This window comes from Shewanella sp. SM101 (assembly GCF_025654465.1).
GTDB lineage: Bacteria > Pseudomonadota > Gammaproteobacteria > Enterobacterales > Shewanellaceae > Shewanella > Shewanella oncorhynchi.
Genome location: NZ_JAKKRH010000016.1, coordinates 1 through 57,671, shown reverse-complemented (window position 1 = coordinate 57,671; position 57,671 = coordinate 1). Strand labels below are relative to the sequence as shown.

Annotated in this window: 39 protein-coding genes, 1 other RNA gene and 2 pseudogenes (1 of these 42 running past the window's edge); 11 read left to right on the top strand and 31 right to left on the bottom strand. The window is 46.0% G+C overall.

Going from position 1 to position 57,671, the window contains the following annotated elements:
• The 10 genes from L5M38_RS10760 to malQ all read right to left on the bottom strand — a co-directional run.
• Positions 1 to 311 carry the beginning of a CobW family GTP-binding protein gene (locus tag L5M38_RS10760; protein WP_263179082.1) on the bottom strand. Its footprint begins 796 nt before the window's first position, so the window shows 311 of its 1,107 coding nt (coding positions 1–311); it begins with the start codon at positions 309 to 311; its stop codon lies beyond the left edge, outside the window.
• 267 nt (positions 312 to 578) lie between these two features.
• Positions 579 to 1,997 carry a DEAD/DEAH box helicase gene (locus tag L5M38_RS10755; protein ID WP_263167183.1) on the bottom strand — a complete coding sequence of 473 codons (1,419 nt, stop codon included), beginning with the start codon at positions 1,995 to 1,997 and terminating at the stop codon, positions 579 to 581.
• 129 nt (positions 1,998 to 2,126) lie between these two features.
• Positions 2,127 to 5,174 (bottom strand): EAL domain-containing protein, encoded by a 3,048-nt coding sequence (locus tag L5M38_RS10750; protein ID WP_263179081.1) that lies wholly within the window; start codon positions 5,172 to 5,174, stop codon positions 2,127 to 2,129.
• A gap of 128 nt (positions 5,175 to 5,302) precedes the next feature.
• Positions 5,303 to 6,922 (bottom strand): glycogen synthase, encoded by a 1,620-nt coding sequence (locus L5M38_RS10745; protein WP_263167179.1) that lies wholly within the window; start codon positions 6,920 to 6,922, stop codon positions 5,303 to 5,305.
• Between the two features lie 103 nt (positions 6,923 to 7,025).
• Positions 7,026 to 8,288 (bottom strand): glucose-1-phosphate adenylyltransferase, encoded by a 1,263-nt coding sequence (glgC, locus tag L5M38_RS10740; protein ID WP_263179079.1) that lies wholly within the window; start codon positions 8,286 to 8,288, stop codon positions 7,026 to 7,028.
• Positions 8,281 to 8,412 (bottom strand): hypothetical protein, encoded by a 132-nt coding sequence (locus tag L5M38_RS10735; protein ID WP_263145093.1) that lies wholly within the window; start codon positions 8,410 to 8,412, stop codon positions 8,281 to 8,283. The genes glgC and L5M38_RS10735 overlap by 8 nt, the downstream gene beginning before the upstream one ends.
• Before the next feature lie 58 nt (positions 8,413 to 8,470).
• Positions 8,471 to 11,002, bottom strand: coding sequence for a glycogen/starch/alpha-glucan phosphorylase (locus L5M38_RS10730; protein WP_126491451.1), 2,532 nt, complete (start codon positions 11,000 to 11,002; stop codon positions 8,471 to 8,473).
• Positions 11,003 to 11,013: 11 nt separating this feature from the next.
• The gene (glgX, locus tag L5M38_RS10725) at positions 11,014 to 13,215 is read right to left on the bottom strand and encodes a glycogen debranching protein GlgX (protein ID WP_263179077.1); all 2,202 of its coding nucleotides are present in this window, start codon (positions 13,213 to 13,215) and stop codon (positions 11,014 to 11,016) included.
• 1 nt (position 13,216) lies between these two features.
• Positions 13,217 to 15,448 (bottom strand): 1,4-alpha-glucan branching protein GlgB, encoded by a 2,232-nt coding sequence (gene glgB / locus L5M38_RS10720; RefSeq protein WP_263179076.1) that lies wholly within the window; start codon positions 15,446 to 15,448, stop codon positions 13,217 to 13,219.
• 127 nt (positions 15,449 to 15,575) lie between these two features.
• On the bottom strand, positions 15,576 to 18,002 hold the full coding sequence (gene malQ / locus L5M38_RS10715; RefSeq protein ID WP_263179074.1) for a 4-alpha-glucanotransferase: 2,427 nt from the start codon (positions 18,000 to 18,002) through the stop codon (positions 15,576 to 15,578).
• A 592-nt stretch (positions 18,003 to 18,594) separates the two neighbouring features.
• Here malQ and L5M38_RS10710 point away from each other — a divergent pair.
• The gene (locus L5M38_RS10710; protein ID WP_012588211.1) at positions 18,595 to 19,224 is read left to right on the top strand and encodes a peptidylprolyl isomerase; all 630 of its coding nucleotides are present in this window, start codon (positions 18,595 to 18,597) and stop codon (positions 19,222 to 19,224) included.
• Between the two features lie 112 nt (positions 19,225 to 19,336).
• Here L5M38_RS10710 and L5M38_RS10705 read toward each other — a convergent pair whose 3' ends face one another.
• From L5M38_RS10705 to betI, 6 genes are all read right to left on the bottom strand, one after another.
• Positions 19,337 to 19,813 (bottom strand): MarR family winged helix-turn-helix transcriptional regulator, encoded by a 477-nt coding sequence (locus L5M38_RS10705; RefSeq protein ID WP_006080852.1) that lies wholly within the window; start codon positions 19,811 to 19,813, stop codon positions 19,337 to 19,339.
• A 102-nt stretch (positions 19,814 to 19,915) separates the two neighbouring features.
• Positions 19,916 to 20,620, bottom strand: coding sequence for a TorF family putative porin (locus L5M38_RS10700; protein ID WP_263167162.1), 705 nt, complete (start codon positions 20,618 to 20,620; stop codon positions 19,916 to 19,918).
• Positions 20,621 to 20,634: 14 nt separating this feature from the next.
• On the bottom strand, positions 20,635 to 21,852 hold the full coding sequence (locus L5M38_RS10695) for a BCCT family transporter (protein WP_263167159.1): 1,218 nt from the start codon (positions 21,850 to 21,852) through the stop codon (positions 20,635 to 20,637).
• Positions 21,853 to 22,224: 372 nt separating this feature from the next.
• A complete protein-coding gene (gene betA, locus L5M38_RS10690; RefSeq protein ID WP_263167156.1) occupies positions 22,225 to 23,910 on the bottom strand; it encodes a choline dehydrogenase in 1,686 nt (561 codons plus the stop codon).
• Positions 23,911 to 23,919: 9 nt separating this feature from the next.
• The gene (gene betB / locus L5M38_RS10685) at positions 23,920 to 25,389 is read right to left on the bottom strand and encodes a betaine-aldehyde dehydrogenase (protein ID WP_263167153.1); all 1,470 of its coding nucleotides are present in this window, start codon (positions 25,387 to 25,389) and stop codon (positions 23,920 to 23,922) included.
• Positions 25,374 to 25,985, bottom strand: coding sequence for a transcriptional regulator BetI (gene betI, locus L5M38_RS10680; protein ID WP_263167150.1), 612 nt, complete (start codon positions 25,983 to 25,985; stop codon positions 25,374 to 25,376). Before betI ends, betB begins: the two co-directional genes overlap by 16 nt.
• Before the next feature lie 601 nt (positions 25,986 to 26,586).
• On the opposite strand from betI, the gene yiaY reads away from it, so the two are divergent.
• The 3 genes from yiaY to L5M38_RS10665 all read left to right on the top strand — a co-directional run bounded on the left by yiaY (position 26,587) and on the right by L5M38_RS10665 (position 29,446).
• The gene (gene yiaY / locus L5M38_RS10675; protein WP_263179072.1) at positions 26,587 to 27,735 is read left to right on the top strand and encodes an L-threonine dehydrogenase; all 1,149 of its coding nucleotides are present in this window, start codon (positions 26,587 to 26,589) and stop codon (positions 27,733 to 27,735) included.
• An 850-nt stretch (positions 27,736 to 28,585) separates the two neighbouring features.
• Positions 28,586 to 28,951 (top strand): hypothetical protein, encoded by a 366-nt coding sequence (locus L5M38_RS10670; RefSeq protein ID WP_028760718.1) that lies wholly within the window; start codon positions 28,586 to 28,588, stop codon positions 28,949 to 28,951.
• Positions 28,952 to 29,239: 288 nt separating this feature from the next.
• Positions 29,240 to 29,446 carry a hypothetical protein gene (locus L5M38_RS10665; RefSeq protein WP_028760719.1) on the top strand — a complete coding sequence of 69 codons (207 nt, stop codon included), beginning with the start codon at positions 29,240 to 29,242 and terminating at the stop codon, positions 29,444 to 29,446.
• Positions 29,447 to 29,527: 81 nt separating this feature from the next.
• On the opposite strand, the gene L5M38_RS10660 is transcribed toward L5M38_RS10665, so the two are convergent.
• The 3 genes from L5M38_RS10660 to aceB form a co-directional block, all read right to left on the bottom strand.
• A complete protein-coding gene (locus L5M38_RS10660) occupies positions 29,528 to 29,896 on the bottom strand; it encodes an acyl-CoA thioesterase (RefSeq protein ID WP_006080843.1) in 369 nt (122 codons plus the stop codon).
• 535 nt (positions 29,897 to 30,431) lie between these two features.
• The gene (aceA, locus tag L5M38_RS10655; protein ID WP_263179070.1) at positions 30,432 to 31,757 is read right to left on the bottom strand and encodes an isocitrate lyase; all 1,326 of its coding nucleotides are present in this window, start codon (positions 31,755 to 31,757) and stop codon (positions 30,432 to 30,434) included.
• Positions 31,758 to 31,897: 140 nt separating this feature from the next.
• Complete coding sequence (gene aceB / locus L5M38_RS10650; RefSeq protein WP_259566271.1) at positions 31,898 to 33,547, bottom strand: malate synthase A; 1,650 nt, start codon at positions 33,545 to 33,547, stop codon at positions 31,898 to 31,900.
• A gap of 859 nt (positions 33,548 to 34,406) precedes the next feature.
• Between aceB and L5M38_RS10645 the strand changes: the two genes are divergently transcribed.
• Entirely contained in the window at positions 34,407 to 36,869 is a 2,463-nt protein-coding gene (locus L5M38_RS10645; RefSeq protein ID WP_263167144.1) for a TonB-dependent receptor, read from the top strand.
• Between the two features lie 92 nt (positions 36,870 to 36,961).
• Here L5M38_RS10645 and L5M38_RS10640 read toward each other — a convergent pair whose 3' ends face one another.
• The 4 genes from L5M38_RS10640 to L5M38_RS10625 form a co-directional block, all read right to left on the bottom strand.
• A complete protein-coding gene (locus L5M38_RS10640) occupies positions 36,962 to 38,731 on the bottom strand; it encodes a monovalent cation:proton antiporter-2 (CPA2) family protein (protein WP_105249794.1) in 1,770 nt (589 codons plus the stop codon).
• Between the two features lie 329 nt (positions 38,732 to 39,060).
• A complete protein-coding gene (locus L5M38_RS10635; protein ID WP_263167213.1) occupies positions 39,061 to 40,794 on the bottom strand; it encodes a GGDEF domain-containing protein in 1,734 nt (577 codons plus the stop codon).
• Between the two features lie 63 nt (positions 40,795 to 40,857).
• Positions 40,858 to 41,070 carry a hypothetical protein gene (locus L5M38_RS10630; RefSeq protein WP_263179066.1) on the bottom strand — a complete coding sequence of 71 codons (213 nt, stop codon included), beginning with the start codon at positions 41,068 to 41,070 and terminating at the stop codon, positions 40,858 to 40,860.
• Between the two features lie 58 nt (positions 41,071 to 41,128).
• Entirely contained in the window at positions 41,129 to 41,920 is a 792-nt protein-coding gene (locus tag L5M38_RS10625) for an SAM-dependent methyltransferase (protein ID WP_263167141.1), read from the bottom strand.
• A 428-nt stretch (positions 41,921 to 42,348) separates the two neighbouring features.
• Between L5M38_RS10625 and L5M38_RS10620 the strand changes: the two genes are divergently transcribed.
• A complete protein-coding gene (locus L5M38_RS10620) occupies positions 42,349 to 42,840 on the top strand; it encodes an outer membrane protein assembly factor BamE (RefSeq protein WP_028760727.1) in 492 nt (163 codons plus the stop codon).
• Positions 42,841 to 42,929: 89 nt separating this feature from the next.
• Here the strand turns inward: L5M38_RS10620 and L5M38_RS10615 are convergent, their stop codons facing one another.
• Positions 42,930 to 43,262, bottom strand: a complete 333-nt coding sequence (locus L5M38_RS10615) for an RnfH family protein (protein ID WP_263145130.1) — start codon at positions 43,260 to 43,262, stop codon at positions 42,930 to 42,932.
• Complete coding sequence (locus L5M38_RS10610; RefSeq protein WP_028760728.1) at positions 43,252 to 43,689, bottom strand: type II toxin-antitoxin system RatA family toxin; 438 nt, start codon at positions 43,687 to 43,689, stop codon at positions 43,252 to 43,254. Before L5M38_RS10610 ends, L5M38_RS10615 begins: the two co-directional genes overlap by 11 nt.
• Positions 43,690 to 43,967: 278 nt before the next feature.
• Between L5M38_RS10610 and smpB the strand changes: the two genes are divergently transcribed.
• Positions 43,968 to 44,459: an SsrA-binding protein SmpB gene (smpB, locus tag L5M38_RS10605; protein WP_006080832.1), complete on the top strand. Its 492-nt coding sequence runs from the start codon at positions 43,968 to 43,970 to the stop codon at positions 44,457 to 44,459.
• A gap of 71 nt (positions 44,460 to 44,530) precedes the next feature.
• Positions 44,531 to 44,886, top strand: a transfer-messenger RNA (tmRNA) gene (ssrA, locus tag L5M38_RS10600).
• Positions 44,887 to 45,064: 178 nt separating this feature from the next.
• Here ssrA and L5M38_RS10595 read toward each other — a convergent pair.
• Both L5M38_RS10595 and L5M38_RS10590 read right to left on the bottom strand, forming a co-directional pair.
• Entirely contained in the window at positions 45,065 to 46,303 is a 1,239-nt protein-coding gene (locus L5M38_RS10595) for a DEAD/DEAH box helicase (protein ID WP_263179065.1), read from the bottom strand.
• 99 nt (positions 46,304 to 46,402) lie between these two features.
• Complete coding sequence (locus L5M38_RS10590) at positions 46,403 to 49,123, bottom strand: putative bifunctional diguanylate cyclase/phosphodiesterase (RefSeq protein ID WP_263179064.1); 2,721 nt, start codon at positions 49,121 to 49,123, stop codon at positions 46,403 to 46,405.
• Between the two features lie 519 nt (positions 49,124 to 49,642).
• On the opposite strand from L5M38_RS10590, the gene L5M38_RS10585 reads away from it, so the two are divergent.
• Complete coding sequence (locus L5M38_RS10585; protein ID WP_263179063.1) at positions 49,643 to 52,060, top strand: Lon protease family protein; 2,418 nt, start codon at positions 49,643 to 49,645, stop codon at positions 52,058 to 52,060.
• Between the two features lie 72 nt (positions 52,061 to 52,132).
• Here the strand turns inward: L5M38_RS10585 and L5M38_RS10580 are convergent, their stop codons facing one another.
• Positions 52,133 to 53,200: an alkene reductase gene (locus L5M38_RS10580; RefSeq protein ID WP_028760775.1), complete on the bottom strand. Its 1,068-nt coding sequence runs from the start codon at positions 53,198 to 53,200 to the stop codon at positions 52,133 to 52,135.
• Between the two features lie 133 nt (positions 53,201 to 53,333).
• On the opposite strand from L5M38_RS10580, the gene L5M38_RS10575 reads away from it, so the two are divergent.
• Entirely contained in the window at positions 53,334 to 53,915 is a 582-nt protein-coding gene (locus L5M38_RS10575; RefSeq protein WP_028760776.1) for a TetR/AcrR family transcriptional regulator, read from the top strand.
• Between the two features lie 176 nt (positions 53,916 to 54,091).
• Here the strand turns inward: L5M38_RS10575 and L5M38_RS10570 are convergent, their stop codons facing one another.
• Both L5M38_RS10570 and L5M38_RS24475 read right to left on the bottom strand, forming a co-directional pair.
• Positions 54,092 to 54,316 carry a TIGR02922 family protein gene (locus tag L5M38_RS10570; protein ID WP_028760777.1) on the bottom strand — a complete coding sequence of 75 codons (225 nt, stop codon included), beginning with the start codon at positions 54,314 to 54,316 and terminating at the stop codon, positions 54,092 to 54,094.
• Between the two features lie 332 nt (positions 54,317 to 54,648).
• Positions 54,649 to 56,216: pseudogene (locus L5M38_RS24475) on the bottom strand (methyl-accepting chemotaxis protein).
• A gap of 435 nt (positions 56,217 to 56,651) precedes the next feature.
• On the opposite strand from L5M38_RS24475, the gene L5M38_RS10555 reads away from it, so the two are divergent.
• Positions 56,652 to 57,374, top strand: coding sequence for a YebC/PmpR family DNA-binding transcriptional regulator (locus tag L5M38_RS10555; protein WP_028760779.1), 723 nt, complete (start codon positions 56,652 to 56,654; stop codon positions 57,372 to 57,374).
• A 53-nt stretch (positions 57,375 to 57,427) separates the two neighbouring features.
• On the opposite strand, the pseudogene L5M38_RS10550 reads toward L5M38_RS10555, so the two are convergent.
• A pseudogene (locus tag L5M38_RS10550) lies at positions 57,428 to 57,671 on the bottom strand (IS4 family transposase); the annotation flags it as partial.

The following is a 57,671-nucleotide window of genomic DNA, read 5'->3' as shown; positions in this document are numbered from 1 at the left end:
GGATGCCCAAGCCCAGTCGGTTCAATCAATAAGCGGTCAGGTTTCGCTTTCGCAATCAACTGATTGATGGCCACTTGTGTCGGTACGCCCGCGGCGCAGCACATACAGCCACCCGCAACCTCACGAATTTGTATGCCGTTATCGGAGGAGTTCAGTAACCCCGCATCAATGCCGACCTCACCAAATTCATTGACCAGTACTGCCCAAATTTCATCCGCGGGTTTAGTCGCCAGCAATTGCTTAATCAGAGAGGTTTTACCTACACCTAAAAAACCTGTAATGATATTGGTGGGAATCGCTTTGATAATCATAAGGAAACTCGCTCGAATAGAAAGCTTGGCGCTCGAGTGTAGAAGTATTGGCTTTGAAGCTCAACAAAAAGCGCATCGGTGAGGATGCGCTTTTAGAATGGCGACGGGCTATGTAGCAAAATATGCAACTGACTATTCAACAATCTAATCAACAGTCAAATCAACAAACTAGGTAACCGCTAAACGGCTAAGCTAATAGGCACTTTGCACTTATTAGCCTTGATTGTTGTGCTTAGCTTATTTTGACTTAACTTATTTTGACTTAACTTATTTTGACTTATTGGTGCGAGAGCCAAAACCTGACTTATTGCTCACCAAATTCGACTTAGGTTTAGTCGCATTAAACGGCTTACCTGAGCCAGAAGCTGGCTTAGCACGGCTAGAGGATTTATCTGCACCTGCTTTGCTGTCCTGTGCTTTACCTTTCGCGTACTTACCCTGACGAGACTGACCAATAGTACGATCCTGCGGCGCCTTATGGCTCCACTTTCCAATCGGCTTAATCGGTGCCGCGGGCGCATCACGGTAACGAGCAGGCAAAGGCGTGCCTTCTTCATAACCTGGTTGTACCGACACGGGCAGTTTCTGCTCAATCAAGGCTTCAATTTCAGCGAGCATTTCATCGTCAGAAGGTGAAACAAACGAAATCGCGCGACCCGTTAATCCAGCTCGGCCAGTACGACCAATACGATGGATATAGTCTTCGGCGAGGAAAGGTAATTCAAGGTTAATCACCATAGGCAAGGCATGAATGTCTAAACCACGAGCGGCCACATCGGTCGCCACCAGCACCCGCAATTTACCGGCTTTAAACTCTTCCAACACCCGATTACGGGCGCCTTGTGTTTTATCGCCGTGGAATACACCTGCGGCTATGCCATCCAGCTTTAATTCTTGTAACAAATGCTCGGCGCTTTCTTTCGTGCTGGCAAACACCAGCACTTGGCGCCAATTGTTGCGGCCAACGAGTTCTGACAACAGCTCGGCTTTGCGACGTTTATCAACGCGATAGACTTCCTGCACAACTGTGGATGCAGTTGTCGTATCGGCAACATTCACCCACTGAGGTTCATTCAGCATTTTCTCGGCAAGTTGTTTCACCGCATCGCTATAGGTCGCTGAAAACAACATGGTTTGATGCTGCGGCGCAATTAAGCGTTTCACTTTTTCAATGTCGCGCACAAAACCCATGTCTAACATGCGGTCGGCTTCGTCGATCACTAAGGTCGTGACACTCGATAAATCTAACTGGAATTGGCCAATAATGTCGAATAAACGACCTGGTGTCGCCACCAAAATATCAACGCCCTGCTCTACCCCTTTACGCTGGGGATTCATGTTGGCGCCGCCGTAAACCGCTAAGGTTTTCAGTGGTAGGAACTGGCTGTATTTTTGGATATTTTCGCAGACTTGAATCGCAAGTTCACGGGTTGGTGTCATCACCAACGCGCGTAAAATCGGTTTATCATTGCTGTCGCTTATTAAAGACTCGGCTGCCAACTTTTCAAGTACAGGCAGAGCAAAGGAAGCCGTCTTACCTGTCCCCGTTTGGGCGCAGGCCATAATGTCTTTGCCTTCAAAGGCAAGCGGGATCACTTTCTCTTGCACTTGAGTGAGTTGCTGATAGCCACACTCAGTTATCGCATTCAAAATAGGAGAAGATAAACCGAGTGTTTCAAATTTCATAGGGACTCTTTAGCTAAGTAGTAAAACTTTGATGCGAGGTGATACTCAATGCCCCAACGCGGGGCCGCGGAGTCTAGCAAAATTCGCGGCGTTTTTATAGGCAATTATCGCCACTAAGTTAATATCTCCTCAGACATGGGAGACTAAAAGCGGATCCTGTAAGTATTTTTGGCTAAATTCACCCGCAGGCACAGGTCTTGAGAACAAGTAACCTTGGCCGTAGTCACAGCCTGCAGCCAACAAGACTAGCCGCTGCGCATCGGTTTCGACACCTTCGGCAATCACCTTCATTCCCAACTTGTGGGCCATCACGATAATCGCCTCGCAGAGAATTTGATCGTTTGAATCGGTATCGATATGGCGGGTAAAAGATTGATCAATTTTAAGATAATCAATGTCAAACTTTTTCAAATAGGCGAGTGACGAATAGCCCGTACCAAAATCGTCCAGCGACACTTGCACACCCGCATCGCGGTAGGCCAGTAGTTTTTCGGTTACCCCCATACTGGCGTCCAATAACAGGCCTTCGGTAATTTCAACACAGACTCCCGCGCCTGTAATATTAAGATCTTGCAATAACTTCAACCAATCATTGAGCAGCGTGCCTTCATCACGAAATTGAATTGGGGATTTATTGACGCTGATTTGGATTTCAATCCCTAATTCATGACGCCACGCCGCACTCTGGCGAGCGGCTTGCTCGAACACCCAATTGCCGATTTCAACAATCAAGCCAGTATCCTCCGCCACAGGAATAAACTCAGCAGGCGACACAGCACCACGCTCCGCATGATGCCAGCGGATCAAGGCTTCAGCCTTAGTCACTTCACCCGTTGCTAAGGCAACAATCGGCTGATAATGCAGTTCAAATTCTTTATTCACGACCGCTTGACGTAAGTCTTGGATCAAGCGCATGCGGTATTTGGCGTATTCCTGCATCGATGGGGTGAAATAGTTGAAGCGATTACGCCCTTGATCTTTCGCCGCATACATAGCCTGATCCGCATGCTTGAGAAGCCCTTCAATACTGGTCGAATCATCGGGATATAAAGTAATCCCGATACTGACGCTGATATAAGCGGTTTCTTCCCCTAACACATAGGGTTCGGCAATTCTTCGCAAAATATTCTCGGCGACGCGCTCAATCCCCTTATGGTCTTCCATCGAACTTAACACCACAGTAAATTCATCGCCGCCAAGACGCGCCACGACGTCGGCATCACGCACACAGGATTTCAATCGACTCGCGGTTTCTATCAACAGTAAATCGCCCATAGCATGGCCTAAGGTGTCATTCACTTCTTTAAAGAAATCTAAATCCAAGAACAATAAGGCAAAGTGGTTGCGATTGCGGTCGGCATTTTTCACTTCACTGCTTAAATACTCCAACAACATGCGCCGATTAGGCAACCCCGTCAGCGTATCGTAGTTAGCCTGTTTCCAAATCAGATGTTCATTTTGCTTCTTATCGGTAATGTCTGAGAACAGGGCAACACGTCGATAGGGATGGCCTTCTTTATCATTAATCGTATTGATGGTTAACCAGATGACATATTCCTCGCCATTTTTGCGCCGCTGCCACATTTCCCCCTGCCATTGGCCCTTTTCACGGATCTCATTGTTCATTTGAGTGTAAAAATCACGGCCATTAAGGTCACAATTAAGCAGCCGAATATGTTGGTCCCGCACTTCAAATTCGCGATAACCCGTCATCACACTAAAGGCGGCGTTGACGGTAATAATCACGCCCTTTTCATCGAGGACACTCATGGCTTCAGAGCTGTTATCGTAAACCAGTGCCGACAACTTTAAGGATTCTTCGATAAGTTTTGCGTCGGTAATATCGGTATAGGTTCCACACATACGCAGGGCATTATCGTTGGCGTCGCGGCTCACGACTTTACCTGTATCAAGGATCCACCGCACCTTACGATTTACGGTATTTAAGCGGTACTCCATCTTATGTTGCGCCGTTTCGCCACGAATATGGGCCTCAATCGAATGCAGCACTTTAGGCCTGTCTTCGGCGACTATCGCATCCATCCATTGGCGACTATTAGCGTTGAGCATATCAACATCGCAGCCAAGAATATCGGCGCTGCGGGCGTTACGTTCGATACGATCATTGCGAATATCCCAATCCCACACCCCAAGATCGCTACTGCTCAGCACCAGTTCGAGTTGCTCACGACTAGCAAGTACCTCTTGGTCAGCAATGGCCTGTGAGGTGATATCTAAATATCCAGCAATAACAAGCAACACGGCATTATTACCACCACGCTTACAGGCGACTGTCATATGGGTGTAAACCACGCTACCGTCTTTAACGATAAAACGTTTATCCATCTCGTAATTATCGATATCCCCCCGCAGCATAAGCTCAAATTTCAGGGCATCCGCTTCTAAATCATCGGGATGAGTAATTTGTGCCCACGTCATCCGTAGCAATTCAGCTTCTGAATACTTGAGCATTTGACATAACCGTGGATTCACCTTTATCCACTTTTGATCTATCCCCGTTATTGCAATACCAATATTGCCCGCGTTGAATTGGCTCCTAAAAAGAAAATCATCCTGCAGACGAATTTGTTCATCACGCTCTAATTCAAAACGTCGCGATAACAAGCGGCTCAATAGCCAAGTCGCAATCGGGAAAATGGTCAATACTGGGAGGGTCACTTTGGCGAGTAATGGCATTGCTATGCCATCGGGTAGAAATAAGAACCACAACAACATCACGATATGAACGGTATAGGCAAAGAGAAAAATTTCTCCACCTGAAATATTGGCTAACAGAGACTTACGATATTGACGCCAGATCACCCCGATTAAACCGGATGACACTATCACGCCGACGCCAACCCATATACCAGCGCCACCGATACTGATGCGATACAGCGCCGTCATCACGACAGCAACTAAGGTCGGTAAACCACCGAAAAATAGACCAGAAGTACAGAGAATAACCGAACGGGTATCAAAGAAAACGCCAGGCAAATATACCCAAGGCGTACTCATAATAGTGATACCAATACCACCGATGAGTATCCCAATAATGATGCGCCACAGTAAAAAATACTGCCGCTGGTGTTTTTTAGGGATCACGTCGTACAAAAAGACCAACGCCAGCAATAAAGCCGCATTTTGTACTAACGGAAAGAGAATACCTTTATCCATAACTCAGAGAGCGACTCCAAAAATGAGGGGGCTTGATACCATTTTAACATTCCCCCACAAGTGTAGCAGAATCACTTAGAAATCATGCGTTAATTCCCTTTGCCGCATCACACTTTGGACTTACCACATTACATTTTGCAATAGAGTTGTTGACGATATTGCTCTGCAATAGAATGCCAGTCAAAACGCTGTGCCATGGCCGCAGCACGCACTTGTGACCATGTTTTCCCCTCGAAACAAGCAATGGCTTGCGTCAACCTTTGCAGAAACGCTTCGGCTTGCTCATTTAAGCTATTGCCGTTAAAAGCAAAACCATTAACGCCATCCTCAACAGTATCCTTTAAACCGCCTACACTATGCACTAAACATGGCTGCCCCGCGCGCATGGCCAACATTTGACTGATGCCACAGGGCTCAAAGGAACTTGGCATCAAAAATAGATCGCCATGCTGATACAGCGCTTCGGATAACGCCTCGTTGTATCCCTGCAAAAATAATAGGTTATCGTATTTAGCCCCTAACGCTTGGAAAGACTTAGCAATCGATGCATCGCCACTGCCGAGTAAAATCAGCAGCGCCGTCGGTTTTGTTTGCTTCAATGCTTTAAGTAAGGTTTCAAGCACAGATAAACCCGAGGGCAATTGATGGCGCAGCAGTAAGACTTTTTGATCGGTCAAGCGGCCCACCGAAGTCAATAACAGACTCGGTACTTGCTCCGCCACTGCTTGACGCCAATGGGCTTGGGTGCGGGCAAAAGCAATCATGTCCACGCCACTCACTTGCGTTTGATGCCCCTGCCATTGCACTAACGCAGCTTCAACCGCACTGAGCAATTGCTTAAACTCGGGTACTTGAATACGCGCAGGTGGCTTAGCGGGTAAATCCGATACTGACGAATATACACAGCCATTTAAAATCCCCACCACTTTGCCGTCATTGGCCTTGACCTGTAAGTCTTGCTCTAGCCCTTCGCCACCAAAAAATCCCGCTTCGGGTTTGGAGGGCTGCAACACTTCTTTGGCGTAACTGGGTGAGACTAAATGCACTTTGTCGCTCAGCACTATGCCCATGCGCATAGGGTTAACACAGTAGGGATAACGGGGATCAGTAATTAACTGTTTTTGCCCCTGCGTCAAAGTGGCAAACAGCTCGGGAAACCAAGCCGCAAAGGAGGATGAGTCTTGGCTTAAGGGACGTATCCCCTGCAGCGCAAGATTGTGGATAGAGAACACACACTCAATTTCTTTGAGAACACTGAACTCAGGCACGAATGCTCTTAACATGGCTAAGCAGCCCGCATGCCAGTCATGTAAATGCAGCACAGTCGGCATAGGCACTCGGCCAGTAACTAATGCTGTCGCGACGCTCGCGCAAAGGAAGGCAAACTTAGTCGCATCGTCGGCGAAAGGACGCTCGGCACTGCCTTGGCTATAAATCTGCCCAGGTACGGATTGCCATAATGCATGTTCGAGCAAATAAATCATCGCCTCTGGTACATGGGGATGGGGCATGGCAAACAAATGCACTCGCTCCAATCGGCCGCCAAAGGCCACAGTTAACTCGCCAAGATCTTGGGAGTGATTCGCTACCGCAGTTAAAAAGCCATAGCTTGGCATGATCACATCGGCGCACAAATCAACACCCGCCAGAGCGGCGGGTAAATCACGGATGACATCCGCCATACCGCCAACCTTGGCGCCCGCAAGGGCACCGTTTTCAGCCGCGACCATCAAAATGCGTTGTTTCAATTAATTGGATACTCCCGCTACTTCAACTGTGCAGCTTTTATTAAGCTGCCTATACCTAAGTCATTTTTACTTTAATGATCAATTTACTTTAATGATCAAAGCACTATTCATAGCCTACAGGCAAACCTAGCATGTCACGGGTCACTAAAGTCACGCCTTTTTCGGACACCCTAAAGCCTTTGGCTCTGTCGTGATCATGGTTATAACCTATTACCATGCCTTCGGGAATAATGCAGCCACGGTCGAGTATCGCATTCTTGATTTTGCAATGGCGCAGCACGACTACATCGGGTAGCACTACTGAATCTTCAACCAACGAATAAGAACAAACGCGTACTTCGTTAAACAATACGCTACGGCGCACTGTCGCCCCCGAAATAATACAACCGCCCGAAACAATCGAGTCCAACGCCATACCGCGTCTGTCATCGTCATCAAACACAAATTTAGCGGGTGGTAATTGTTCTTGGAAAGTCCAAATTGGCCATTTCGCATCGTACAAATTCAGTGCTGGCGTGGGCGATAACAGTTCCATATTCGCTTGCCAGAAAGAATCTAGCGTACCCACATCGCGCCAATAGGCTTGCTCATTTGGGAAAGCACTCTTAAAGGGATAGGCAAACACATTATGTTTTTCGATGATCGCAGGAATAATATCCTTACCAAAATCCCGATCTGAGCTTTCATTTAAGGCATCTTTCTTGAGCTGGTCAAACAAAAACTCTGTGTTAAACACATAGTTGCCCATAGACGCTAAACACATTTCAGGATTACCCGGAGAATGCTTAGGTTGCAGCGGCTTTTCTTCAAAGCCTAAAATGCGCATATCTTCATCGACTTCCATCACCCCAAACGAACCCGCAGCTTCGGCAATCGGCACTTCAAGGCAAGAGACAGTCATATCTGCACCCGACTCGGCATGGGCGGCTAATAACCCAGCATAATCCATGCGATACACGTGATCGCCAGACAACACCATCACGTATTTAGGCAGCTCGTGGCGAATGATATCGATATTTTGAAATACCGCATCGGCCGTGCCTTGGTACCAGTTTTCCGAATAGCGTTGTGAAGCGGGTAAAATCTCCACCGACTCGCCCAGCTCCTTCTTAAAATGACCCCAACCGCGCATCACATGGCGGATCAAAGAATGCGACTTGTACTGAGTCACAACCCCGACACGACGAATACCCGAGTTGATACAATTTGAGAGCGGGAAATCGATAATACGAAACTTACCACCGAAATATAGTGCAGGTTTAGCACGCCAATCCGTTAGTTCATGCAAGCGAGACCCGCGCCCACCAGCTAAAATCAACGCATAGGTTTCACGAGTTAAATTACTGATATAACGAACATTAGACATAGGCTCTTACTCCGAAATCGGCAAACTGATTGCCCATAAATGGCTTATCGATACGGCAGACACTGCCGTACTCCCCTGAGTATTTCTCACTTGCATTCCCCATTCCTTCCATTGATTGCTGCATTCCTTTCAAACACTTATACTCATCCGCTATAACAAGACTTATAACCCAAAGCCCAACCCTACAGTTTCCAAATTTCATCGCGATAACCCGCGATCGTCACATCACTCGAAAAACGTCCGCTGGCGGCGGTATTGCGAATACTCATTTGCGTCCATACCTGCGGATCTTTATAGGCCCGCGCCACGGCTTCTTGCACGACTCGATAACTGTCAAAGTCGGCGGCCGTCATCCATTGATCGTCGCTACTTTCGATGGCGGCAATAATAGGATCGAAGATCCCTGGCTCCAGCAGATTGAAATGACCACTCTTGAGTAACTTCATCACCTCAGATAACGCCGGTGAATCGTCAATAATGCTGCGTGGATGATAGTGGTTACGTACCTCTGAGACCTGCTCTGCATTGAGTCCAAACAGGAAGAAGTTCTCTGAGCCCACTTCCTCTAACATCTCGATATTGGCGCCATCCATAGTGCCAATCGTCAGTGCGCCGTTCATCATGAATTTCATATTGCCCGTGCCCGATGCTTCTTTACCCGCGGTCGAAATTTGCTCGGATAAATCCGTTCCCGGGCAGATTTTTTCCATGGCGCTGACGTTGTAATTGGGTAAGAAAGCAAAACGTAGGTAAGGCGTCACCATAGGATCGGAATTGACCATATGGGCGACATTGCTGGCGAGCTTGATGATCAACTTAGCCATAAAGTAACCGGGCGCCGCTTTACCGCCGATCAACACGCAACGTGGCACCATGTTTTCGGTGTGGCCTTGTTGGATCTGATGATAGAGGTGGACCACGTGTAAGATATTGAGTAGCTGACGTTTATATTCGTGAATACGCTTCACTTGCACATCAAACAGCATAGATGGATCGAACTCGACGCCGCATTCCTTGGCAATCATCTTCGCCAGCAAAGCCTTGTTGGCTTGCTTCACATCACGCCATTTTTGGATAAACGCTGTGTCCTGCGTAAGGGCATTGAGCGCTGTTAACTGGCTTAAATCTGTCACCCACTCTTTACCTAAATGGGCGGTCAGCAACTTAGCTAAAGCAGGGTTACAATGGGCAAGCCAACGCCTTGGCGTCACACCATTGGTACGGTTATTAAACTTATGCGGCCACAACTCATAGAAATCCTTAAACAACCCAGACTTAAGCAGTTGCGTGTGTAAACCCGCGACGCCGTTGACCGAAAAACTCGCCACAATCGCCAGATACGCCATGCGCACATGGGGATCGGGGCCATCTTGAATAATTGACATGCTCGCCAGTTTCTCACTATTTCCAGGCCAATGGTGGGCGACTAAATCTAAGTAGCGGGCGTTGATTTCATAAATGATTTCTAAAATACGTGGCAGCATCTGCGCCATCATACGCACGGGCCAACGCTCTAGTGCTTCTGGCAATAGGGTATGGTTAGTGTACGCCATGGTCTGGCTGGTAATCGCCCACGCACTGTCCCATTCCAAACCGTATTCGTCGATCAATAACCGCATCAACTCAGGCACGGCAATGCTGGGGTGAGTGTCGTTCAGCTGCATCACATTTTTAGCGGCAAACTGGGTGAAATCATGACCATGACGACTCACCCAACGTTTGAGTAAATCCTGCAAACTGGCGGAGGATAAAAAGTATTGCTGACGTAATCGCAGCTCTTTGCCGTTCTCGCTCGCATCATTGGGATAGAGCACCATAGTGATCTGCTCGGCCAAGTTTTTACGGGCCACGGCTTCTGTGTAGTCGCCTTGGTTAAACTCAGCTAAATCAAAATCATCGGTCGCTTCGGCCTTCCACAATCTCAGGGTATTTACCCGACCATTGCGATACCCGGGAACTGGCATGTCATAGGCGACGGCGAGCACATCTTGGGTTTCAACCCAAATAATGTGCCTGCGACCCTGTTTATCGACATAGGATTCTGTGTGGCCAAAAAACGGCACAGTCACGTTGTGGGTCGGCACGCGCACTTCCCACGGATTACCTTCGCGCAGCCAACGGTCGGGACGCTCAACCTGATAACCGTCGACTATCTTCTGGGCGAACATGCCATATTCGTAACGTATGCCATAACCCGTCACGGATAAGTCCATGCTGGCGCAGCTATCGAGGAAGCACGCCGCCAATCGACCTAAACCGCCGTTACCTAAACCGGCATCATGTTCGGCTTCTTCTAACTCTTCCAGCGATACCGCATAGTTGCTCAAGGCATCACGGCTATCTTGTTGCAAATCGAGACTCAGCAGTGCATTGCCCAGCGCCCTGCCCATCAAAAACTCAAGGGATAAATACGCCACTTGCTTGCGCTGAAAATGACTGTCATTCACACGGGTCTGACGCCAATTGTCTAGCATCTGCTCTTTGACGCTATAGGCCAACGCTTGAAATAATTCGCAGCTCACACCTTCGCCACGGCTGAGTCCATAACGTAAATGGCGCTCAAAGGAAGCGGGCAAGGCATCGCAGGGCTCACAGGGTTCAACGGCTTTAGGTTTGGCCTGACGCTTAGCTGGCGCCTTCTTACTCGCCGCTTTTGGCGCGGATGATACGGTTTTTTCGCTGGTATTTGGACTCAGTTCGCTTTCGTCAGTCATAGTTAATTCCTTCATTTCTTGAAAATCAAATCAGCATGAAAAAGCATGAGACTGCGATCTTGCAGCAAGTATCGCGTCGTAGAGATCTGAGCATCCAGCGGCTCAGTTTGGGTATGGATCAGGCATTGCCACGGACTCAAGTGCTCAAAAGTCGGCGGCGTAAATGCCAAAGGGTTGTCGTCGGCATTGACCATCAACAGTAGAGCTTGCTGCTTACCTTGGCCTTCTAAGTCACCAGAAAGCACTACAGATAAACTGCGGCACATAGACTCAGTCCACAGGCTCTTAGTCATTTGCTCACCTTGACGACTAAACCAATCTAAGCGAGCACCGGTATCGGCTAAAGATTCGGCCAATAACTGTTCATGAATGAAGCGTTTAGCGCATAACAACGGGAAACGTTTCCGCAGGGCGATAAGCTGCTGAGTAAAGGCTAACAGCTCAGTGTCCATGCCCTTTTCCGACCAATCAAACCAGTTCAGTTCATTGTCTTGGCAATAGGCATTATTGTTACCTTGCTGGGTGCGGCCCGTTTCATCGCCGCTCAACAACATAGGCACACCTTGGGATAAAAATAGCGTAGTCAATAAGTTACGTTGTTGACGACTGCGAAGTGCCAGAATTGCGCTATCTTCGGTTTCCCCTTCAATCCCATAATGATGACTGAAGTTTTCTTGGTGACCGTCGCGATTATCTTCCCCATTCGCCAAATTGTGGCGCTGGGTATAACTCACTAAATCTTTGAGGGTAAAACCGTCGTGGCTGGTTAGAAAATTAAGACTGGTCGCAGGCGGACGGCCACTGTGCTCAAAAAAATCCCCCGAGCCGTGAAAACGCCGAGCAAATTCGGGCAACATGCTGTGATCGCCGCGCCAAAAGCGGCGCATAGTGTCTCTATATCTGTCGTTCCATTCGCTAAAAGCCACGGGGAAATTACCCAATTGATAACCACCGGGGCCAATATCCCAAGGCTCAGCAATCAATTTCACTCGGCACAAAACAGGGTCTTGCAACAGCGCATCGAAGAAACCTGAGCCGGGATCAAAACCATAGGCCTCGCGACCTAAGCAAGCTGCCAAGTCGAAGCGAAATCCATCGACACCCATGATTTCAACCCAGTAACGCAGCGAATCCATCACGAGTTGCAACATGCGTGGATGGTTGATATTTAAGGTGTTTCCGCAACCCGTGTCATTAATGTAAAAACGTTTATCGTTCGGATGCAGGCGGTAATAACTGAGATTATCTATGCCACGAAAACTAAAGGTCGGCCCAAGTCGACTGCCCTCGGCGCTGTGGTTATAGACCACATCGAGGATCACTTCGATACCCGCGCCGTGCAGTGCATCCACCATGGCCCGAAACTCACCAATATCGTCGGACGACAGATAACTCGGCTCAGGGGCAAAAAAGCCGATACTGTTGTAGCCCCAATAATTAGTGAGCTTTTTCTCGAGCAAAAATGGTTCAGTAAAAAAGGCCTGTACAGGAAGTAACTCGACGCACGTCACCCCAAGTTTGGCTAAATAATCGATAGCCGGCCGAGTCGCTAAGCCCGCAAAGGTGGCACGTTTATTCGGTTCAATCTCAGGATGCGCCGCCGTAAAGCCTTTAACGTGCATTTCATAAATAATGCTGCGCTCTAGGGGGTTGGGCAGAAACCTCGTCGCGATAGGCTGAATCGACTGCTTAGCGGCGATGTCGATTAATGGACGAATGTCCACAACCTTACATTTTGGCACATGGGCAGCGTTATCTAACTTACTGAAAGATAAGTCTTCATCCTTGTGATTCAGCTCGTAACCATAGTTAGACTCATGGTCGCGATATTCACCAACTAGCTGGCGGGCATAGGGGTCGAGCAATAGCTTATTGGGGTTAAATCTGTGGCCAAGCTGAGGCTCATAGGAGCCATAAACGCGATAGCCGTAGAGTTGCCCCGCCTTAAGCCCCTGCACAAACACATGCCAGATTTGCTGGGTTTGCTCAGTTAACGCAATCCGCGCGATTTCTTGCTCGCCATTGTCGTCAAATAGGCATAACTCGACCGCTGTCGCGTTAGCTGAAAATAACGCAAAGTTGACGCCATCGCCCTCGACACTCGCACCGAGCGGAAAAGGCTCACCGGCGCCCAAGGCCCATTTTTCACTTTGAGAAGGGTTATGTTTAGCGTCATGGTTGAGCTTGATATCATCGGCCACGGGCTTTTGCATACTAGTTCGCCTCAGCCAATCCAGTTGCAGGCCCTATCACTAGGCAACCCAAGGGCGGCACAGTGATCAGCGCGCTCTGCGCCATCCCCTGCCACGGCAGCGACTCAGCAACCACAGTGCCCGCATTACCTTGGTTACTGCCACCATAAATCTGGCTATCGCTATTCAGGTATTCGCGGTAATCCCCCGCCAAGGGCAAACCAATACGGAATCCAGTATGCAATTGGGGTGCCATATTGATGACAAACACTAACGGCGCATCACCCGCTAACCCGTAACGCACAAAGGTAAAGATGCTATCCCGGCTATTTTCACAATCTAGCCAACTGAATCCTGCCCCCTCGTAATCTTGAACCGATAAAGCAGGCATGGCTTGATACAAGTGATTGAGATCTTTAAGCCAACGTTGCACACCTTGGTGCGGTTCATAGGCCAATAAGTGCCAATCTAAACTCTGGTTATGGTTCCACTCATTTCGCTGACCAAACTCGCAGCCCATAAAGAGTAATTTCTTACCGGGATGCCCCCACATAAAACCATAATAGGCACGCAGGGTCGCAAATTTCTGCCAATCATCTCCGGGAATTTTATGTAGCAACGAGCCCTTGCCATGAACCACTTCATCGTGACTCACGGACAACATAAATTGCTCGGTATAGGCGTACATTAAACTGAAGGTCAATTGATGATGGTGGAACTGGCGGTAAAGCGGGTCACGACCCAAGTAGCTTAAGCTGTCGTTCATCCAGCCCATATTCCACTTAAAACCAAAGCCGAGACCTTGCTGATCCGTCGGCTTAGTCACCCCCGCAAAAGCGGTGGACTCTTCGGCAATCATGCAAATGCCGGGGAAAGCTTGGTACAAGCGTTGATTCAAAATTTGTAAGAAACTGATGGCCTCGAGATTCTCCCGTCCACCATAAGCATTAGGCAGCCATTGGCCCGGCTCGCGGCTGTAATCGAGATACAACATAGAAGACACGGCATCGAGACGCAGGCCATCAAAGTGGAACTCCCGCAGCCAGTAACAGGCATTACTCAACAAGAAGCTGCGCACTTCACCGCGATCATAGTTATAAATCAGGGTATCCCAATCGGGATGTGTGCCCTTGCGAGGATCTTCATGCTCATACAGACATGTGCCATCGAAACGCACTAAGCCGTGGGGATCCTTAGGGAAATGCGCTGACACCCAATCGAGGATAATACCAATTCCCGCCTGATGGCAGGCATTCACAAAGGCCTTTAACCCATTGGCATCGCCAAATCTGTGGGTCGGCGCATAGAGACCCACTGGCTGATATCCCCACGAACCATCAAAGGGAAACTCGCTGATCGGCATCAGTTCGATGTGGGTAAAGCCTTGCTCCTTCACATAGGGAATAAGCTGTTCAATCAAGTCTTGATAATCAAGATATTGCTCGCCTTGCTCTCCCTTACGACGCCACGAACCTAAGTGCACTTCGTAGGCCGACATGGGCGCTTTATGCCAAGCAGTCGCCGCTCGCTTACTCATCCAAGCGGTATCATTCCAGCTATGGTGGGCTTTTGGGGGCACGATAGAAGCATTGTGGGGCGCGCATTCCATTTGGGTTGCCATAGGATCGGATTTAGTATGGCGCTCACCATTTTGATAAACCAAATCAAACTTATAGTGTGCACCTTCAGCCACATTGGGTAAAAATAGCTCCCATAAACCATTGGCAATATGTTGGCGCATCACATGGCGAGTATCATCCCAATGGTTAAAATCTCCCACCACAGACACCCGCTTAGCATTGGGTGCCCACACACAAAAATGCACGCCTTCGACGCCTTGGGTTTGACGCCAGTTGGCACCTAAAAATTCATAGGCACGCTCGGCGCTGCCTTCACCAAACAGGTAAATATCGTCACTATTGAGCAGTGAATCAAACTGATAAGGGTCGACTATATCTAACTGACACAGGGGATATTCCACCCGTAGCAAGTAGAGAAACGGCTTGACGCGTCGTCCCAGAGTGCCAGCGAACAGTCCCTGCTCGTTGACCTTGTCCAGACTCGCCACTTTGCGGCCATCTTTAATACTGATCACATCCACACTGAGGGCATTGCGTAAAAAACAACGAACAATTAATGCCTTACCCTCGTTGGCACTGTGCATACCCAAGAGCGAAAAAACATCAGTGTATTGACCATTAAGTAGGGCGATGTCGGCACCATCGTAGAAATAGGCATTGGCTTGAGTCATCATTTTTCTTCCGTTTATCAGTCAATTAAACTTGCAAATTGGCACTCTTTACCCACATCCCCCTAATAATCTCATCTTTAGGGATGGCATAATGTGGTGCGACTTAGGCAGCCTTTCGCTGGTGCTAGATTTAGCTCGGTAGCTGTCTCGCCATAGCGATATTTTGTAATCGCTGCAGTATCTCTGGCGAAGTCGACACTTGCGTTAAATTCAGCGGCAGGCGACGCTGCCAATTTGGATATTCGAGCCAAGTACCAGGAATGTTCACCGCATGGCGATCGGCTAATAAATCGCACAGTTGCACGCTGTATAGCGCACTATTACCGCGAGCTCCTAAGGTCATCCAAGCCGTGAGCAAGGTTTGAATATCGAGTTCGGCTATCGTCACATCGGCTAACAGACCTTGAGCGACTAACAGTGAAATCAGTTGCTGCTTTTCATGTTCACGCCCAGCAAGCGCCTCGCCTAGCTGCTCGTCAGTTTCAAACAGGGATAACTGCCGACGCAGGTGTAAATCGCTGCCACACCACCAAGCGACTAAAGTCGGCACATCGTGATTCGCCAGCATCATTAAGCTTTGAGACTTATATTGATCCGGTGATTTAAAGCCTTGATGGTCTTTGCAGAAATAGAACAACTCGTTGGAATAAATGCCAGAAGTGTAGAGACGATGAATAATGTCAGGTGGCACCAGTCCTAAATCTTCACCAATCACCACACAGCGAGCACGTTGGCTCTCAAGGCAAACGATGGCAAGCAAGGTTTCGACGGGATAATACACATAGGCACCGTGACCGAGTTGCTTATCCAGCGGCCACCACCAGAGTCGCAGTAAGCCCATCACATGATCGATACGCAAGGCGCCACAGCTTTCCATATTGGCGCGGATCAAGGCGATAAAATGGCTGAAATTATGTTGTTTTAACTTCACAGGATCGAGTGGCGTTAAGCCCCAATTTTGTCCTTGGGGTGCAAAGGGATCGGGCGGTGCACCTATGCTGGCATTCAAACAAAACTGCTCGGCATTAGCCTGTACTTCACTGCCCTGCAGCGCTGCACCGACGGCCAAATCACGGATCAATCCCAGCCCCATCCCAACCTCTTTAGCTTTTAGCTGACAGAGGTGTAACTGCTTTTCAGCCACAAATTGCAGGTAAAGATAGAAACCTTCCTCTTGCACAAACGCTTTAGGACTACGTAAATATTCCGCTTGAGCAAACTCTTGTAGCGCACTGCCCTGCTCACGCACAAACTCATGGAATCTTTGCGCTCTGGGCGTGTCGTTCGCCAGATGCGTATCACAAAAAACGCGATATAACTGCTCAAAGGCACGGTATTTCAGCTCGCTCACTTTAGGATAATCGAGCCAATTATCACGATTCAGTAAGGCGATAGCCTCTACCCAAGTAGCGCTTGAAAATTCAGTGGCAAGAGCTTGGTATTCAGGAACGCTTTGTAATTGAATATAAAGAGGATTAAGTCTGCGGCGATCGCACGGACTATAAGGACTCGGATGCTCTGGCGCCGCGATATCGAGGGCATGCAAGGGATTGAGTTGAATAAAATCCGCGCCCTGCGCCGCCACCAGCCCGATCAGTTGTTCTAAATCACCAAAGTCGCCAATGCCCCATTGGCTCTCGCTGCGCAAACTGTAAAGTTGAACGCTGATCCCCCAAGGTTTATGGCGTTTACCTTGGGCGACAGCCGTGAGTACGCCTTGGTAGGCGGCCCGCGGCGCCACCATTAAGGTGCCAGAGAACAAAGTGCTGGTATCAGCTTCAGCCGTCACACTGCTCTCTAGCGCAGAGCTTGCCGCTTGTGCACTTGTCGATAGGGCATGTTTTAAGCTTAAGGCTATGCGATGAAAGCCCAAACCTAACACAGAGAAATCACTCGCATTTTTGTCGGCTGCATGCGCAAATGAGTCTTGGTTTTTGATTAAGGCAGGGTTGTTAGTAAACTCTTGGCTGCTCAGGAAATAGGACGCTAAATTCACCGCTTCAGTCTCGGCGGGCATTAAGTTGTCAGGGAAAGCTTGGGTCTTGGCCTCAGCGAAATCGAGGCGTGCGAATCCCAGTTGCGTAAGATCAAGGCGATAGTGTAGATAAAGCGTTTGTTCAATGCGGTAATCGCCTATGGACTTAAGCGCCGAGAAAGGCACATCGAATACAATGGACTCACCCTGTTCGCATTCAATCGCCACACTCAGATCTGAGGTGTAGGTTTCCGGTAAACAAAGGCTTATCCAAGGTTCATCCACAAAACACCAATGGAATTCAGGTAGCACCTGAGTCCAAGGACGGGCATCCAGTAAATCAATTTGCGACGCGATCAGTGCTTCGGTCAATACCGTATCGACACAGGTCAGCCCAGCATCACTCGATAACGCTTCTGTAGCAGGAGCATCAATGGCAGTCCCTGCCACGCTGTTTTTTTCCTGTAACATACAGGTCAAGATACCTTGCCTGTCTACCTCGGAAATATGGATATTTTGGCCAAAACAATCAGTAAATTCTGCTCCAACTCCCCGCAAATACAGCAACTTTTCCAGCCCCATATTTTGTCGCCCCCGCGACCGCTCATCCATAGCTTTAGATATACAGTAACCATGCCAACGAAAAGTAACAAGAAGATGACATAAATATTTCAGAGAAATAACAAAAAACTTTTTCAAAAAATCAGTAACTTACTAGAAGCACTCAGTTAAGTTGGCGCTCAGTAGCTATCAGGATATAAAGAGTGGAATGCACTAAATTGGGGCATGCGTTCAGCAAGAGGGCAAGCATGCTTCCCAAGACCTTGACGAGAGGCAGTTAAAAAAGACAAGCACTAAGCAGGGAACTAAGGCATAAAAATAACATGACAGGCGTAAGACATTTATATGTCATAGCATTCGAACTAAAACCCAATGAATAAGACCCAAAACATATCGACTAGTGAGTTCGGTGCAACACTTTGTATCAATTGCACTTTATAACTTGAACAGCCTATCTCTCCTCTGTCAACATCTCATCTCGCTACAGCGTAGAAACATAATAACAACATTACATTCATGGAGCCTGATATGCCCTCGCTTATCCGCCAGAGGCTCGCTCGATGGAACGCTAAAGCAGAAACTCCCCAATGATGATTGAGAATAAGGATATGAAATGAAGAAGTTATCAGGATTACTGTTTGTCGGCTGCATAGCCTTAACCGGTTGTGAAGGAAGTACAGATGGTGATCTAACGCCGACGCCACCGACGCCCGATCCCACTCCGCCAGCCTTAGCTGCGGATGTATGTTATTTAATGAAAACCACAAAAGGCGATATCACACTCGCCATTGACTTAACGAACATGCCAATCACAGGTAAAAACTTTAAGCAGTATGTTGATAAGTCTTTCTATAACGGCACCTTATTCCATAGAACCGTTAATAATTTTATGATCCAAGGCGGCGGTTTTACCACTGGACTCAAAAGCAAACCAGGCGATGCCCCCATCAAGAATGAAGCCGCAGTCGGTATTAGCAACAAACGTGGCACTATCTCCATGGCTCGCACGGATGACCCTAATTCTGCAACATCACAGTTCTTTATCAATGTGTTAGATAATCCACATTTGGATGCGTCTGCGAGCAATTATGGTTATGCCGTGTTTGGCAAAGTGGTTGACGGCATGGATGTGGCGGATCAGATAAGCATAGTTCCAACAAAAAGTAGCGGTGGTTTTGCCAACACGCCAGTACAAGAAATCCTGATTAACTCTGTGGCTAAAACAAGCTGCCCTGCTGCTTAAACATCTAAAAAGACGCACAGCTAAACGACATCGAGTTAAAAGCAAAAAAGCACTGAATCTTCAGTGCTTTTTCATTTTAAAATCTAATCAATTTAAAGCATGAGCTAAACGATTACTCATCCCCTTGGATCTTCCCTACCAAGAGCATAGGCGCCGCATCAATTTTATCGGCGTCCATCATAGTCGCAATACGCTCAACGGCTGAGAGCAATTGGCTCTGCTCCCATTCTTCAAGATTTTGATAACGCTTAATAAAATGATCCTGTAGCGGTTTAGGTGAGTCCTGTAACAGCGCTCGGCCCGCATCACTAAGGTATAAATGCACCTTACGTTTGTCAGTCTCACTGCGCAGACGGATCACTAAACCACGGCCCTCGAGTCGATCGATAATGGTCGTCACCGTCGCAGGGCTCAGCGTAATTTCTTCCGCCACGGTTTTAGCCAATGGCGCATCCAATTGGGCGATTTTCTGCATCACCATCAATTGCGGCCCAGTTAAACCTGAGTGTTTGTTCAGCTGGCGAGAATGAATGTCGATAGCGCGTATCACTCGGCGCAGCGAAATGAGCAGTTGTTCGTACTTTTCCATCGTTCTTTTCATTCTCCCCATTCTAAGCAACGAGTGCACCTTACCAGAAAGCGCGACTGAACTCACCAAGAGGAGGCACTTTTATGGTAAAAGTCCCTTAGATTACAACATGAATTGACGCGATACCGACAACACTAAGCGCTCGTCACTGGTATCTAAGTTCATGCTAGTATCTTCAGCGGCAAGACTGAAATCAAAGCCACTCCAGCTGGTCAGATAGGCGATACGGAAATGATTAAAAGATTTGCCACCATCCCATGACCATTTATCCTCATCAAGTGATGTCGAGCGATCGACACTAAAGCGAATATCATGTCCTTCAGCGAGACTGACAGTATGGCCAAGCAACATAGTGTAATGCTCACCACCCAAACCAAAGTAATCCCATGTATAGGTCAACTTAGCCTCAGAGTGACCCAGTGAACTATCATATCCTAACTTGCTATACAGCTCAGGATAGTTGTACTCATCGGAAAACGACTCGCCGTGGTAAGTGTAATAAGCCAGTCCGACATCGAAACTCAGTTGCTCATTGAGCTGATAAAACTTACCCGCATAGGCATCGAGCTCCAACCAAGTGCTGTCGTTCCCCCCAAAGTCGACGTTCGAGGTAAAGCCGCCCACGTACCATCCCGAATCAAAACCGTAATCCAAACTGCCTTGCAGTGCTGGGCCGCTGTCCGTTTGGCTGACACCATTAAAAGTGTAATCCGACGTCGCCGTTACAGTGGCCGATAATCCGGCATTGGCCGCTGTTGACATCAATAACAACCCTCCAGCGACAAGATAAAAACATTTTGATTTCATTATTAATTTTTCCATTAGTTGGCTAGCTCAATTTTAGTAAAGTCGATTTTGTTCTCTTTTGGCGAGCGCTCAATGGCACGAACAGTTTGCAATTGCGTCATCATGATGTAACCAAAACAGCTAAAGATCAGGCCCAGTGCGATTGCACCAACCCATTGAATTTGAAGAAAGTCTAATTGAAAGAGTAATGTCAGACTGCAGAGCAAGACTAAGTTAAAGCTGACATATTTAGGCTTGCCTAACCGCTCAATGGTCAAATTAAGATTATCGGTATACAGGCGCACCAGTGAGTCGAGTGAGTTGATTACAAAAGTAATTCCCACAATCACCATCGCCAGATTATAGAAGCCCGAAGTATCTAAGCCATTGGCGCTGTAGTAATAAAGTACGGTGAACCAGATAGCGATGGGGATAGACGGAAACACCATCATGGCCAACAGCACTTGATATGTTTTCATGCCGCCGACAAAGCGCGAGGTAAATTGACCGATCATAATGCTCCACGCAAACCACCAGAACAGATAAAACTCATGGTAGTCGTTGATGGGTAACATAAAATGTTGAATATTGCCGAAGTAGTCACCCAGCATGGCAAAGGTCGTAAAGAACTCGCCCACACTCGAGTCAGCCGATAAAAATGCACTGGCCCACATCATGGCAATCAAGCCTAAAAACAACCAAGTGCTAGCCAGACTCAAGATACGCACATAACGTATGCTAGTGCTGGAATACACAGCCGCGGCGATCACCATAAATACGATTAAATAGAAGCTACCGACTATAGTTTCGCCATCACCTAATTCGGGTAAATACCAAGGTAAATTGCTCAATAGCAAATAGGCGGTAAAGGCGCAGGTGCCAATAATTACGATATTATTAATGAACTTAACCCAAGGAATATCAAAAAACTTCACCCTAGGCTCGATGACACAAAAATAGAAACAGGTTAAAAAGTAGAAGCTCCAAATCAAGAAGGCCCAGAAGCCAAACTCAATCGCCAGTGGATTACTAAAGCCGTATTCAGGACTCGCCGCCACATTGGCGTAACCCGCAAACTCGGTGAGCGGAAACATGATCAAGCCGACATCAAGTCCTGAGGTAAACAGAATCGCGATAAAGGTAAAAGTACGCACAGGCGTCACCCCGATACAGCGAATATTGCCCCAGCGATAAATCACAAACGCAATCGCGGTAAAAGTGAACAGTATCCCTGCGGATAATAACCAAGTCATAATGAGCACTCAGTCCCAGTCGATACTGGGTGTAAGTCGGCATCTGGATATAAACCCATAAAATGTAACTCCATGTTTTTATTTAATAATAAAAACTGAACCATTTTTAAAGGCAACGTTCTGCCCTCAAGCCTTAAATATCGCTACTTAAAAACACTCCGCGATAGTTAAACCCTGATAGATGATCAGTCGTGAAAGCGGTCATTTGCACACTCACTGCGGGCTGACCGACCCTTTAGATAAAATAAATCATGACCCTTTTGAGTCATCAATTAATGAGTTTTGAGCCATCAATTAATGAGTCACTTCAAAATTGAAGCCGCCAGTCCGTCGATACGACGGACTGAGCAGGCGTGTTGTTAACTTATGGCTTTAACTTGTCGCAGTACTTCTTTGTGTGGTTTGCCAAGCGTCGGCAACCACAACGGCGGAATCTGCTGGCACTAACATCTCAGCCTCTAAAATCAGATCCGCGGCGCGCTCAGCCAACATTATGGTCGGCGCGTTCAAATTGCCGTTCGGGATAGTCGGGAAAATAGAAGAATCCACCACCCGTAAATTCTGCAATCCATGCACGCGGGTTTCGGGATCCACCACCGCCATCGCATCCATGCCCATCTTGCACGAACAAGAAGGATGGTAAGCACTCTCAACCGATTGACGCACAAAGGCATCGATTTGCGCATCGGTTTGCACTTGTATGCCGGGTTGAATTTCCTCACCGCGATACTCATCGAATGGCGCTTGATTGATGATCTCACGGGTCAAACGCACGCAGGCCCTAAAGCCTTCAATATCATCGGGATGCTGTAAATAATTGAACTGAATTTTGGGCGGCACTTTTGGATCTGCCGACACTAAGGTCACGGCACCACGACTTTTAGGCTTGTTATGGCCCACATGCACCTGAAACCCATGACCCGCAAAGGCTTCTTTGCCATCGTAACGCATGGCCGCAGGTAAAAAGTGGTACTGCAAATCCGGCCACTCCAGACCCGCTTTTGAGCGAATAAAACCACAGGATTCAAAGTGATTTGTGGCCCCTAGGCCAGACTTATCTAAGATCCACCGTGCACCGATTAAGAACTTGCTGAAAGGATCTAGCTTGCCATTGAGTGAAATCGGTTTAAGGCATTTGAATTGGAAATAAAACTCTAAATGATCCTGTAAATTCTGACCAACACCGGGCAACTCATGTTGTAACTCGACCCCTGCATCAGCCAATACTTGGGGATCGCCAATACCTGATAATTGCAACAAATGCGGCGAACCTATTGAACCAGCAGCTAAAATCACTTCTTTATTGCAGCGAATATCTTCAACTTTGCCTTTGTGCTCAATGCGAACGCCAACGGCTGTTTGTCCTTCCAATAACACTTTATGCACTAAAGCGTGGGTCACAACCGTGAGGTTACGTCTAGCCATCGCTGGGCGTAAATAGGCATTAGCGGTAGACCAACGCACGCCTTTTTTGACCGTCATGTGCATAGGGCCAAAGCCTTCTTGCTGCGCGGCATTATAATCGGCGGTCGATAAATACCCCGCCGCAATGCCCGCATCCACAAAGGCTTGGTACAGGGGATTCTGCATCTGATTACCGTTATTCACGCCTAACGGTCCAGACTCGCCGCGATACTCATCGCCACCAAAGGCCCAGGTTTCCGCCTTTTTAAAGTACGGTAAGCAATGGCTGTAATTCCAGTTGGTCGCCCCTTGCGCCTGCCACTCATCAAAGTCCCTAGCATGACCACGAACGTATACCATGCCATTGATCGACGATGAACCGCCAAGCACCTTGCCCCGAGGACAATGCATTTTGCGATTATCTAAATACGGCTCAGGCTGCGTCTCAAACTGCCAAGCATATTTAGGGCTGTTCATCGGAATTGATAACGCCGTCGGCATTTGAATAAAGATACTCTTATCACTGCCTCCGGTTTCTAATAACAGCACTTCGTTTTTAGGATCCTTTGACAAGCGATTGGCGAGCACACAACCCGCTGAGCCTGCGCCAACTATGATGTAGTTATAATATTTTTGCTCTAATGACTGGGCCAAAATGCCTCCTTAAAATGGGCTTTCTAAGGGCTGTAGACCCACGTAAACGGCTTTAACTTGGGTGTAATGCTTGAGTGTCTCGCTACCGTTTTCACGGCCAATACCCGACAACTTATATCCACCTACCGGCATTTCGGCTGGCGATGCACCATAGGCATTGATCCAACAAATACCCGCTTGTAACTGATGAATAACCCGATGGGCACGGCTGATATCTTGAGTGAACACCCCAGCGGCTAAGCCCATGGCGGTATTGTTTGCCCGAGCAATCACTTCGGCTTCATCTTTAAAGGTGAGTACCGACATCACAGGACCAAAGATTTCCTCTTGGCAGATGCGCATCTCGTCGGTGCAATCGGTAAAAATGGTTGGGGCGACAAAGTAACCATTGGGAGCATTTTCCGGCGTTAATGCTGTGCCACCGGTGAGCAGCGTTGCGCCGTCATCGATACCTTGCTGAATATAATCGAGCACTTTTTGCTGGTGGTCTTTGGAGATCAAGGCGCCAAAGTTAGTCTCTGGCGCCATAGGATCGCCCACCACAATATTAGTTTGAGTACGCATAAGCAGTTTTTCGATAAAGCGTGGATAAACCGACTCATGGACAAACACCCGCGTCCCATTGGTACAGACTTCACCTTGGGTATAGAAGTTACCGAGCATGGCACCTGAAACGGCATTGTCGATATCGGTATCGTCAAACACGATAAGCGGTGATTTACCGCCGAGTTCCATAGTGACGTCTTTTAATGAACTTGCCGCCGCGGCCATGACTTTCTTGCCAGTACCGACTTCGCCCGTGAAGGACACTTTGGCAATATCCGGATGCCCCGTTAACCAAGCGCCAACCTTGCCATCGCCCATTACAACGTTAAATACGCCATCAGGTAAACCCGCCTCACTTAAGAGTTGCGCTAATTTCAGTGCGCCAAGCGGCGTTTCTTCCGAAGGTTTAAAAATCATCACATTGCCGCTAGCTAAGGCAGGCGCCGCCTTCCAACAGGCGATTTGCAATGGATAATTCCACGCGCCAATGCCAGCACAAATGCCTAAAGGCTCACGGCGGGTGTAATAAAAATCCCCACCGACTTGCTGCTGCGCGCCTTCAAGCCCTGGGGCAATATGGGCGAAAAACTCGATAGCATCTGCGCCTGTGACCACATCAACCACTGAGGCTTCTTGCCAAGGTTTACCTGTATCGCACACTTCGATTGCCGCGAGTTCATCATTACGAGCCCGCAATAATGCGACCGCGTTTAACAGAATACGGCTGCGTTCGGTGGCACTCATGGCAGACCAAATAGCAAAGCCTTTTTTGGCGCTCTCGATGGCCGCTTGCTGAATTTTTTCATCGGCCACTTGCACTCGATACGCCAATTGCCCCGTGGCAGGATTGACGACGTCGAAGGTTTCGCCGCTGTCGTTAGCGAGCAACTGACCCGCAATAAAGTTGTACTGAACTTCTACTGATACTGACATGTATTAACTCCATGCTGCTTTATCACGTTATGGATAAAGGTTTTGCATAATTTTTCGGCCTGAACAAAATCCTGCTCAGGGGTTTCACTTAAGGCACTGCGTAACCAGAATCCATCGATCATCGCCGCCGTTTGCTCAGCAGCCATCAGGGCAAACTCTTTGGGCAACACGTGCCGAAAGGAAAAATGTAAGTTGCTGTATAAGCGGCGACTATTGATATTCTGCAAACGGGCTAACTGAGGATCGTGGACGGCCTGTGCCCAAAAACTCAGCCAAGTGTGAGTGACATTTCGTGAGCGCTGTAACTCGGTAAAATTCGCTTCAACTATCATCATTAAGCGCTCTGTTGGCGCCAACACTTGTCCTTGGATTCGATTGAGCAATGCTTGCTTTAACTGCTCGAGCAAGTGGCGCAGCGTCGCTTGGATTAAGCCCTGCTTACCACTGAAATAATGACTGATGATCCCCGACGACATCCCCGCCAACTGACTAATGCTGTTGATGGTCGTGTGCTGCAATCCATGCAAGGCAACCGATGCTAATGTCGCATCGATAAGCTGCTGTCTGCGTATCAATTTCATGGCGGTTTTAGGCATAAATACTCAAGGAATAACCACTCTCTCAATACTCTGAACGACGTTAATTGAACGTTCAATTAACAATCATGATAATGATTAGTGATGTAACTATCAACCTAAAATAGCACAGTGACAAAGCTCACAAGTTAGTTATGTAAAAAAGAATTAATCTGTAAAAACAAGATAAATGTATAGATTTCTTTGACTTGAGGCCCTACCACAACCACAGCAGCACGCATAAATTAATATTAGATATCAAACTAATTAACTGGAGTTAATGCTACGAATGAGAGTATTAATGAGGTTTAACCTCTGTTAGATTTAACAATTGAGCCGTCAAACTCTGGATAAGAAAGTGGGATAAAAAGTAAACGAAAAATGCACAGAAATGATGCATCACCAGGGGCGCTAACAACGCTAAAAAAACCATATCGTACGCCAACACTAATACCCGTCATAAAAGTCCGAAATTTAGTTACCCAGTTCCAACTTTAGTGGGAAATTACCCTCAGATAAGCGCCGAACTCGATCAAGCTCACACTTTCACTACCTCCAAATTGGTAGCTTGATCACCAGAAAAGAACACAACTTAATCTTTACAAGCAAATAGGTGGATTTTATGGCTGCTAAATTTTTTATTCCTTCTGTCAACGTATTAGGCCAAGGCGCAGTGGATGATGCTATCGGTGACATCAAAACCTTAGGCTTTAAACACGCACTCATAGTGACAGATAAACCCTTAGTCAAGATTGGCTTAGTGGGTGAAGTGGCCGAAAAACTCGGTCAAAATGGCATTACCGCCACCATCTATGATGGCGTACAACCTAACCCAACAGTGACGAACGTCGAAGCGGGTTTAGCCCTGTTAAAAGCCAACAAGTGTGACTTTGTGATTTCACTCGGCGGCGGATCACCCCATGATTGCGCCAAGGGTATCGCCCTTGTTGCCACCAATGGCGGCAGTATTAAAGACTATGAAGGGTTAGATCAATCCGCAAAACCACAGTTGCCGTTAGTAGCCATTAATACGACGGCAGGCACAGCCAGTGAAATGACGCGCTTCTGTATCATTACCGACGAAGCCCGCCACATTAAAATGGCGATTGTCGATAAACACACCACGCCTTTGCTGTCGGTCAACGACCCTGAGTTAATGCTGAAAAAGCCTGCGAGCCTAACTGCCGCAACCGGTATGGATGCACTGACTCACGCGGTTGAAACCTATGTGTCTATTGCTGCTAACCCGATCACCGACGCCTGTGCGATCAAGGCCATGGAATTGATTCAAGCTAACTTAGTCAACGCAGTTGAAAACGGTCAAGACATCAACGCCCGTGAACAAATGGCCTACGCCCAGTTCTTAGCGGGTATGGCGTTTAACAATGCCAGCTTAGGTTATGTGCATGCGATGGCGCACCAATTAGGCGGTTTCTACGATCTGCCCCACGGTGTGTGCAACGCCCTGCTGCTGCCCCATGTGCAGGAATACAACGCCCAGGTCGTCCCTGCTCGCTTAAAAGACATTGCCAAGGCTATGGGTGTCGATGTGTCTGCGATGACAGATGAGCAAGGTGCTAGTGCGGCGATAGCGGCAATCAAAAAACTGTCTGTTGCGGTTAAGATCCCTGAAAACCTGACCTTATTAGGCGTGAAAGCGGAAGATATTCCAACACTTGCGGATAACGCGTTAAAAGATGCCTGTGGATTCACGAATCCAAAGCAAGCAACCCATGCGGAGATCTGTCAGATCTTCACTAATGCGCTGTAATTGTGCGCTGTAATCGCCATACCTTACCAATCGCAAGTTATCGCACTGTAATCGTGCGCTAACTTGCTGGATAACGACTTATTGTCCTGCTAGTGCGTAAACACGACTTCATCCTCCAATGAATTCGTTTTAGGCTCCAATAGTGCACAGATTATTGCTGCACTATTGGGGCCTTTTTTACACCTGTATCAACAAGATGGTGAGGTAAGTTACTATCTTAAAAATTGAGTAACAAAAACCAACATAAAACTCAGTGTCTATGCACCTTTGCACTGACAAAACACTCACAAATCAGCATATTCAAGAAGAAAGGATCTGAACCTAAAATATTCATAGCAAAATGATATAAAAAACGTGATCTCTGTGGGTTACAGACTGTTACAGATCCGATAAGATGGCCCCAGTTCGCTTTTTCCCTGCAAAAGATGAAGCCAGCTGAGAGGCCCGTTTTAACGAATGGGCCTCTGTCCATTCTGCCTTCTGCGTTTCCTCTGCGACAACTTATGCTGCCAGTTACCCGTATAGCTCCCATCAAAGTTTAATTAACCTATTTACTCCGCTGTTAACTCTTTTTATCAATAAGACTTACTGACGACCAAGTTGTTGCTTTATTAATCAGTAATTCAGCAAAAGCGAAACTTCACCCAAAACTGAGATCTAGCACAAAGTTATTGGCATAAAACTCATGCTAAATAGAGACATGACAGATTAAGTAAATGGTTAATTTTCATGCAGTAACTATCCTTCTCCGTCAAAAAACATCAAGGCTATATAGACTTAATTAATGATTGACCGAATTCAAAAACGATGCCTATGATGGCAACAATATCCTCGAACAGGTAGGTACGCTATGACTGCAATCACCCATGTATATAACTACACAGTTAGATGTCCACATTACAAAGATCCTGAACATCCCGTTACTTGGTTAAATCATATTGAAATGAACCAGTCCTGTGAGATCGCGTTAAATCGCATCACTAAATGGCACGAGCTTTCTGGGGAAAAAACCTTCGAAACGAATAAGTTTGTGGTTCGTAAAGCCGAAAATGAAGATGCTTACTTCTCAATGCAGAGTGACAGACTCAAAAATGACGGCCATGCCTTAGTCACCTTTAAAATCTTTTTAGACGATTGCTGTGACGATGCGGCGCCAGAAGAAATCATGCAGCACCTGATTGAAGACTATCAACAACGCTTAGCCAAACTCGAATAATCTTTGCAGTATTATTTAGCGACCTTAGACGCCAGTGCGCAAAACGCCACTGGCGTTTTTATTTGTCGAGTTCGATAACTCAACCCACGACGTCATTTAATGCTCTTAGTTTCACTCACTCGGTTGATACTCGAACAGAAACATTGCAACAGCGGCTCAGCAGATAATGTCGCCATAGCGTGATTCAGCTCAAGATCTGTTATATTGTCCCGAATGTCATTTTGCACAGTAAAAATGGCAAGGCCCAGTAAATTGAGTTACGAACTTAAATTGAGGATTGGCATCACAATGAATAAAGCGACGCTCATTATTATTCCTTTATTACTCGCTACATCCGCCTGTGCGGATTTAAAGGACGCAGGCCGTGCCATCGGCACAACGACTAAAGAAGTCACCACTGAGATAGGCCACGCGACTAGAGACACGACAAAAGCCATAGGTCATGCTTCACGGGATGCGGTCAAATCGGTAAAAGAAGATTTAACCAAAGACTAATGACAGTGACGCCTAGGCGTCACTGCACATTTTAAGCATCTTATACATTTAAGCATCACGCATTTTAAGCGCCACGCCCCCTTAAGCCGCATTCGCCCGAATACCATGGGGCACAGGCAATCCTTGGGCATTCACATGCACAAACACCATCTTATCTATACTCACCACTGGCGCCTGCGTCATTTTATTGCGTACTTGACAGCTCACGGTAATAGAACTGTGGCCGAGACTCACTAGCTCCAGACCAAACTCAATCACATCCCCTTGATGCGCTGGCGTCATAAAGTTGATTTCAGAAATCAGCTTAGTCACATGGCTGGTGCTCTTCATCTGGCAGGCAGCAAAGATAGCGGCCTCCTCGTCTATCCAACTGAGCAACTGACCGCCAAACAGGGTATTTGCTGGATTTAAATGTTCAGGTTTAACTAAACGGCGACTGTAATATTTCATGGCGGTGACCTCAATGTGAATGCCAATAATCAGCTTTAATGCGCTGTAACTTCCCGTGATATTAAGAGCATTATTCAGGCCACATTTGATAGCTATTAAATAACAATGAGATAGCAATAAGCTGCTGTAAAATAATCCGATTATTGCACCAAGTCGCATCAGAGTTGCACCATATTAATCAGCACAATAGTGAACCAATAAGCAAAAAAATAGCGACTCATAGAGTCGCCAAGCTAAGGCAAGCAAAAAACTTACTGGGTAGGAAGTTAAGTCACAAGGTTTGACTTAAAAACCCGCGCAGCACATGTAGGCGAACTGCACGGGGACAACAGCTGCAAAGCAGCTAAACACAGGCTTACGGGTAACACTCTTTCATACTCAACTCGAGATTTAAGCTGCAAGCTCGGTAACTCATCACAGTCCGCTCTTGCCCTCTATTTCGAGTTTTTAACCACGCCTCACCAGATACATCAGCATAAGGCGTGCTAAGGATTAATCCACAATCACAATGGATCATCCTAAGCGCTTCTACTGCTTAAAACTGTTCTTCTTCGGTAGACCCAGTCAGTGCAGTCACTGAAGAATGGCCACCTTGAATAACCGTAGTCACTTGGTCGAAATAACCTGTGCCCACTTCCTGTTGGTGCGCCACGAAGGTGTAACCTTTCTTCGCTGCTGCAAACTCAACTTCTTGAACTTTTTCAACATAATGCTTCATACCTTCGCCACGAGCATAGTCGTAAGCGAGGTCGAACATGTTGTACCACATGTTGTGGATGCCAGCTAAAGTGATGAACTGGTACTTGTAGCCCATATCTGACAATGCTTGTTGGAAGCGCGCGATAGTGGCGTCGTCCAGATTTTTCTTCCAGTTGAACGAAGGCGAACAGTTATAAGCAAGCAGTTGATCTGGGTACTGAGCATGAATCGCTTCAGCAAAAATACGCGCTTCTTCAAGATCCGGTTTAGCGGTTTCACACCAAATCAAATCCGCATACGGAGCATAAGCCAGACCACGAGAAATCGCTTGGTCAAGACCAGCTTTAACACGGTAGAAACCTTCATTGGTGCGCTCGCCAGTCACGAAATCACGATCGTATGGGTCGCAATCTGAAGTTAACAAATCGGCCGCGTTAGCATCGGTACGTGCGATAACCAGTGTATCGACACCGCTCACATCCGCCGCTAAACGTGCAGCAACCAGCTTTTGTACCGCTTCTTGGGTTGGCACTAATACTTTGCCACCCATGTGGCCACATTTTTTCACTGAAGCTAACTGATCTTCAAAGTGAACACCGGCAGCGCCCGCGTCGATCATCGACTTCATCAGTTCGAAGGCATTTAATACGCCGCCAAAACCCGCTTCTGCATCAGCAATGATTGGCAGAAAGTAATCAACAAATTTTTCATCTTCTGGATTAACGCCATTGCCCCATTGAATTTGGTCAGCACGGAGGAAAGAGTTATTGATACGGGATACCACAGCTGGCACTGAGTTCGCTGGGTATAAAGATTGATCTGGGTACATAGTGCCGGCTAAGTTAGCATCGGCAGCCACTTGCCAACCAGAAAGGTAAATCGCTTCGATACCCGCTTTCGCCTGTTGTACCGCTTGACCGCCCGTTAACGCACCCAATGAATTCACATAGCCTTTTTTAGCGCCGCCGTTAACCAGTTCCCATAACTTAGCCGCACCACGCTTAGCGATAGTATTCTCAGGCACGATTGAACCGCGAAGTGCAACCACTTCTTCCGCGGTGTAAGGACGACGCACGTTTTTCCAACGTGGGTTTTCTGCCCAATCTCTCTTGATTGCATCAATCTGCTCTTGACGTGAATTCTGAGTCGTTGCCTTAGTCATAATGTCGCTCCTTTCTCTTTGATGTTGTAGCTATCATGAAACTGCCCCCCAGTTTCACTCTGCTAAATTGTTTGGTTGGCGGTAGCCCCGCCACAGCTAAATCTGATTGATATAAAACGGTTCAAGCAAATGGGTTCATCCTAGGCAGTCAGCATTTCGTAACCGGGTAAGGTTAAGAAATCGACCAGCTCGTCGGAGGTGGTAATGTCTTCGAGCAATACCGCCGCTTGGGTGAATTTGCCATGGGTGAATCTGTCGCTACCCACTTCTTTTTTCACGTTCGACAGCTCTTCAACCAACATGTCTTTAAAGAGTTGCTTGGTCACGAGTTTACCGTTTGACAGCGACTTACCATGTTGGATCCATTGCCAAATTGAGGCTCTAGAAATCTCAGCCGTCGCCGCATCTTCCATTAAGCCGTAAATAGGTACACAACCGTTGCCGCTGATCCACGCCTCTAAATACTGCAGGGCGATACGAATGTTCAGACGCATCCCCTGTTCGGTGCGCTCACCGTCGCAGGTTTTAAGTAACTCGCTGGCAAGGATCGGCGCATCGACATCACGGGTAATATGTAATTGATTACAGTGATCTTGGCCTATGTATTCGTTGAAAATCCCCATAGCGGTGTCAGCAAGGCCAGGGTGCGCTACCCAAGTGCCATCGTGACCGTTACGCGCCTCAAGCTCTTTATCTCGACGAACTCGCTGCAATACGGCTTCGTTCTGAGCAGGATCTTTAGCAGGAATAAAGGCTGCCATGCCGCCCATCGCTAAGGCACCGCGTTTGTGGCAGGTCTTAATCAAGAGTCTTGAATAAGCGCTTAAGAAAGGCGTATCCATAGTGACGGCTTGGCGATCCGGTAAGACTCGGTCGCTATGACGTTTTAATGTTTTGATATAGCTGAAGATGTAATCCCAACGACCACAGTTCAGTGCGACGATATTGGAACGTAGTTCATAGAGAATTTCGTCCATTTCGAACACGGCAGGTAAAGTCTCAATCAAGCAAGTACATTTAATCGTGCCCGCTTGCAGACAAAACCTTTCCTCAACAAAAGCAAACACTTTTGCCCACCAGCGCGCTTCAATATGACTTTCTAACTTAGGAATATAAAAATATGGACCACTGCCCTTGGCCAAAAGTTGGCGATAGTTGTGGTAGAAATACAGTGCGAAATCAAACAGTGAGCCAGGAATCGCTTTGCCATTAAACTGCACGTGTTTTTCTTTAAGGTGCAGACCACGAACGCGGCAGATAAGCACTGCCGGATTTGGTCCTAATTTATAGTGCTTACCCGTGTCCGGTGCTGTGTACTCAATGTCACCACGCACGGCATCACGTAGATTGATTTGACCTTCGACGACTTTTTCCCAGCTTGGTGCTAAAGAATCTTCGAAATCGGCCATAAACACTTTGGCATTGGCGTTGAGTGCGTTAATCACCATCTTACGTTCAACGGGACCTGTGATTTCTACGCGGCGGTCAAGCAAGTCATCGGGAATACCGCGAATTTGCCATGCACCATCACGAATAGCTCGGGTTTCAGGCAGAAAGTCAGGTAATGCTCCTTTATCAATACGTGCTTGTTTATCTTTACGTTTAGCGAGTAAGGCAGGTACTTCGTCGGCAAACTCACGACAAAGGGATTCGAGTAAGGCGACAGCCCCTTCGGTAAAAATGACTTCTTGGCCTGGAATGTCACGACCCACAATATTAAGCGTGGCGTTTGCTGTAGCTTTACCCAGTGTCGAATTCAATTGCTGTTCACTCAAAGTGTGTTCCGTCATCTTGATGCCCTCCCAAGAGGCTCCACTATCACAGGCTTAACGCTGACATATAAAGCAGTAGCATCCCCAATCACCACAGCTTATAAACTCACCAAAAAACCATCAAATGTTTGTTTCGAACTAAAACTTACCGACAAACGTTTGTATTTGCAACAGTCCAAGATTGACAAAAACATGCATTAACCTAAGTAAAAACCATGCTAAAATTGGTCTGACCAAGCAATAAAATAAATAACAAATGACTGATAAATATGCAATTAAACATTTTAATCACATATGACAATTGCAGTTAAATGAAACTTGTCAGACAACTTTACCAATCAATACACAAAGTAATTAATTACGTAATTAAATAACTAAGAGTAAATTTATTATTACATCATTTTTACTCTATTAGACCTAAGTAGAAAATGCTCAATGTTTTGAACTAACCTAGAGGTAAGTCAGATAAATTCATATGAATCATAATGATAAAGACTGTTGCTATTGCTACAAATTAAAACGGCCGTTTTATTTTGACGTTTACGTAAACGAAATAAGTGTCGTGTGCGATTCAAACTAAGTACCAGGTTGCGTTTCCCGATCAACAAGGTGGGATGTGATGGTTAACTCAAAAAATAAATTACTTTTTTATAAAAAAATGAAACAAATTTGACATTACAGCGGGATGGAGCTTAGACGCGACTTTTTATGAAGCTTTTCTCCTGCGAGAACCCATACCTTACTTCCTCAAATACATGCCTTTTCGTAACACTTATTCGCAGCACTGCACATTTCAACCACGACATCTGAAACATATGTTGCCAACTTAAATGCAAATCATTACTATTCGCGACCTATTTGTTTGGGGGAACCATTAATGAAATCATTTCGTTTGTCACTAACTGCACTCGCCTGCCTTTCCGTTTTATCGCAAACTGCATCCGCCGAAGCTAACTCGGTATCAGCAAATGCTGAAGCCAACGTTGAGCGCATCACGGTTTATGGCAGACAAAACTCAGTAGTGAAGAATTCAGGGCTGGCGACTAAATCCGATATGTCTCTCATGGAAACACCCGCTGCAGTTGTAATTGTTGACCAAGAACTGATCGAAACCCAAGGTACAGATAATCTGCAAGACTTGATCCGTAACATTAGTGGTGTGACTCAAGCGGGTAATAACTATGGCATCGGTGACAACATAGTCATCCGTGGTTTAGGCGCAAATTACACCTATGACGGTATGTATGGCGGTGCTGGCCTTGGTAACACTTTCAACCCCACGCGCTCTTTAACCAACGTTGAATCCGTAGAAGTATTAAAAGGCCCAGCGACTGGACTCTATGGCATGGGGAGTGCTGGTGGCGTCATCAATTTAATTGAGAAAAAACCGCAATTCGAGTCAAAAAACAAATTTACCGCCGAAGTTGGACAATGGGATACCTACTCCCTTGCTCTGGATAGCACGGGCGGTCTGAGCGATGATGTCGCCTACCGTTTAGTGGCAAAATCCGGCCGCAGTGATGGCTATCGCGATATAGGTACAGACAGAGACGAAATCTATAGCGCCTTAAAATGGGTATTAAGTGATAGCCAAGATGTAATGCTTTCAGGTGCTTACATTAAAGATGCTATCGCCGTTGACTCTATTGGCCACCCGATTCGAATTTACAATGCCGATTCAGTCGGCGGTAAGAGCGCGGGCGAGGTCACGTGGCAAGATCTGGTTAATGATCCCAACGGTAATGGTCTACAACTCACCGATGCACAGCGTCAGCAGTTAGCGGCCTCTTTATCTGGCGCTGACGGCTTAACCCCTTATTCGTTTGGAGATGCAGGGCTGATTTCGCCAATGGCGAAGGACAATGAGGGTGAAGAGTTAAGATTTAAACTGACCCATAATATCTATTTCAGCGACAATTTGTTCCTCAATCAACAATTGCAGTATCGCGACTATACGTCAGGTTTCGCCCGCCAAACTGGTGCCTATAACTATGTCTATTGGAAGCGTAACATCAAGATTAAAAACGTACCTACCGACGTGATTAACGAAGAGCCTAGATCGCCTTTAGTTGAAAACGGCGAACTTTATCCTTTTGCTGCAAGACGTCAGGAATACCGTAAAGTGGATGCCGACGAGACTTCGTGGCAGTACTTTGCCGATTTACGTTATGACTTCCAAATTGGCAATATAGACAATGAATTATTGCTCAATGCCAACTATGAAGACCGTAATATTCGCTTCCAGCAATATTCTATCTACGATGCGGATCAAATCTTTAAAAACAAAGATGGCAAAATCATTTACCAAGGATCTCTGCCTTATATATACGACATCCGCAATCCTAATTGGGGCACAGGTAAATTCGAGGACTATGACCCACTCAAAACCGCTAACTATGACAAAAAAGTCAGCGCTTGGGGCGTAGGCTTACAACATGTCAGTTATCTGCCATACGGCTTTACCACGCGTATTGGTGTTGCCTTTAATGAGATTAAACAAGCCTATGAGCACTTTGGTGTTGATCCACGCTATAGCACTAGCCAATCCCAAGCGACACCAGAAGCCGATACCACAGATAACGGTATGACCTATAACCTAGGGTTAACCTACATGCCGATTGAGGATTTATCATTTTTCATCAACCATTCTAAAGGGCGCACCGCTTACAGTGTACTTGATGCAGTAAAAGATAATGCTACCGACCGAGATGATTCAGAATCGATTAGTAATGATTTAGGCATGCGCTTTAAAGCATTTGAGGATCAATTACTTGGCTCACTGGTATTCTTTAAAAGCTCGCGTACTAATGTCGCCTATAACAACCCTGATTATACCAATGGCATATTAACCCCTAATATTCCCGTGTATTTTTACGATGGTAGCGAAGATACTCAGGGAGTTGAACTCGATCTCAATGCCCATCTTAATGATCAATGGCGCATTAACCTCAACGGCATGTACCAAGATGCAAGGGATAAACAAAATCCAAATACTTTAACCTACAATAGCCGACAAAAAGGCGTACCTTATGTCACTGCCAGTGCTTGGATTACCTATGGCGCGGATTGGTTTAGATTATCAAGCCCAATCGAGCTGAGCCTTGGTGCAAAATTTGTCGATGATCGCAGTACGCACTCAAGCTCATTTGGTATTCCAGACGGTTACGTGCCTAGCTATACCGTCGTTGACTCGGCAGTAAGCTACAACGCGGATTCTTGGAAAATCCAGCTGAACATCAATAACCTTTTCAATAAAGACTATTACAGTAAAGCCATGTTCCTCGGTGGTATGCCGGGTGAAGAACGCAACGTCAAACTGCAATACAGCTATAGCTTTTAACACTTAAACATCAGCGTTAAATTTGATGTTGTAAACCAATAAAAAAGAGAGCATTTATGCTCTCTTTTTATATCCAAATCAGAGTGACAACATTAGCTCACATTCTCCCTATCTCCACGCATAAGGGATTCCAACTCTGCCTTACCCTTATTCGATAGATTGATTAACGTCGCTAAATCATTTTGATGGGCTGCGCTAGCAATCACCAGTTTCTTATCATGTTCAGCAAAGATTTTTACCCGCTCGTTGGCTTGTACCTGCGATAAACCTAGGCCTTGGAGAATCTTCTCACTGGCCGATAGCGCCGAACCAAAGGTCTCACGAAACACATCCGTCACCCCAAGGCTCATCAAACGATAAGCATGGTTACGGTCCCTCGCCCGCGCGACTATGTTGATATGGGGAAAATGCGTTTTCACTTGCTGAGCAATTTCAATGGAATCCTCAACACTATCCACGGCAAGCAATAGTAATCTAGACCGAGCAATCCCCGCCGACATCAACATGTCTAAGCGTCTGGCATCCCCAAAATACACTTCACCACCGTATTTACGAATAACATCCACATGACTCGCATCCTTATCCAATGCGACAAAAGGGATACCTGATGAGGCCAAAATACGCCCCGTGATCTGGCCTACTCGACCAAATCCAGCAATCACCACTTCAGATTCGGTGACATTAATCGTATCTGGCAAACGAGTATCCACCACTTTGGCTTTAGTTGCTCGGAACAAAGTAAATAATAGAGGCGTTACTGCCATAGACAAACCAATAGCAAGCACAAGGACTTGCGCAATTTTATCGCCGACAATACCAGATAGCTGCGCCTGAGATAAAAGCACAAAGGCAAATTCGCCCCCTTCAGCAAGGATCAAACCTAGTGCAATACTAGGCCGCCATTTGTGGTGCCGAATACGCCCCAACACCATAAGCACAAAGGTTTTAATCAGCAACATAGCCATTAAAATGCCCAGAATAAGTAACGGATCAGATATCAATAATTTCAAATCCATACTCATACCGACAGCCATAAAAAACAGCCCAAGCAATAAGCCTTTAAAAGGTTCTATGTCAGTTTCGAGCTGGTGCCGATAACTTGAGTTAGCGAGCATAATACCCGCCAAAAATGCCCCCATGCCCGCAGAAAGTCCCAACCACTCCATTAACTCAGCGCTACCCATGACCAGCAATAATGCAAAAGCGGTGAGCACTTCACGCACCCCACTGCTTGCCACTAGTTTAAGGAATTTAGGCAGTAAATATTTCCCCACTAACACAAAACCAACGAGCGCAAGACACGTCCAGTACCAAGGCACCGCATGATGTTCAATCTGAGCAGAATTGGGCGCCAAATATGCTGTCAGCAGCAACATAGGGATAACCGCAAGATCTTGCATTAACAAGACCCCAAAAGCATCACGTCCAAGTGGGGTTGTAAGCAACCTATGCTCACTCATTAACTGCACGGCAAAGGCTGTCGATGATAAAGATAGCGCGGCACCAACCACTAAAGCCGCCTCAATAGACAAGCCAAAGCCCCAAGCCAATCCTCCAATCGCAGCCCATGACAACAACAGCTGACCACTACCTAAACCAAAGATAGCACTGCGAAGTTCCCATAATTTACTTGGATTCAATTCGAGACCCAGCACAAACAACATGAGCACCACACCTAACTCGGCAAAATGCAACACAGCAGCAGGATCAGAAACTAAGGCCATGCCACCAGGGCCTAAAATGATGCCAGCAGCTAGATAGGAAAGGATCGGGCCAGCGCCAAAACGTTTACCTAAAGGAACAAAAATAACCGCCGCCAATAAAAATAGCAGCACCGACGTGAGTAAACTCGACTGTTCCATGAAGGCTCCAACGGAAAAAGGAATGCGCATTGTTCTATGTAAGGACCCAGCAATAGCTAGGCAATTATCAGCTATGATATCCCATTTATTTATTAACAAGGTCAAGGCAATTCATTAAAAATGAGAAATTTTGATACGAAAAACACTTAAGCGTAGAGGAAATCAACTGGAGCAACAAAGCAGAGTAAAAGAGCACTTAGAGACACCTTAAACTGTTATCGCATTTTGTGAGTGACTGCAAAATAAAAAACGAGCAATAAACTAAGGAAGGATAAAACCAGTAAGGGCTTGCCAACTCTGGATGAGACTAAATGCTCACTCGACTTACATTACACAGAGGGCGATGCAATATGACGCCGTAAATCAGTTGCCTGCTTGTCACATTTTAATATGTCAGAATAGCGAACTACGGTGTTGCGGCCATTGGCCTTAGCGGCATAGAGTGCCATGTCGGCTCGGTGGAATAATGGATCTAAACTCAGATCATCAGCCATTAAACCGCTCACACCAAAACTTGCCGTTATGACGAACTTATGCCCTGAATGTTGGGTATCAATGGCCTCGATACGAGCTCGACATTGCTCCGCCACTTCCATGCCTTTCTCTTCATCGGCATAAGGTAATAAAATTGCAAACTCCTCACCGCCGATACGAGCAAAAACATCACCATTTCGGATATGGGATTTAAGGGAGTCAACCACCTTTTTAAGCGCCCAATCGCCAGTTCCATGACCAAAAGAATCGTTGATACGTTTGAAGAAATCTAAATCGAATAAAATGACACAGAAATCCCCGCTACGAGCCATGGCTTGCACAAAAAGGTTTTCTCCCAACTCTTGCCCTGCACCACGATTCAATATGCCTGTTAAGGCATCCATTCTCGCCATACGCATAAACTTACGTTTCTGCATCTGACCTACGGCTAACAAAATCCCAAGGAAGAACAGCCCACCCACTAGAATAGTGATAAACATCAGCATATTGGTGTATTCCCGCTCTTTTACCATTTGCTGAGCGATGTAAAGTTCACGCTCTTTATTGAGTAAATTGATTTCACGCGCCTGTTCATCAGCATTAAACTTAGCCGCCTGATAAGCGAGGGTTTTCATTCTAGATTGGTCAAAAATCAATTGATTATAATATTGTTCTTTTCTTGTGTATTCATAGGCTTGCTCAAATTGTTTATCCGCCACCATCAGTTCGGCAAATACCTTATATGCAATATGCTTATGTTCGATGTAGCTATTATCATCGGGGAATGAAAGCACTTTAACGGCGTGACTTTTCGCTTGAACCTGCTCATCCATGGCAAAGTAATTCTCGGCAAGTAGTGCATGCACATGGCTGATTTCTAACTGAAATTGAAAAGCTTCATACCCTTTTAAAGCTAATAGTAGAATCGCTCTCGCACCTAAAAAGTCGCCCCGCTCCTGCCAAACCATAGCTTTGCCTTTTATCGACATAGTCGCCAGAAGGGGGAATTGCTTCGCATCACAGTATTGACGGCTATCTTCGAAGGCATCGAAGGCGTCGGGATTTTTCACGCCGAGTAAATAAATAGCGCGCAGCAATTTGGCATGGCAAATATCGCGGACATCGGTTTCCTTTGCGAGTTGTAACACCTTATAGGCATAAAGGCCCATATCACTATAAGCGTCCATTTCGGAATAAATATTGGCAATTCTTAGATATGAGTGCCGTTTAATCGTGACATCATCAATATTCACCACTAGGGCTAATGCTTGAGCGACTGCAGCCAAGGCTTTGTCATAGTCACGCAGACCTATATATACCGTGGCTTTGTAACTATAAACTGACGCCAATAAATCAGTATTTGGCACTAAGGTTTCGGCTTGGTGTAGATCATCTAACGCTTTAGTGTATTCACCAGTGAAAAAATAACCTATCGCTCTATCTATCCTCAGTCGTCCTTGTTGTATTGTAGTTAAACGACTGAATTCTTTCTCATATTCGGCAAGTTTTTTCTGCGCAGCACTAAGATCAGATTGCAGTAATACATCAAGCTCATTGAGTGCCTGATCAAAATAGAGAGAGTTAGCCATCAAAGCTGTCGAACACAAGGCGAAGATGGCTAATAGGGCACAACGTAACCGTTTCAAGATGAGTTAATTATTACCATGATTGACTAAAACAAATGTTTGATAATTTTGGTCGCCACTCAAAACTTTTAGTTTTGTCATATTCCCTGTCATTACAGCGCTAATTTCTTCATCAGTTAACCCATGGGCGCGCATTACGGCCTCCGGGTCCTGTTGATACGCTTCCATCAGTTGTGCATCTTGACCTAACTGGGTAAAAAAATCCGATAATGCAGACATACCTTTCCTTATTTATATGATGACTCCCGAATTCAGCTCAGAAGTACAGCACTCACAATTAGCCTAAATCTTCAGGTCTAATGCCTAATTTAGTTAAAATAGCATAGTTGTATTCGAGTTTTTTTGCTGGCGGGATCAGTAAAGTACTGATCGGAGACAAGTTTGCCTCGGGCAGCTTACTCAACGGCAAATACTCAATTCTAGGGGCTTGAACTGGCAGATTAGCAGCTTCGTAGATCACCACTTGATGATCTCGCGGATACCATTGATTCAGTTGTTCAACCAAAATCAGCAGCCTGTCACTCGTAGTATGAAACTGAGTTAAGGTATGTTCACCAGCAATCGCAATTTGCCATAACAATAAATGGGTTGTCGGATCGGGCACATGATTAAAAAACATAAACTGGCTAGCTTCAAAGCTTTGATGCCCAGAGCTGCCGGGGTCAATACCCAGATCAGCCCATAAACACGCCTCGGCCGAAATCCCCGGCTCCATCTTCGCTGAAAACCCTTCTGCCCTCGCCCGTGTAATCGCCATATGGGAAACACAGGCAAAGACTCCAGGATGACCATAGAGCGCACAAACGGTTTTTTTGCCAGCCCTTACGGCCTCCAATATAGAATTAACCATTTGTTCGTAGGTTTCTCGGCGATTTTTAACTTCACCATTTTGTGCATAAAACGGCTGTAAATTGATGACATTGGGATTAATGTTCTGGATCCAACGCTGCGAAAAACCATCGGGCAAGAGTGAAAACACGACATCAGCGTGCTCAATATAACTACGACTCATCACACTGATCTGTCCGGCCAGTTGTAAACCCGTACCTACGCAAACTAAAGAACCCAATGCATCTATCCCACTATTTTATTTCTAACACTGCAAACTCACGGCAAAAAGCCACAGTACAAGAACACAATAAAAACATATCGGTAACTTTAATCTGATTTTAACGAGATTACTATGTTTATCGCCACACATACTGTCTATCGACTTACTAACTAATTGCTTGGCTTTAAAGAAGAAATCGCTCACATTTACTCTTTTCCCAATCCAGCCAACAGTAAACCTGTACGGCTCTGAAGCCGAAAATCATACTCATAGCCCCATATGACTTTAGCGAATAAATATCCTTAAAGATTGAGAACTAAAGCCAACATACTGGGTCGAAAAGTCACACAATTCGATCTATGACGGTAGCAAAGCCCGATTGCCCTTGTCATGAGGGGGAATGCTTGGGTATTATGGCCGCCAGATTTTCAGAAGTAGCGCATACAATGATCAATAAAAAGCAAAGTCTTACCCTACTGGGCGCTGTGGCGCTCTCTGTTTCGCTCAGTGCCTGTAGCGTGTTCGATTGGTTGATTTATAAGCCCGACATTCCACAGGGCAACTACATGGAACCGCAACAAGTTGAAAAGTTGCGCATTGACATGACCAAGGAACAAGCCGAATACATTCTCGGCCGTCCGGTATTACGAGATAGTTTTGCTGACGATACTTGGTACTATGTGTATCACTACAAGAGTGGGCGTGATGCCAGCATTACGCATAAAGAACTCATACTGCACTTTACGGGCGATAAACTTACCTCAGTAAAAGGCGACTATGAACTGAGTAAAGAATTTAGTACGCCGCTAGAGCAAAGCAGCTTACCAACAGGTAATAAAACTGAGCTAGTACCACAAATTCCAGCACAGCGCGCCGATGAAAAGCCATTAGTTAAAGAAAATCAAGCTGAAGCGCAAGTTCAAAAACCAATTAAGTAATATCCTAAACTTTGCTAATGCTCTTCTCAGTCAATCAAATACAAAAAAGCGCCCAAGGGCGCTTTTTTATTGAGCAATGATGTCAGTATTTAAGCCCGTCCGCCCGTCACTTTATTCGCGCGGCCTTCATCTTTAGCTTTATCTGCTCGGCGACGACGCACATCCTTAGGATCAGCAATCAAAGGACGATAAATCTCAACCCTTTGCCCCGGTAAAATCACTTGGTCATGCTTAATCACATTACTAAACACACCGAGCTTAACCGTGTCTAAATCGATCTCAGGAAAAAAGCTTACAATGTTACTTAAACGCACAACCTCAATCGCTGACGTGCCGGGATTCACATTCACCGAAATCACTTTTTGCTGTGTAGGCAAGGCATAAACCACATCAACTACAAACTTATCTGTCTCATTTGTCACTGTAAATCACCTTAGCGCGACTCGTAAATGCCGTCACCATTGATACCATAAGATCATTAAACACTTTACCAAAGGCCATATCGGCTAACGAACTTGAAAACTCAAAACTCAGCTCGAATTCTACCTTGCAGGCCTCTTCAGTCAGCTCAGTAAAACGCCACTGCCCCAATAAATGCTTAAAGGGCCCATTTTCCAATGTTAAATCAATACTCTTACCAGGAACCACTTGGTTGCGAGTCGTAAATGTCTTACGGATCCCCGCTTTACTCACATCAACAGATGCCAACATAGTCTTGCCATCAAATTCTAAGACTTTGCCACCCACACAACCGGGTAAAAATTCCTTATACGACTCGACATCATTCACTAAGTCATACATTTGCATCGCACTAAAACGGACTAACACACTTCGAGAAATTTGCGGCATAGGACTTAGTACTCTTCACTAACGTATTCACAGCGACCTAAGCAAACTCAAACGCACGAAAATAACGCACGTGCAATAAACAACTTAGGCAAGCAATCAAAATTTGCACGGATTTTATCACGATACGTAAAAAACGCACCCCTTGTGCACTTAAGCTGATACTCAACCCCTTAATGGCGTTCAAAAAACAAGCAACAACACGATAGAGGCTTGAAATTAACTAAATAAAACCTTATATCAATACCAAATTGAATCACCGTGCGTATAATGGCGCCACTATGGTAAAGAAAAATTCAAGCAAAGCCGCGCCTGCGACTATCGCACGTAATAAGCGCGCAACCTTCGAATACCGTTTCGAAGAGAAAATGGAAGCCGGCCTATCCCTCATGGGATGGGAAGTGAAATCTATCCGTATGGGTAAGGTCAACTTGTCCGACTGTTACGTATTCCTGAAAAATGGCGAAGCCTTTATGCATGGCTGCACCATTATTCCCTTGAATACGGCATCGACACACGTTGTCTGCGATCCCCTACGTTTGAAAAAGCTGCTACTCAGCCGTAAAGAGCTAGATAAACTAGCGGGCTTAGTTGAGCGCCAAGGCTACTCTATTATTCCTATCTCAATGTACTGGCGTAAAGGTGCATGGGTGAAAGTGGAAATTGGTCTAGGTAAAGGTAAGAAAGATCACGATAAGCGCGAAGATACTAAAGCGCGTGAATGGGAAGTTGAAAAAGCCCGCGTGATGAAAAAAGAAAAAACGCACGGATAATGAACAAACGATTGAACTTGAAGCAAATGATGCTAGGTGATCATAGTGCTACGGGTTACAATCAAATTCTTGGGGGCGATTCTGGATTCGACAGGATTCACGAAACCCTGGGAGCATGCCGAGGGGCGGTTGGCCTCGTAAAAAGCCGCACAGTTATAGTTGCAAACGACGATAACTACGCTCTAGCAGCTTAGGCTAGCTAGCCATCTGACACAGGTCTCTCAAATGGGCGGTGTATACAGATGGTCATCTTACATTTGATAGCGAGGGAACTCCGTCCGGGGGTGAACCGCGAAATAGTACCGGACTCGCCCGATGAAATCCTGTCTTTCGGAGTTTATTCGGGTTAATTAAAAGAGAGACTAAGCATGTAGTGCCTTGGATGTAGGTGTTCTGGACGCGGGTTCAAGTCCCGCCGCCTCCACCAATTTTACCAGAAGGGCTTAACCGCAAGGTTAAGCCCTTTTTGTTTGAACTTTCAGGCTATTTTGAGCTATCAATTCAAATGCGGCGGCGGGAACTGAACTGGCGTCGATAAATGAATCATGTCACCACTTGATCTAATCTCTATTAGATTCAGCCATTCAGACGCCGCACCTAAAAAACTACCTTTTTCCCTTTCCACCCAAAGCGCGCTTTTTAGCACGTTGTTTTTGCGCCGCTTTGCCGTTACGTCTAGGTTCGGTATCCATCTTATTAAAGTCGGGTTCGAAGCCTAGTAACCATTGTTGTGGTAGACGCTTGTCGAGCACAACTTCAACTTCTTCCAATAATAGGGCGTCCTCTTGACTAAAGAGAGTGATGGCAAGCCCTGCACTGCCCGCTCGACCTGTGCGACCGATACGATGAATATAATCTTCAGCGATAAAGGGTAGCTCAAAGTTGATCACATATTTAAGCTCGACGATATCTAGGCCTCTGGCGGCGACATCCGTTGCCACTAGCACTTGGATCTTACCTTGTTTAAATTCCTGTAAAACTTTCTCGCGCGCGCCTTGGGACAAGTCACCGTGAAACGCCTGAGTGATAATATCGGCTTTATTGAGTTGCTGAACCAGTTTATCGACGCCTTGCTTAGTGCGGCTAAAAATCAACACTTGATGCCAGTTTTTACTGCGTACCAGATGGCTAACGAGTTCGGTTTTACGGTCGGCGTCGACGGCATAAACCACTTGTTCAATTTCGGCAGCGGTCGTGTTGCGCTTGGCAACTTCAATCAACTTGGGATCGCGCAGTAAGGTTTTACTTAAGCTGAAAATAGCGGCATCTAAAGTGGCAGAAAATAACAGGGTTTGCCTATCACTCGGTACTTGCTTGAGCACGGCTTGAATTTCATCCATAAACCCCATGTCGAGCATACGGTCGGCTTCATCGAAAACAAGCACACTCAATTGCTTAAGATTTAATGCACCTTGCCTAAGGTGGTCAAGTAAGCGGCCCGGTGTTGCGATTAACACATCAATCCCTGCATTAAACACGGCGACCTGCGCATCGATACTCACGCCGCCGTAGGCGATGCCGATACGAATATCAGTCCCTTTAGCGTACTTAACAAAACTCTGCTGTACCTGCACTGCCAGTTCACGTGTCGGCACTAAGACTAATGCGCGTACGGGTCTCACAGTTATTAATTCTTGCGAAGGGCTGAGTGTCATCAAATGATGCAAGATAGGCAAGGCGAACGCAGCGGTTTTGCCTGTACCCGTTTGGGCGCCAGCCATCACATCCCGTTTAGCTAAGATGGCAGGGATCGCTTCTAACTGGATAGGCGTTGGCGATTCATAACCAAGAGCCGCTAAGGTATTCACTAACGTGGAGTTTAAGGATAAGGCACTAAAAGACATTGCGGTTAACCACTGAAAATAATGGCCAGAATTTTAGCAGACACAACCCTAAGCGACTAGCGGCATAGCGTTAGTCCTATTGTTATATGCAAACTTGTTTTACGATAAAAATGCGTCGAGATCTGCAGCTAGTTGCGGACGACTAAAAAGGTAACCTTGGGCTTGATCGCACTGATTTTGTTGCAGAAAATCGGCTTGTTCTTTGGTTTCCACTCCTTCGGCGATAATGTCAAGCTTCAACGCATGTCCAAGCGCAATCACAGCTTTAGCAATCGCAGTATTGTTAGTGTCGAAGGGAATGTCTCGCACAAAAGACTGATCAATTTTCAATTTATGAATAGGTAGTTTTTTCAAATAGTTGAGCGATGAATAGCCTGTACCAAAATCATCAACCGATAATTCGATACCCAGATCGCCAAGTCGCTTTAAGTCACGGATAGCAAGATCAGGATTCTGCATCATCACACTTTCGGTCACTTCAAGCTCTAAATGCTTGGCGGGCAAACCCGTTTCAGCTAAGACACGCTTCACATCATCCACAAAGGAACTGCGCTGTAACTGTTGTCCTGCCACGTTCACGGCAATACGGCCAAAATTTTTGCCTTCACCAAGCCAACGCATTCCCTGACGGCAAGCGGTTTCTAAAACCCATAAACCAATTTCATGGATAAGACCTATCTTTTCTGCCACAGGAATAAATATCGCGGGAGAAATCAACCCCAGTTGAGGATCGTGCCAACGCAGTAATGCTTCAAATCCAACGGTTTGTCGAGTCACTAAATCAAGTTTTGGCTGGTACATTAAGTACAAAGCATTTTGCTCAATCGCTCCATAGAGAGCACTTTGCAGCTTAAGATGTTCAAAAGACTGTTGAGTTAAGGACTCTGTATAAAAAGCATAATTATTGCGGCCATCATTTTTGGCGCGATACATGGCCGCATCGGCGTTACACAGTAAAGTGTCCGCATCGGTTCCATCATTTGGATACAAAGAAACGCCCATACTCGCCGTTAAACGTAAGTGGTCGCCCGTGCTCACAATAAAAGGTTGCTCAAACACTTGGCGCAATTGATTTATGGCAACTGCGGCATCGGCACTATTGTCAATCCCTGAAATCAATGCCACAAACTCATCGCCACCAATCCGTGATAACACATCCTGATCGCCTACTTGGCTGCGTAAACGCTTGGCAAGCTCAACTAACATTTCATCGCCTATACTGTGGCCAAAACTGTCGTTGATATGCTTGAACAGATCGACATCAATCATCACAGTCGCTAATTGCAAATTCAGCCGCTTAGCTTGTCGCACTTCTTGCTTAAGCTGCATCATGAACTTCATGCGATTGGGCAAATGCGTTAGCGGGTCAAAATACGCTAAGTGCGTGAGTTGCGCTTCGTTCTCTTTCTGGGCTGAAATATCGGCAAATACAGCGACAAAATAACGCACATCTCCAACGTCATCATAAATAGTGCTTATGGTGATATTTTGCGGAAAAATCGTGCCATTTTTACGCCGATTCCAAATTTCGCCATTCCATTTACCTTGAGTAAGCAAGGCATTCCAGAGTTTATCGAAAAAATCTTTATCATGCCGACCCGAACTAAAAATCCGAGGATTCTGGCCGAGTAACTCTTCCCTCACATAACCTGTGATCTCAAAAAATGCACCGTTAACGTCGGTAATATTGCCATGCCGGTCGGTCACAACGACACCTTCAACCGAGTTTTTAAACACATTGGTCGCCAGTGTCAGTTGTTCTTCAACTGCTTTATGCTTGGAGATGTTGCGAGTCATACCGATAACGCCCACGAGCTCACCCAGGGCATTGAGTGTTGGGAGTTTTAGCGTTTCTAGCCAAAGATGATTTTTAGCTTCACTGCCATCTAAACACTCAGCGACAATGATAGGCGTACCTGACTCGATAGCGAGCCTATCACCCTCTAGAAAAATCTCTGCAATATCAGCACCAAAGAGTTCAACATCGGATTTACCAACAATCTCACTGCGGGGCATTTCCCACGCATTCTCAACACTACGATTGCAAAGAGTGTAAATGCCTGCGGCATTTTTCATCCAAATATGTTCGTCAAAACTATCGATAAAAGTTTGTAAATCGACCGTATCGACACGACTCGGTGAACCTCGGCTTAATGTTTCAGCCGTATTATGTTGGCTCAATATCTCGCCTAACTGGTGTTGAATGCTATCGCTGATAAGCTTAGCGAGTTGTAGTGTTTTTGAATCTACGCCGTGAGCCTCGTTGTGATAGAAGCATAAAAAGCCAAAATTAGCCCCAGATGGCCAAGCGAGAGACAAACAAATCACGCTGCCGATTGCGCTACAAGTGTGCCAATCTGAGTGCTGCCGAGTATCCATAATTAACAGAGGCTCACGTACCTGCTCAGTTAGCTGTGATACAGATAATGCAGCCGTGATTTGATGACTGCCTAATCGCGGCAATGCTGAAATTGGCTCGCTCAAGCTGTACAACTTAGCATTGCTTAGAGGGGGAATAGTAGGTTTATCAATAATATCAAAGGGATTTTGAACAATTTCTGATGGTGTGAGCATTGAGGGCATCACAACGGACTGGCTTATCGCAGGCTGGGAGGTAGCCAAATGATTGCCACTTAAGTGGCTGAGTATTGCCTGTATTTCACTTTCAGCCGCAGAGTCTGAACTTAACATGCTGCTAAGTTCACCCGCAGCATTCCATGCTAATAACATTGCTTTACTGCTTGATATCTCAGCGACTAAATTTAAGTCACTCAACCAGTTATCAAGCTGTTGCTGCGTAATAGGTACATCTATCATCATCTTGCCAACTCAGATCTCGTTACTGCTCAATCGGCCTACAGCGAGAATACCGTAAGACCTTAAACACATGCCCAATATTGCTACAGAGGGAAAACGTTAACCAAGCAGTAAAATCTCATAAAATTTTACGTTTAACATCAAATCAATACATCTCAATTGGCACTAAGGTTGGATCTAAAACTTACTCCATCATATCCACCTTTTAGGGTGGTAGAGGTCAAACCATCAAAATTCACACTAACTTACTCACACTCAGCAGACTGCTTGCACGGGTAAATCCAACTAACATTGCATTTGCTACTTTAGCACAAAATTTTAGTGTCAGTATCGCGATAAGTTTATTGAGTAACAATTAGTTAGACTTAATCAATTAAGTCTTCCCCCGATAATTCAGCACTTTCTTAGCGAGAGAAAACCATCCCTAAAGACATATATCAGCAATAACAGAGTTTTGATTGACAAAAATGCTATCTTATTGTCTACAATGGAAATAATAAGGCTGAAAAACCAAGGATATTTATGCCCACTGACGTCGTATCAAGCCAAGCTACCCTGCTCAACAGTAAACAATTATATCGCATTTGCGAACTCGACCAATTAAGCACAGATTGCCAATCGACAGCAGAACTCACACCTCTCAATGATATTGTCGGCCAAGAACGCGCCCAGCAAGCGGTAGAGTTTGCAATGGGAATTAAAGAAAAGGGTTACAACATCTACGCCATAGGTCAGAACGGCCTCGGCAAACGGACCATGATGCTGCGTTACCTAAGCCGTCACGAGCCAAACGACCATACCCTGTACGATTGGTGCTATGTGGTTAATTTCGATGATACCCGTTGCCCTAAAGTACTGAAACTGAGTGCAGGGACGGGGCTTGAATTTAAAAAAGCCGTCGAAAAGTTAATGCTTAAACTTGTCAAAGCTATGCCTTTAGCCTTTGATAATGAAATGTATTATGCCCGGACTGAAAAGCTCAAAAGCCAATTATCACAGAAACAAGAAGTCGCACTCACTGAATTAACCGAAGAAGCGAAACAAAAAGGCATCAGCCTCAGTTTAACCATGCAGGGCGACTATCAAATGGTAGCGCTCAATGGTGAAGAACCCCATGACGAAGCTTCATTCGAAGCATTGACAGAGACTGAACGTAGTCAATTTGAAAGTAATATCAATGGCCTAGAAGTTAAACTACGGGGTATTATTCGCCAAATCACTGAATGGGAAGAAGAATTCAGCGACAAGCAGCAAGAGCATGACGAACAAGTCGCCAAAGAAGTGTTAATTCATTTTATTAAGCCACTCAAAGATAAGTTCAAGCACCAGCCCGAAGCGCGGACTTTCCTAACCGGTATGCAGGCGGATATCTTAGACAATTTAGATATCTTTTTAGAAGAAAGTGAAGAACAACTGGGCCTAGCCTACGCTTCCCTTGAAAAGAAAATGCCCCGCCGCTACCAAGTTAACGTTTTGGTCGCTCAAGGGACTCAAAAATTCCCTATTGTCGTAGAAGAAAGCCCAAGTTATCACAGCCTATTTGGCTATGTGGAAAATGCCACCTTCAGGGGGACAGTGTTCACCGACTTCTCACTTATCCGCTCTGGCAGTCTGCACAAAGCTAACGGCGGCGTGTTATTGATGGATGCGGTAAAAGTGTTAGAACGCCCTTACGTGTGGGACGGGTTAAAACGCGCCCTGCGTTCACGCAAACTCGATTTAAGTTCGCTCGAGCGTGAAGTGTCACTGTCGGGCACGATTTCATTGGCGCCAGAGCCTATCCCCTTAGATGTGAAAATTATTCTGTTTGGCGATCACGAAACTTATCAGCTATTACAGCACTATGATCCTGACTTCAGTGAGTTATTCCGCGTTACCGCCGATTTTGAAGATGTGATGGACAGAACCTCAACTTCTGAGGCGCACTATGCCCGCTTTATTTCGAGCATAGTTCACGACAACAACATGCTACATTGCGACCGTGCGGCTATAGCACGCATCATCGAATACAGCTCGCGTGAGGCCGAAGATCAACAAAAACTGTCGCTACACTCAGCCAATATTGCCAACCTGCTGCGGGAATCAAACTACTGCGCTAAATCGGCAGGCAGTCAGCAAATTTTAGTGCCGCACGTTGAGCAAGCACTGCGAAATCAAGAGCAAAGAGTCTCGCGTCTTCACGACAACATAATGCAAAGCTTTACCAACGGCACGACCTTGATTAGCACTCAGGGCAAAGTGGTTGGGCAAATCAATGCCTTATCCGTCATCTCGACCTCAGATCATCAGTTTGGTATGCCCAATCGCATCACAGCAACCACAGCGTTTGGTAAGGGTGAAGTGATGGATATCGAGCACAGAGTCAAACTTGGAGGCCGGATCCATTCTAAGGGCGTGTTGATCTTAACCGCTTATTTAGCCTCAGTTTTAGGTAAGACGGCGCAAATCCCGCTCACCACTTACCTCACCTTTGAGCAATCATACAGCGGTGTGGACGGTGACAGCGCGTCGATGGCCGAATGCTGCGCCATTATCTCAGCTATTAGCGAGCAAGCAATTAGGCAAGATATTGCCATCACAGGTTCGATGAACCAATTTGGTGAGGCTCAGCCCATTGGCGGCGTGAATGAAAAAATTGAAGGCTTCTTCGATGTATGCAAAATAAAAGGCCGTACACCGGAGCAAGGGGTGATTATTCCAGCCTCGAACATGGCAAACCTTATGCTGCGCAAAGACATTGTCGATGCAGTGGCACAGGGGGAATTCCATATTTGGGCTATTACCCATGTGACTCAAGCCATGGAATTACTGCTCGGTAAAACCGCAGGAAGTTTGCCGCAAACGGCCGCACCTAGCCAAGGGCAATATTATCCCGAGAGCATTTTCGGCATAGCTCAGCAAAAGCTCACCGCACTCAGATCCTTAGTTAAAGCGGATTAAATAAAAACGAGAGAGACAAACGAAAAGGGTTAGCACATGCTAACCCTTTCTTTATAAAGCTATTAAGCGAAATTACACTAAGCTTGTAAGCATTTCATCGCTGTAAGGAACAAGTTCAACGCCATCACGCACGCGAGCAACATAGTCAGGGTTAGCAATGAATGGGCGACCAATAGCAATCAAATCAAACTTATTCGCCGCAATCGCTTCACTGGCGGTTTCAGCGCTGTAGCTTCCAACACCCACTAAGGTTTTACCATAGTGTGCGCGCACATAGCTTGAAGCTCTGCCACCAAGATAGTCGAATTCCATGCTGTCATCGAAAATCCCAATATGCACAAAAGCGATATCGCGGGATTCCAGCTCAGGCAAGAAGTAATCGAACACTTCGCGGTCACGACTATCTGCCGCCATATTGAAATAAGCCCCTGGAGAAATCCGTAAACCGGTTCTGTCTTTGCCGATACGAGCCACAACAGCATCGACAACCTCAAGCGCAAAACGGGACATATTGGCAGGTGTTCCACCGTATTCATCGGTGCGGCGATTGCTGTCATGGTGTAAGAAAGTGTCAATCAAATAACCATTTGCACCGTGGATTTCGACGCCATCGAACCCAGCTTCAATGGCATTTTCCGCCGCTTTGGCGTAATCACGCACTAGGCCTTGAATATCCTCAAGTGTGGCAGGTTTTGGCGTGACATATGTCAGTTCGCGCATTCTTGGCACGCTGCCTTCAATCTTCTGTGCTGATGCAGCAAGCACATCACCACCACCGAAAAAGTGTGGATGAGCAACACGGCCCGTATGCCATAACTGCACAAAAATCTTACCGCCATTGGCATGTACAGCATCGGTCACTTTACGCCAGCCAGCAATTTGCGCTTGAGTAAAAATACCAGGGGTATTTGGATAACCTTGAGCATCGGGACGAATAATCGTCGCCTCTGTGATGATCAAACCCGCTTCGGCGCGGCGTGCATAATAGGCGACCATATCATCGGTCGGCACTAAATCGGCATCCGCCATACAACGGGTTAAAGGTGCCATTAAAATACGATTATTTAAGGTAATAGTGTCATTAAGTGAGTAGGTATCGAACAGATTTACCAATGAATTTGGCGTGGTTTGTGTGGTCATTTTCTCAGTTCCATTCTTGAATATGCATTCAAGATATTATTATTTGAACGATCATTCAAGTTCATTTTTGAATGTTTGTTCAAATTTAGGTAGAATCTGGCCTAAGCGTTTCTATACAAGTGAATGAAATTCGATGCGTAATGCAGAGTTCGACCGAGAACAGGTACTTCGCGGCGCTATGGCCGCCTTCATGCACAAGGGTTACACCAAAACGAGCATGCAAGATCTTACTCAAGCCACGGGATTACATCCGGGGTCGATTTACTGTGCCTTCACCAATAAACGCGGGTTATTAATCGCGGCCATTGAGCAATATCAACTCGACAGAAACGAACAATTCAACAATCTATTCGGCAATGGCGAGAATGTGCTGACTAATTTGAAAACCTACTTAGATCATCTCGTTATTGAATGTCTGAGTTGCGATAGCGCCCAAGCTTGCTTACTGACAAAAGCGTTAAATGAAATTGCAGAGCAAGATGTTGAGATCCGGGACATCATCAATCAGTATCTACAATCTTGGCAGCAAGCACTCACACTACAATTTGCCACCGCAACGTTACAAGGACTCCTCCAAGGCAATCGCAGCAGCGAGCAAAGAGCCCAATATTTAATGATGGGAATTTATGGTTTAAGAACCTTCGCCCACACCCATCCTAATGCCGAAACCTTACAGTACCTTGCAGACCAATTATTGGCAGAAGTCTGCCATTAAAGTGCGTTAATTTGTGGGACAGTAAATATCTGAATGACTAACCGAATATGATTAGGCGAACAAGCGCTAACATTAATAGAAATAGATGGATTGAATAGAATTTTTGCAGAAGATGTCGGGACGATAATTTAGCAAAGCGAATTATTCGTCCCAAGAATGACGATTAGTTTAAAATGTTAACCTATATTAGCTTGAGCAAACACTCGCTCGCCTAATGAATTCAATATCTTACACTCACCTTCAAGTACAGCAATGATAGATTTTCCCTTGCGGAAACTTGCAGGTATCATCACACGCCCAGCTTCACTCACTGGCAAATTACCTAATACGGCGTTGTGCATAATTAACCCTACGGGCGCATCATAATATAAAACAGTTACAGTCGCTTGATTTGCTTGCATCACATTTAACTCACATTAAGCAGCATCTACTGCGTTATATTTACGTCGCAAGAGAGCTCCCTGTCCTCAACATTTTAAAATATCCAAAAAGATATTTTAAACATTTTAAATCAATTGCTTAAGGTCTTATTCAAATTTTATGATTTTTTATTGGATACAATACTGTCTTATACTGTACACCTTGGGCTATTTAAGCACTTCGGCAAAAAGATGCCAATCTATTTCTATTATGTTAATCAATTACCCACTATCGATCACATATAAGACACAAATAAAGATGCGTTTTTATGCATTTTTTAGAGTAAATAACCTAAATTTGAGTTATCAGTAATCTACTTAGCTTTAAATCCCACTCGAAATCCGCCCCAATGTTTACCGTTTACAAAAATGGGCACCGACAAGTCGTGCATCACTTCGCCCGTATCGCGTTTATAAGTTTGCAATAGCACAGGTTCAGTATGGGCGCCGCAACGGATCCCTGTCGGATCATTAAACAAGCGTTTGGTTCGATTGTGCACCATATCAACCTCAACTTTGCCTGTCAGTGCTTGGCTAAAGCGTTTATTATGGGTCGGAAAATAACCTTTCCTATCAACGGCTCCCGCATAAATAATTTCGCTGTGTTTTGCCAGAATGGGCTCTTGAATCGTTGGAAAATGCTGATCGGTATAACGATCGAAAGCCGTGCTGTATTTCTGTGGCTGAGTATTGGTAATAGGTTGGTATTTAGGATTAAACAAATCAGCCTCGCTAAAACTGCCACTGGCTAAACCTTGTGCTAACTTGTCACCGCACGCTTTAGCGGCAACATTCGCCAATTGCAGAACCTGCTGATCGAAGGTTTGTGTATCCCATTTAGACAGCGCTTTAAAAATACCCTCAGTGGTCAAGGATAAAGTAAAGGCCTGCTCGGATACGCTATGACTCTGTTTACCCGTCGAATTTAACGAGTCACGTATTTGAGTCACCGAGCGGCTAATGTCGTTAGTAGTGTTGTTATATTGTTTGAGTGAATCTTCCATATCACCTAAGGCATGGGCCGATTGGGTCACAGAAGCCGAAATCTCAGTGAAGTGCGCGTCTAACTCGCCATGGCGGCGACCACATCGGCTGTTTGCGTCACGACCCTTTCCATCAGCCCAGAAGTTTTATCCGTTTCACTGCGGATTTCTAATAGCATTTTGCCAATATCTTGGGTTGCACCCGCGGTTTTACCCGCAAGGCTGCGTACTTCGTCAGCCACTACCGCAAAACCTCGCCCCTGCTCTCCCGCACGAGCCGCTTCGATGGCCGCATTTAACGCCAACAGATTCGTTTGCTCGGCAACGGAGTTAATCACTTCGGTAATTTTTTGGATTTCTTCGGCTCTTGATTTAAGCGCCTGCACTTGCTCAGCGGCAGTATCAATATCCGTACTCAGTGAACGAATGGCCGCAACACCTTTCTGAGCTTGACTTCGTCCCTGCACGCTAACGCGCTCAGCCTCTTGAGCTTGGCCTAAAATATCGGCGGCATTATCGCCAAGTTGGGCCGTAGTGTGACTCAATTGCCCTGCAGCAACCGCAATGGCACTGGCATGCTCGCCATTTGATTCAATTGATTTATTCAATAAATCAATAAAATGCGACACCTCAGCCGAACCGATAGCAATTTTGCTGGTTTGCACACTAATGTCGTGGGAGGGAATGCTTTGCTCTTGTAATGCCTTAATGTTTGCCTCATCGGTGTCGAGCTTAGCCTTAGATGCGCGCAAACACACCCACACCACTAAGCCACAGGCAAGAACGCCCAAGATCAACGCCTGCACAATACTCGGAAGATGCAGTCCCTCAAGTAATAAACTCCCCAGAGTGACCAGCGTGAAACTGATGAAAATTAAAATTTTGTGCTGTATTTCCATATACTTCCCGTAACTGCGCAAGGTAAAAATGAAAGGGAAATGCTAAGAGTCGAATCATTAGCCTTCGTTCAGTTGGTATCAATTACAGCGGCTATTGATTACAACTGACGAGGGAGGACTAACTATGATAGCGCTCAAGATTTATAGTTTTAGTCTATTTCTCTGAATAAGCTAGATAATTTATCTCGCTAAATAAACAAAGTAGAAGTTAGCTATCATCAACAGTCTCACGAGCGTATGGCATTAGACATTAGTATTAATCTATCGCGATATAGTCCTAGCCTATCTAAAAGCGGATCTTCCTTGATAAAACCAACTTTGCCCTGAAATGCGTGCCCCGTCGCCTTCTAGGTAATAAATCACATAGGGACGACTGCACTTATGCCAAGAAAACTGCTAATATCGGCGCAATTTTTTTGAGCTAACGAGATCAAGATGGGCAGAGCATATCAAAACAAGAAAGAATCCATGGCGAAAACAGCCGGTCAAAAAACCCGCATTTATTCACGCTACGGTAAAGAGATTTACGTTGTCGCTAAGCAAGGCGGCGTTGAGCCCGATGGAAACTTATCACTGCGTCGCTTAATTGAACGCGCTAAGAAAGACCAAGTGCCTGCTCATGTTATTGAACGCGCAATTGAAAAAGCCAAAGGTGGCGGTGGTGAAGATTACGATACCGCCCGTTACGAAGGTTTTGGTCCTGGCAACTGCATGGTCATTGTTGACTGCTTAACCGATAACGTAAAACGTACCTTCACCGAAGTGCGTCAAGCCTTCGTGAAAAACGATGCCAAACTCGGCGGCCCAGGTACAGTTGGCCACATGTTTGATCATCAAGCCGTGTTCGTGTTTGCGGGTGATGACGAAGATGCGATTTTAGAACTGCTGATGATGGCTGACGTTGATGTAAGCGATGTTGAGCTGGAAGATGGCTTAATCACAGTTTACGCGCCGCACACTGAGTACTTTAAAGTCAAAACTGCGCTGACCGAAGCGATGCCAGAAGTTAACTTTGAATTTGACAATATCACCTTCGTACCGCAGGACATGACTAAAGTTGAAGGTGAAGATGTCGTTATGTTTGAAAAGTTTATTGCCGCACTTGAAGATTGTGACGACGTACAAAACGTCTATCACAATGCGGAAATTGATGACTAAACGTTTCTTTCGCCTGAAACAAAAACGCAGCCAAGAGCTGTAATGCCGTTCACTTAAGAGTGAACGGCATTTTTATTTGGTCTAATTGGGTACTTGTTTTTGCTCATTTTAAGCACTCTTGGATAAGCCCTTTCCCGTTTACCATCCAACTTAAATTGCCGTGCATTGCGTTCTATATCCAATACATCTCTCGGGACATTCCCCGGCGTTTGTGATGGCAGTTGTGTCAGCTTGAAGATGATATGACTCGCAGCATCCCGAAAACTCAGTTGATTGGGATGGACCGATTGGACCGAT

Coding starts and splice junctions, on each gene's coding strand:
- yiaY (WP_263179072.1), top strand. CDS start 26,587: ATGGCTGCTAAATTTTTTATTCCTTCTGTCAACGTATTAGGCCAAGGC.
- L5M38_RS10630 (WP_263179066.1), bottom strand. CDS start 41,070: ATGTCTGCATTATCGGATTTTTTTACCCAGTTAGGTCAAGATGCACAA.
- L5M38_RS10610 (WP_028760728.1), bottom strand. CDS start 43,689: ATGCCGCAAATTTCTCGAAGTGTGTTAGTCCGTTTTAGTGCGATGCAA.
- malQ (WP_263179074.1), bottom strand. CDS start 18,002: ATGGGGCTGGAAAAGTTGCTGTATTTGCGGGGAGTTGGAGCAGAATTT.
- L5M38_RS10590 (WP_263179064.1), bottom strand. CDS start 49,123: ATGATGATAGATGTACCTATTACGCAGCAACAGCTTGATAACTGGTTG.
- L5M38_RS10620 (WP_028760727.1), top strand. CDS start 42,349: ATGATCAATAAAAAGCAAAGTCTTACCCTACTGGGCGCTGTGGCGCTC.
- L5M38_RS10645 (WP_263167144.1), top strand. CDS start 34,407: ATGAAATCATTTCGTTTGTCACTAACTGCACTCGCCTGCCTTTCCGTT.
- aceA (WP_263179070.1), bottom strand. CDS start 31,757: ATGACTAAGGCAACGACTCAGAATTCACGTCAAGAGCAGATTGATGCA.
- L5M38_RS10665 (WP_028760719.1), top strand. CDS start 29,240: ATGAATAAAGCGACGCTCATTATTATTCCTTTATTACTCGCTACATCC.
- L5M38_RS10570 (WP_028760777.1), bottom strand. CDS start 54,316: ATGCAAGCAAATCAAGCGACTGTAACTGTTTTATATTATGATGCGCCC.
- L5M38_RS10735 (WP_263145093.1), bottom strand. CDS start 8,412: ATGCAGCAATCAATGGAAGGAATGGGGAATGCAAGTGAGAAATACTCA.
- smpB (WP_006080832.1), top strand. CDS start 43,968: ATGGTAAAGAAAAATTCAAGCAAAGCCGCGCCTGCGACTATCGCACGT.
- L5M38_RS10750 (WP_263179081.1), bottom strand. CDS start 5,174: ATGGATAAAGGTATTCTCTTTCCGTTAGTACAAAATGCGGCTTTATTG.
- L5M38_RS10730 (WP_126491451.1), bottom strand. CDS start 11,002: ATGACTGACGAAAGCGAACTGAGTCCAAATACCAGCGAAAAAACCGTA.
- L5M38_RS10555 (WP_028760779.1), top strand. CDS start 56,652: ATGGGCAGAGCATATCAAAACAAGAAAGAATCCATGGCGAAAACAGCC.
- glgC (WP_263179079.1), bottom strand. CDS start 8,288: ATGTCTAATGTTCGTTATATCAGTAATTTAACTCGTGAAACCTATGCG.
- L5M38_RS10670 (WP_028760718.1), top strand. CDS start 28,586: ATGACTGCAATCACCCATGTATATAACTACACAGTTAGATGTCCACAT.
- L5M38_RS10700 (WP_263167162.1), bottom strand. CDS start 20,620: ATGAAATCAAAATGTTTTTATCTTGTCGCTGGAGGGTTGTTATTGATG.
- L5M38_RS10635 (WP_263167213.1), bottom strand. CDS start 40,794: ATGGCTAACTCTCTCTATTTTGATCAGGCACTCAATGAGCTTGATGTA.
- L5M38_RS10755 (WP_263167183.1), bottom strand. CDS start 1,997: ATGAAATTTGAAACACTCGGTTTATCTTCTCCTATTTTGAATGCGATA.
- glgX (WP_263179077.1), bottom strand. CDS start 13,215: ATGCAAAAGCCCGTGGCCGATGATATCAAGCTCAACCATGACGCTAAA.
- L5M38_RS10585 (WP_263179063.1), top strand. CDS start 49,643: ATGCCCACTGACGTCGTATCAAGCCAAGCTACCCTGCTCAACAGTAAA.
- L5M38_RS10710 (WP_012588211.1), top strand. CDS start 18,595: ATGAAGAAGTTATCAGGATTACTGTTTGTCGGCTGCATAGCCTTAACC.
- L5M38_RS10640 (WP_105249794.1), bottom strand. CDS start 38,731: ATGGAACAGTCGAGTTTACTCACGTCGGTGCTGCTATTTTTATTGGCG.
- betB (WP_263167153.1), bottom strand. CDS start 25,389: ATGTCAGTATCAGTAGAAGTTCAGTACAACTTTATTGCGGGTCAGTTG.
- aceB (WP_259566271.1), bottom strand. CDS start 33,547: ATGACGGAACACACTTTGAGTGAACAGCAATTGAATTCGACACTGGGT.
- L5M38_RS10660 (WP_006080843.1), bottom strand. CDS start 29,896: ATGAAATATTACAGTCGCCGTTTAGTTAAACCTGAACATTTAAATCCA.
- L5M38_RS10705 (WP_006080852.1), bottom strand. CDS start 19,813: ATGGAAAAGTACGAACAACTGCTCATTTCGCTGCGCCGAGTGATACGC.
- L5M38_RS10595 (WP_263179065.1), bottom strand. CDS start 46,303: ATGTCTTTTAGTGCCTTATCCTTAAACTCCACGTTAGTGAATACCTTA.
- L5M38_RS10575 (WP_028760776.1), top strand. CDS start 53,334: ATGCGTAATGCAGAGTTCGACCGAGAACAGGTACTTCGCGGCGCTATG.
- betI (WP_263167150.1), bottom strand. CDS start 25,985: ATGCCTAAAACCGCCATGAAATTGATACGCAGACAGCAGCTTATCGAT.
- L5M38_RS10580 (WP_028760775.1), bottom strand. CDS start 53,200: ATGACCACACAAACCACGCCAAATTCATTGGTAAATCTGTTCGATACC.
- glgB (WP_263179076.1), bottom strand. CDS start 15,448: ATGATGACTCAAGCCAATGCCTATTTCTACGATGGTGCCGACATCGCC.
- L5M38_RS10695 (WP_263167159.1), bottom strand. CDS start 21,852: ATGACTTGGTTATTATCCGCAGGGATACTGTTCACTTTTACCGCGATT.